Below are 56,441 nucleotides of genomic sequence, written 5' to 3' on the forward strand. Positions count from 1 at the left end.
CGTCTTGACGCCCAGCCGCATCTCCTCGGGCGGGAGGTAGAACGGCAGCCGGAAGCGGTCCGCTCCCGCGCCCGGCACCACCGAGAACGCCGCGCCGGCGACCACCGGCACGCCCGCGCGGTCGGCACGCTCGGCGAAGCGCTCCGCCGACTGACCCGGCATCCGCACCCACAGCGACGGCCCGCCCGCGGGCTCGACCGCCTCCCAGCCCAGCCCCGCCTCCTCGATCGCCTCCCGCGTCGCGGCGAGGGACTCCCGCAGCGCGGCCAGGCGCCACGCCACCGTCTCCTCGAAGCGCTCCCGCAGCAGGCGCGCGCCCAACCGCTGGAACAGCGCCGGGCTGCCGAGGTCCATCGCGGCCCGGCGGTGTCGCAGCTGCGCGGCGAGCGTCGCGTTCGTGTGCAGCCAGCCGATGCGCAGCCCGCCCCAGAACACCTTCGACATCCCGCCCACGGTCACCACCGACGCGCCCGTCCCGAGCGCGGCCAGCGGCCGCGGCGACGCGCCGGACAGCGCGAGGTCGGCGAGGGTGCGGTCGTCGATCACCGTGGTGCCGGCGGACGATGCGGCGGCGAGCAGGCGCACGGCGTCCGCCTCCGCGAGCGCGGTGCCGGTGGGGTTGTTGAACGTGGTGACGTAGGCGAGGTCCGGCTCGGCGGCACGCAGCATCTTGACGACGCCCGCGACGTCGAGGCCCGCGTCGGTCATCGGCAGCGCGAGCGGGCGCGAGCCCGCCGCCGCGATCGCGTCGAACACCCCGGGGTAGGTGATGGCCTCGAGGGCGACCGGGGTCGACGGCGAGGCGAGCGCGGTCACCGCGAGCCAGAGCGCCTGCTGCGCGCCGGAGGTCACGACGATCTCGTCGGCTCGCGCCGGCACGCCCCGCGCGCGGAGGTGGTCGGTGATCGCGAGCGTGAGGTCGCGGTCGCCGAGCGCGGCGTAGCCGTTGCCGAGCGCGGCCCGCCCGTCGAGGAACGTCTCCGGCCGTGCGAGCGCCTCCGACACCGCCGGCGCGGGCGGCGGCGACGCGGTGTTGAGCGCGACCAGCGGCGGCTCCTGCCCCACGAGGATCCGCGAGAAGCGGTCCTGCGCGGTGAGCGCGGACACGCCCCGCGACCGCATCCCCAGGCGCGGGGCGGAGCCGGGCGAGGCCTCGAGCCATCCCTGGTCACGCAGCCGCTGATAGGCGGCGGTGACCGTGTTGCGCGAGAGGTGGAGCTGCGTCGCGAGCGCGCGCTCGGACGGCATGCGCGCGCCGTGCTCGAGCGAGCCGGCCTCGGCGAGCGACACGATCGCGTCCGCGAGCTGCTGGTACAGGGGTCCGGTGCCCGACTTCCAATGGTCGAGCACACCGCTGAGCTGGTCGGCCGTGGTGCGCATGACCCCATCCCACCCGGAACTGGCACCTGGAAGCAAGTGCCACACGCCGCATCGTCCCACCTCCCAGGCGGGACGCAGGCCCGGGGATACGCTTAGCCCCATGAGCACCGCAGTCGACCGCGTCTACATCGCGCGCCTCGCGGGCACCCCGGTCTTCGACCCCATCGGCGACGCGGTGGGCCGCGTCCGCGACGTCGTCGTCGTCATCCGCCGCACCGGCGGCAACCCGCCCACGGCGGTGGGCCTCGTGGTCGAGGTGCCCGGACGCCGGCGCGTCTTCATGCCCCTCACCCGCGTCACCTCGATCTCCCCCGGGCAGGTGATCTGCACCGGCGTGGTCAACCTGCGCCGGTTCAAGGCGCGGCCCGGGGAGAGCCTCGCGATCGCGGAGCTGTTCGAGCGGTCGGTGCGCCTCAAGGAGGACAAGTCCACCGCGTACATCGAGGACATCGCGATCGAGCAGGACCGCACCAAGACGTGGCGCCTCACCAAGCTCTACGTGCGCAAGGGCGAGCGCCGCAAGGGCGTGCTCGGCTTCTCGCGGCGCGGCGAGGCCGTCGTGGTCGACGTCGACCAGGTGACCGGGCTGTCGATCCGCGACAAGAACCAGGGCGCGTCGCTCGTCATCGAGGCCTTCGAGGACCACAAGCCCGCGGACCTCGCCGCCGCCCTCATGGAGATGAGCCCGTCGCGCTCGGCGGAGATCGCGGCCGCGCTGGACGACGAGCGCCTCGCCGACGTGCTCGAGGAGATGCCCGAGGAGGACCAGATCGTCCTCCTGTCGACGCTGCGCTCCGAGCGCGCGGCCGATGTCCTCGAGGCGATGGAGCCGGACGATGCGGCGGACCTCCTGGGCGACCTGCCCGCGCCGCAGGCGGCCGCGCTCCTCGAGCTGATGGAGCCCGAGGAGGCGCGCAACGTCGAGCAGCTGCTGGGCTACGAGGACGACTCCGCGGGCGGCCTCATGACCACCGAGCCGGTGATCGTGGGCCCCGAGACCACCGTCGCGACCTGCCTCGCGCTCGTGCGGAAGCAGGAGCTGCCGCCGGCGCTCGCGTCGATGGTGTTCGTGGTGCGCCCGCCGCTCGAGACCCCGACCGGCCGGTACATCGGCCTGGTCCACATCCAGAAGCTCCTGCGCGAGCCCCCGCACGACTCGATCGGCAACTTCGTCGACCCGGCGATCGCCCCGCTGCACCCCGGCGAGCACCTGTCCGTGGTCGCGCGCCGCATGGCGGCCTACGACATCCTCGCCCTGCCGGTCGTCAACGACGACCATCGCCTCGTGGGCGCGATCTCGATCGACGACGTCCTCGACCACCTGCTCCCCAGCGACTGGCGCGAGCACATGGACGAGGAGGACGAGGCGCCGACGCCGGCCAAGGGAGGCGCCCGTGGCTGACCGTCTCGACCGTCCCAAGGGAGCCGAGCGCGGCCTGTTCCGCCGCCGCGCCTCGAACCCCGACCGTGCCGGCGTCGTCGTCGAGGGCATCGCGCGCTTCCTCGGCACGCCGCGCTTCCTCGTCTACCTCACCGTGTTCTGCCTCGCGTGGCTCGCGTGGAACATCTGGGCGCCCGAGGACCTGCGCTTCGACTCCGCGGCCAACGGCTTCACCGCGCTCACGCTCATGCTGTCGCTGCAGGCCTCGTACGCCGCGCCCCTCATCCTGCTCGCGCAGAACCGTCAGGACGACCGCGACCGTGTCGCCGCCGAGCAGGACCGCCAGCAGGCCGCCCGCTCGCTCGCCGACACCGAGTACCTCGCCCGCGAGATGGCGTCGCTGCGTCAGGCGCTCGGCGAGACCGCGACGCGCGACTTCGTCCGGTCGGAGCTGCGCGCGCTGCTCGAGGAGCTCCGCGCGGAGGAGGCCGCGGACGACGACAACGGCGACGAGCTCCGCCGCCCGGCCCGCCGCACCCGCTGACGGCGGCCGCGTACCCCCACCCGCATCGTCCCCTCCTGGCCGCACGGGCGGCCGCACGGACGGCCCCCGGCGACCGCCTACGATGGACGCCATGCCTACCGTCGAGCTCATCCGCGACGCCCTTGCGAAGGTCATCGATCCCGAGATCCGCCGCCCCATCACCGAGATCGGCATGGTCCGCTCGGTGGATCTCGAGGGCGACCTCGCGGTGGTCGGCATCGACCTCACCACGCAGGGCTGTCCGATGCGCGAGCGCATCACCACGGACGTGGACGCCGCGGCCCGCTCGGTCGACGGCGTCGCCGACGTGCGCATCGATCTCGGCGTGATGTCCGAGGAGCAGCGCCTCGAGCTGCGCTCCAAGCTCCGCGGCGGCAAGCCCGAGCCGGTCATCCAGTTCACGCAGCCCGGCAACATGACGCGCATCTACGCGATCGCGTCGGGCAAGGGCGGCGTGGGCAAGTCGACCGTGACGGCGAACCTCGCGGCCGCGATGGCGCAGGACGGCCTCAAGGTGGGCGTGCTCGACGCGGACATCTTCGGCTTCTCGATCCCCGGCATGCTCGGCGTCCAGGGCCAGCCCACGCGCCTCGACGACATGCTGCTCCCGCCCATCGCGCACGAGGTCAAGGCCGTCTCGATCGGCATGTTCGTGCCCGAGGGCCAGCCCGTCGTGTGGCGCGGGCCGATGCTCCACCGCGCGATCGAGCAGTTCCTCGCGGACGTGTTCTGGGGCGACCTCGACGTCCTCCTCCTCGACCTTCCCCCTGGTACGGGCGACATCGCGATCTCGGTCGCGCAGCTGCTGCCCCACGCCGAGATCCTCGTGGTGACCACCCCGCAGGCCGCGGCGGCGGGCGTCGCCGAGCGCGCGGGCGCCATCGCGACCCAGACCTCGCAGTCCGTGGTCGGCGTGGTGGAGAACATGGCGTGGCTCGAGCAGGCCGACGGGTCGCGGCTCGAGGTGTTCGGGTCCGGCGGCGGCGCGACCGTCGCGGGGCGCCTGTCGCAGGTGCTCGGCACCGACGTCCCGCTGCTCGGCCAGATCCCGCTGGACATCACCGCACGCGAGGCCGGCGACGCGGGCACGCCCGTGGTGGTCTCCGACCCGGAGTCGCCGGCCGCCTCCGCCCTCCGGGACGTGGCGCGCAGGCTCACGGCGCGTCAGCGCGGGCTGGCCGGCCGCTCGCTCGGCGTCACGCCCGTCCGCAAGTAGCGTGCGCCCGCTCAGCCGCGGCCGCGGGGGCCCCAGCCGGCGATGATCGCCGCCACCAGACCCGCGAGGATCCCGCCCGTCGTGACGGCGGGCGTCGCGAGCGCGGTGAGCAGCGCATCGTCGAAGCCGGGCCCGCTCGCGCCGATGAGCTCGAGCAACTGGCCCGCGCCCCCCGACACGACGCCGTCGATCGACCCCGTCACGGCCATGACGTGCACGCCGAGGACGGTGGCCACGAACGCGGTCGCCTGCGTGATCAGCCCATGCTCGCGCGACAGGTAGCGCGTGGTGAAGCCCACCGCGGCGGTGAGCAGCAGGCCCAGCAGCACCGACGCGTAGAGGTTCGGCTCGCTCGGCACCAGGATCGCGAGCAGCAGCGCCACCACGAGCGCGACCAGGAGCGCCGCAGCGAGCGGCCCCGTGCGGTTCGAGCGGACGCGCTCGAGGACCGACGGCGGGACGGACGATGCGGCGGGCGCCGCCGCGGGAGCGCCCGGCGCCGGCTCGGCGGCCGCGGGCATCTCCGCGGTGGCCGCCGGCTCGGCGGCCGGCTGCTCGGCCGGGACGCCCGGCTCCTCGGGCTCGGGTGCGGGCGTGCGGGCCATCGGTACCTCCTCGGCTGACCCTCGCATTGTGGCACGCCCGCCCCGACGCGGGACCGCTCCCGCTGGCACAATGGCGGCGTGACGGCGTCCGTTCCCGACGACGCGCCTCGCTGGCTCGAGCCCTGGAGCCTCGACGAGGGGGCCGACCGCGCCCGCGCCCTGTTCGCGGAGTCGTTCGGGGGCGAGCCGGACGCGATCGTCTCGGCCCCGGGCCGCCTCACCATCGTGGGCGACCACACCGACTACAGCGAGGGGCTCACCCTCGCGACGGTCACCACCCATCGCACGTTCGTCGCCGCGCGTCGCCGCGAGGATCAGGCGCTGCGGGTCGTCACCGCGCAGGGCGAGAACGTGCGCGGACCCGGCATCCGCTGGGAGGGCGCGCTCGGGTCGCTCGACCCTGCGGACGAGGGCTGGCCGTCGCGCGTCGCGGGCGTGGTGTGGGCCCTCGGGGAGCGCGGCTACCAAGCGACCGGCCTCGACCTCGCGATCGACTCGTGCCTGCCCACCAGCGCGGGCCTGGGCTCGTCCGCCGCGCTCAGCGCCGCGGTCGCGCGCGCCCTCGACTCGGTATGGGGGCTCGCGCTCGACACGGAGGCGGGCGCGATCGAGCTCGCCGAGGCCTGCTGGGAGTCGGAGAACATCTTCGTGGGCTTCCCGTGCGGCCGGCTCGACACCCACACGGTGCTGCGCTGCGCCGACGGCGAGGCGGTCCTGCTCGACTTCTCCGAGATCCCTCCGGGGCTCACCCGCTACCCCCTGTACTTCCCGGACTACGGGATGCGGCTGCTGCTCATCGACACCGGCAAGCGGGATCCGGGCTGGCGGGAGTCGTACGGCCGCCGCAGCCGCGACGCCGCCCTCGCCGCCTCGACGCTGGGGGTGCGGTCGCTGCGCGCCCTCGCCGACTCCCCCGACGCGATCGCGAAGGTGCGGGCCATCTCCGACCCGACCGTGCATCGGCGCGCGCGGCACATCGTCACGGAGGACCTCCGGGTGCGCGAGACCGTCGCGGAGCTGGCGGGGCTCGGGCCGGCGCACGACCGGTTCACCGAGATCGGCGCGCTCATGTTCACGTCGCACCGGTCGCTGCGCTCCGACTACGGCGCGAGCACGCCCGAGCTCGACATCGCGGTCGAGGGCGCGGTCGAGGCGGGGGCGCTCGGCGCACGCCTCGCGGGCGCCGGCTTCGGCGGCTGCGCCGTGGCGCTCGTGCGCGCGACGCAGCTCGACGTGGTGGCACGGCGCGTGGACGCGCTCTTCGACATGTACGCGATCCCCCGGCCGCGCTACCTGCTCGTGTGAAGCCGCGCATCGTCCCTGGTCACGGGACGATGCGCGGGGCGGCTACAGCGCGTAGTCGACGACCAGCGGGGCGTGGTCCGTCCAGCGGGCGTCCCACGACGCCTGACGGTCGACGCGCACCGCGGTCGCCTTGGCCGCGAGCTGCGGGCTCGCGTACTGGTAGTCGATGCGCCAGCCGGCGTCGTTGTCGAAGGCCTGCCCGCGCATCGACCACCACGTGTAGGGGCCGGGCCGGGCACCCTCGAGGGAGCGGTGGACGTCGACCCAGCCGGCGTCGACCCAGCGGTCCTGGTAGGCGCGCTCCTCGGGCAGGAAGCCGGCGGACTTGAGGTTGCCCTTCCAGTTCTTGATGTCGTTCTCGGTGTGGGCGATGTTGATGTCGCCCATCACCACGACGCGGTCGAAGTCCTCGCGCAGCACCGCGAGGCGGGCGGTCATCGCGTCGAGCATCGCGTACTTGTCGTCCATCTTGGGGGTGCCGGCGGTGCCGGAGTGCATGTAGACGGAGACGATGCGCACGGGGCCGGACGGCGAGTCCACCGTCGCCTCGATCCAGCGGCCCGTGTGGACGGGCTCGTCCATGGTGCCGCCGAGCGCGTCGACGCCCGCGAGCACGTCCGTGAGCGGGGTACGGGAGGCGATCGCGACGCCGGCGCGGCCCTTGATCTCGCACGCCTGCTCGACCACGTGCCAGTCCTCGCCGATGAGCCCCGCGGTGATCTCGAGCGGGGCGCGGACCTCCTGGAGGCAGATGACATCGCACGCGGAGGCGGCGATCCAGTCGTGCATGCCCTTCTTGGCGGCGGCGCGCACGCCGTTGACGTTGACGGAAGCGATTCTCATGCGGACGACGGTACCCGACTGCCAATGACACACGTGAAGGAAGTGACGCGTGGGACGGGCGCGGAAGGCGCGCCGCCGCGCCGGCCCACACGTGTCACACCAGTCACGCGTGTCATTGGGAATCGTTCAGGAGCGCTCGGCGCTCTCGACCACGTTGCTCAGCAGCATCGCGCGGGTCATCGGGCCCACGCCGCCGGGGTTCGGCGAGTACCAGGACGCCTTCTCGCGCGCCTCGAGGGCGATGTCCCCGGCCACGCGCGACTTGCCGGTCTCCGGGTCGGTTACCCGCGAGACGCCCACGTCGATCAGCACCGCCCCGTCCTTGACCATGTCGGCGGAGACGATGCCGGGCACGCCGGCCGCGGCGATGACCACGTCGGCCGCGCGGGTGTGGGCCGCGAGGTCCTGCGTGCCGGTGTGGCACAGGGTCACGGTCGCGTTGACGGCCCTGCGGGTGAGCAGCAGCCCGATCGAGCGGCCCACGGTGGTGCCGCGGCCGACGACCACGACCTCCTTGCCGCGCAGGTCGATGCCGTGGCGCGTCATCAGCTCGATGGTGCCCTTGGGCGTGCACGGCAGGCTCGACTCGATGTCCTCGGAGATCCGCAGCACGAGGCGGCCCAGGTTCGTCGGGTGGAGCCCGTCGGCGTCCTTGTCCGGGTCGACGAGCTCGAGCACGCGGTTGGTGTCGATGCCCTTCGGCAGCGGCAGCTGCACGATGAAGCCGGTGCAGTCGGGGTTGGCGTTGAGCCGCGCGACCGCCGCCTCGATCTCGTCCTGCGTCGCGGTGGCGGGCAGGTCCTCACGGATGGAGGCGATGCCCACCTCGGCGCAGTCGGCGTGCTTGCCGTTGACGTACCAGGTCGAGCCCGGGTCGTCGCCGACGAGCAGCGTCCCGAGGCCGGGGACGACGCCGCGCTCGCGCAGCGCCGTCACCCGCTCGGCGAGCTCGGCCTTGATAGCGGCCGCGGTGGCCTTGCCGTCGAGGATCTGCGCCATTACTGCGCGAGGCCCTCGTACAGCGGGAAGTCGTCCGCGAGCTTCGCGACGCGGGCGCGCAGCGCCTGCACGTCGGCGCCGCCCTTGAGCGCGGTCGCGATGACGTCGGCGACTTCGGTGAACTCGTCGGCACCGAAGCCGCGCGAGGCGAGCGCCGCGGTCCCGATGCGCACGCCGGAGGTGACCATCGGCGGGCGCGGGTCGAACGGGACGGCGTTGCGGTTGACGGTGATGCCGACCTCGTGGAGGAGGTCCTCGGCCTGCTGGCCGTCGAGCGGCGAGTGACGCAGGTCCGCGAGGACCAGGTGGACGTCGGTGCCGCCGGTGACGACGTTGACGCCGGCCTCGATCGCGTCGGGCGACGTGAGGCGCTCGGCGATGATGCGGGCGCCCTCGAGGACGCGCTCCTGGCGCTCCTTGAACTCGGCGCCGGCCGCAGCCTTGAGCGCGACCGCCTTCGCGGCGATGACGTGCATGAGCGGGCCGCCCTGCTGGCCCGGGAAGACGGCCGAGTTGAGCTTCTTCGCGAGCACGGTGTCGCGCGACACGATCATGCCCGAGCGCGGGCCGCCGATGGTCTTGTGGATGGTGGTCGACACCACGTCCGAGTGCGGCACGGGGCTGGGGTGGAGACCCGCGGCGACGAGGCCCGCGAAGTGCGCCATGTCGGTCCACAGCTTGGCGCCCACCTCGTCCGCGATCGAGCGGAACGCCGCGAAGTCGAGGTGGCGGGGGTACGCCGACCAGCCCGCGATGATGACGTCGGGACGCTCGGCGAGGGCCTGCTCGCGCACCTGCTCCATCTCGATGCGGTGCGTCTGCTCGTCGAGGCCGTACGCGGCGACGTCGTAGAGCTTGCCCGAGAAGTTCAGCTTCATGCCGTGCGTGAGGTGGCCACCGTGCGCGAGCGACAGGCCCATGATCTTGTCGCCTGCGTTGATGAGGGCGTGCAGCACCGCGGCGTTGGCGGTGGCGCCCGAGTGCGGCTGGACGTTCGCGTACTCGGCACCGAAGAGCGCCTTGGCGCGCTCGATCGCGATGCTCTCCGCGACGTCGACCTCCTCGCAGCCGCCGTAGTAGCGGCGGCCGGGGTAGCCCTCGGCGTACTTGTTGGTGAGCACGGAGCCCTGGGCCTGCAGCACGGAGCGCGGCACGAAGTTCTCCGACGCGATCATCTCGAGGTACGTGCGCTGGCGGTCGAGCTCGCGGTCGAGGACCTGGGCGATCTCGGGGTCGAAGTCCTGCAGCGTGGCGTTCATCACCGCTGCGGTGGCGCTGGAGTCGGTCGTCATGACTGTCCTTGTCTGTCCGCCGGCAGGGTCGCCGGCATGCGTGATTCCGGTGACCAGTGGCCCAGGCGTGCGACCAGCAGTCGTCTTTGCTCCTTGCCGCTCCCTGTGGGTGACCCACTGCGCCAGTTGCGGCGCGGTCAGTCTAGCAACGGCCGAGCGGCCCGCGCGGCCTCAGCCGGACGCGCCCGGTCCCGCGGTACCGGGGCCCCGGTCGGCGGGGGTGACCGGCGCATCGTCCCGCGTCGCGTGGACGATGCCGTCGTGGACCCGGCGGTCGACGGCGGCTCCCAGCCGGGTGCCGTGGCGGCCGCCGATGCGGTCGCGCACACGGTCCCACCGCGCCTGGTACTGCTCGGAGTAGCGGCGGCGCGCCCGCGCCATCTTGGCCTCCCCGTAGCGCCGGCGCGCCCAGAAGGAGGTGGGCTTCGCGAGGCGGATCGCGGCGATGGACGCGACCGCCGGCACCACGACGCCGATGAGGGCGGTGATCCGCTTGCCCTTGAGAGCGCTGAGGATCACGAAGGCGAAGTGCAGCGCGAGCGTGATCGCGAAGGCCCACCACGACCCGGCGTCCTCGGGGTCGACCCCGACGGGGGACGTGCCGAGCAGGAGGGCCAACGCCAGGACCGATGCGATGAGGATCGCGTCGATCGACTTGCGCCCCTCGGCGGACCAGTAGACGTCCTCGAGGTGCAGCCACAGCGCGAACTCGTCGAGCGCGAGGGCCGCGCCCGCGCCGAACAGCGCCGCGAGCACCTCGACCCAGGGCGAGGACGGCGCGTAGCGGAACTGGAGCACGCCGGTGACGAGCACGAGGAGGATGCCCCACACCTGGTGGTGGACGTGGACGCCGCCGAGGTGGATGTTGGAGATCATCCCGCCCTCGGACGGCTCCGCCTCGCCGCTCGCGACGGCGTGCTCGCGCGCCCGGATCCGTCGCGTCACCCCGCGCGTGATCGCGAAGGTCAGCACGAAGCCGATGAGCAGCCACAGCGTGGGCGCCCGCCCGGGCTCGACGATGACGCTGTCGTACCAGCCCATCGCCCCTCCTCAGCCGTGCGTCGGGTCAGCCCTCCGAGGCGGTCGCGGCGTCCTCCGCGTCGTCCTCGTCGTCGATGATCGCGCCGGCCTCGAGCACCTTGCGCAGGTACGCGTAGGTGAGGTCGCCGGCGACCTGGTCGAACTGGTGCTCGTAGCCCGCCTTGTTGTACATCGCGATGTTGTGCTTGGAGTTCTGGCCGGTGAAGACCCAGACCTCCTTGGTGTCCTCCGGCAGGTGGCCCAGGACCGCGAACAGCAGCTGCGTGCCGATGCCCTGACCCTGCTGGTCGGGCGCGACGGCGAGGCGGCCGATGGTGGCCTTGCCGTTCTCGAGGCCCACGCGGATCGACCCGATGAGGCGGTGGCCCATCCATGCGCCGAGCGTGATGACGGAGTCGTCCAGCAGGTCGACGACGAGCTCCTCGAGGGTCTGCGTAAGCGCGGGGATGTTCGGATCGTTGAAGATCTGCGCCTCGGAGACGAACGCCGCGCGGCGTACCGTCAGGAGCTCGCCCGCGTCGGCGGTGCCCACCACGTCGATCCGGATCTCGTCGCCCTCGCTCATGGCTCCATCCTGGCACGTCCGGGGCTCGGCCGAGTGCGCGGACGCCCCGTGGGACGCACGCGTCGTTCCCGGTAATCTTGGGCGTCATGACCGACGCGTCCTCCTGGGTCCTCAGCCTGTCCTGCCCCGACCGCCCCGGCATCGTCCACGCGGTGTCCGGCGTGCTCGCCGACCACGACGGCAACATCAACGAGTCGCAGCAGTTCGGGGACCCCGACACCGGCCTGTTCTTCATGCGGGTGGAGTTCTCCTCCGCCGCGCCGCTGGCGGAGCTCGAGGCCGCCGTGGGGGGCATCGCCGAGCGCTTCGAGATGACGTGGAACCTCGACGTCGCGGGACGCCGGATGCGCACGATCGTCATGGTGTCGAAGACCGCGCACTGCGTGAACGACCTGCTCTTCCGCGAGCGCGCCAAGACCCTGCCGGTCGACATCGTGGGCGTCGTGGGCAACCACACCACGCTGAAGGACCTGGCCGAGTTCTACGGCAAGCCGTTCCACCACATCCCCGTCACGGCGGACACCAAGGCCGAGGCGGAGGCCGCGCTGCTCGCGCTGGTGTCCGAGCTGGATGCGGAGCTGGTGGTGCTCGCGCGCTACATGCAGATCCTCTCCCCCGAGCTGTCGGACGCGCTGCGCGGGCGGATCATCAACATCCACCACTCGTTCCTGCCGAGCTTCAAGGGCGCGCGCCCCTACTTCCAGGCGCACGACCGCGGCGTCAAGCTCATCGGCGCCACCGCCCACTACGTCACCAGCGACCTCGACGAGGGCCCGATCATCGAGCAGGACGTCGAGCGCGTGGACCACACGTACACGCCGGAGTCGCTGACCGCGATCGGCGCGGACGTCGAGCGCCGTGCCCTGGCCCGCGCGGTCCGCTGGCACGCCGAGCACCGGGTGCTGCTGGACGGCCACCGGACGATCGTCTTCAAGTAGCCCCCCGGTTCCCCCTCCACGCGGGTGAGGCGCTCCCCCACCTCCGCGTCGGTGTGTCGGCGGCGTGTCGCGGTTTCAGCGCCGGTTCGGGCGGCGTGCGGAGGGGCCTGCGTGGAGAGATCCCCGGTCAGGCGAGGCCCAGCACCCGCTCGGGGGTGGACGATGCGGCGGCCACCGCATCGTCGCGCGGCACGCCCGCGGCGACGCAGACCTCGACGGCGCGGTCCATCGTGAGCGTGGAGCCGGCCAGGGTGTCGGTGCCGGCGAGCACCGCGCGGCCGTCGGCCGTGACGTCGACGGCGAGCCCGCCCAGCACGTAGGCACCCGGGGCCGCCGCGGCCGCGCTCATCGCGTCGGTCACCAGCACCACCCGGCCCGGAGCGGCGCGGAACAGCGTGGCGAGGTTGGACGGATGCACGTGGATGCCGTCGGCGATCACCTCGATGAAGACGCGCGGGTCATCGAGCGCGGCGCCGAGCGGCCCGGGCTCGCGCCCCGTGATCGGCCGCATCGCGTTGAAGCCGTGCGTGATGAGGGTCGCGCCGCCGTCGAAGGCGGCCCGCGCCTCGTCCGCGGTGCACTCGGTGTGCCCCACCGCGACCACGACGCCATGCGCGACCAGGGTCTCGATGGCGTCGAGCGCGCCGGGGAGCTCGGGCGCCATGGTGATCTGACGCATCGTCCCGTCGCACGCCTCGAGCAGCGCCGCGACGTTCGCGGGCGTGGGCAGCGCGAGCGCGTGCGGGTCGTGCGCGCCCTTGCGGGCGGGCGCGAGGAACGGGCCCTCGAGGTGCACGCCGAGCAGCCCGGCGTCCTCGGCCATGACCTCGCGGATCACGCCGACGGCCCGCGCCACCTCGGCCACCGGCGCGGACACGAGCGAGGCGACGACGCGCCCCGTGCCGTGCGCGCGATGCGCCGCCAGCGCGGCCCGGGTGCCCTCGACCGTGCCGCCGTAGTCGTGCCCGCCGCCGCCATGGGAGTGGATGTCGGTGAAGCCCGCCACGGTCAGATCCCCTGCCACTCCGGCTTGTGGTCCTGCGCCCAAAGGTAGTAGCCGGCGAAGCGCAGCTGCGAGGCGGCCGCCTCGTCGACCACCACGGTGACCCGCTGGTGGAGCTGGATCGCGGAGCCCGGCATCGACGCGGACACGGGGCCCTCGACGGCCGCCGCGAGCGCCTCCGCCTTGCCCTCGCCGAACGCGAGCAGCACGAGGTGGCGGGCCCGCAGGATGGTGCCGAGGCCCTGGGTGACGCAGTGGATGGGCACCTCGTCGAGCGAGTCGAAGAAGCGCGCGTTGTCGAGGCGGGTGCGCTCCGTCAGCGTCTTGACGCGGGTGAGCGAGCCGAAGGACGAGCCGGGCTCGTTGAAGCCGAGGTGGCCGGTCCGTCCGATGCCGAGGAGCTGGAGGTCGACGCCGCCGTGGGCCTCGATCGCGGCCTCGTAGCGCTCGCCGGCGGTCTCGATGCCCTCGGCCGAGCCGTCGGGCACGCGCACCCGCGCGGGGTCGAGGCCCAGCGGCCCGGTGACCTCGCGGTCGACCACCGCACGGTAGCTCTCGGGGTGGCCCGCGGGCAGGCCCACGTACTCGTCGAGCGCGAACGCGGACATGCGCGTGAAGTCGGTGCCGGTGTCGCGCTCGGCACGCAGCCCCTCGTAGACCGGCAGCGGGGTCGAGCCGGTCGCCACGCCCAGCGTGAACGTGGGCTCCCGCCGCACCTGCGCCGCGATGTGCGCCGCGACGAACGCGCCCGCCTCCGCGGGCGTCTCCAGCACGATGACCTCAGCCACGTCCACCTCCCAGCATCGCGGCGCCGATCGCGGCCACCGGTACGTCCATCTCGAGCCGTCGCATGCGCTGCGACAGGTGCAGCGACGCGAGGAACGGGCTCGTGGCCGCCCACGCGTCGAGGATGCGGGTCGCGCCCGCCATGAGGTCCTCGCCCCACGCCGTCATGCCGCCGCCGACCACGACCTCGTCGACGTCGAGCGTGAGGACCAGGACGCGCACGCTCGAGGCGAGCCCGTAGTACGCGCGGTCGCAGATCTCCCGCGCCCGCGCGTCGCCCGCCTCGGCGGCCGCGACCACGTCGCGGCCCGTCGCGCCCTCGGCGCCCCACTGGAGCATGAGCCCCGAGCCGGAGGCGTACGTCTCGAGCCCGCCGGGCAGCCCGTCCGAGCCGATCGGCCCGGCGGGGTCCACCGAGATGTGCCCGATCTCGCCGGCAGCGCCGCGCGCGCCGCGCCACACCTTGCCGCCGAGCACGAGCCCCGCCGCCAGGCCGGTGCCGAGGTTGAGGTAGGCCATCGATCGGTGCGCGCCGTCGCCGGCGAGCACCCACGCTCCGAGCGCGGCCACGTTGACGTCGTTGTCGACCTCGGGGCGCGCGCCCCAGCCGGCGGAGAACTCCGCCGCGAGGTCCACCCGGTCGACGCCCAGGTTGAGGGCGTGCGAGACCACGCCGTCGACGACGGTGCCGGGCGTGCCGATGCCGACCGTGACGTCCTCCGGACGCACGCCCGCCTCCGCGCACACGATCCGCGAGGCCTCGAGCGCCGCGGCCACGACCGCGTCGCCGCCGTGGCCCGACGGGAGCCGATGGCGCGCGCGCACGGCGCCCGCGGCGTCGACGATCACGGCATCGGTCTTGGTGCCCCCGATGTCGATTCCCAGATGCATGTCAGTGTCCGATCAGCTCGAGGAGCGCGCCGCCTACCAGGCGCGACGCTCCAAAGGTGGCGACGTCGGCGGCCTCGTCACCGGGCCAGCCCATGTCTACCACCACGGCGTCCCCGCGCCCGCGCACCGCGTCGATCGCGGCCAGCGCCCACGGGTGACGGTGGTTGTCCTTGCCCACGACGACCGCGAGCGCCCCCGCAGGCACCGCGGCGGCGAACGATGCGGGGTCGCCGTCGGGGCCGAAGGTCGCCGCCGCCTCGACACCGCACGCGAAGGGGCCCCACGGCGCGTTGCCGACGGCCACGTTCGCGGCGGGCTCGAGGCGCAGCCACGCGCGCGGCCGGTCCACGGTCAGCGCGGCGGCGGCCGCGTCGGAGACCTCGAAGGTGGCGCGCACGGCGGCGGCGCCGGGGATCGCGGGCACGGGGGTCGCATGCGCGGGGGACGATGCGGCGGCCCTACGCGCGGCGTGGGCGCGCCCCAGCGCGGCGCACCGCTCCGAGGCCTCGATCACGCGCGCCTCGTCGAGCGACCCGTCCGCGACTGCGGCCTCGATCGCGGCGGCGATCTCGCCGATCTCCTCGTCCGGGTTGACCGAGCCCAGGCACAGCAGGTCCGCACCCGCCGCGAGGGCGAGCACCGCGGCGGCGGGGATGCCCCGGCCCTCGCACGCGCCCTTCATGTCGAGCGCGTCGGTGACGATCACGCCGTCGAAGCCGAGCCCCGCCCGCAGCAGCCCCTGGAGGATGGGCCGCGAGAAGGTCGCGGGCAGCTCGGGGTCGAGCGCCGGGACCATGATGTGCGACGTCATGACGGTCGCGACGCCCGCGTCGAGCGAGGCCACGAACGGCGGCAGGTCGCGCGCATGGAGGGTCTCGGCGTCCGCGTCGACGGTCGGCAGGTCGAGGTGCGAGTCCTTGGCCGTGTCGCCGTGCCCGGGGAAGTGCTTGGCGCACGCGGACACGCCCTGCGCCTGGACGCCGGCGACCCACGCCGCCGAGTGGCGGGCGACGAGCGCGGGGTCCGTGCCGAAGCTGCGCACGCCGATGACGGGGTTGCGGGGGTCCGCGTTGACGTCGACGTCCGGCGCGAGGGTGAGGTCCACGCCAGCGGCGGCGAGCTCCGCGCCCACCCGGGCCGCGACGGCCTCGGTGGCCGCCGCATCGTCCATCCGTCCGAGCACCGCGTTGCCGGGGAACGGCGAGCCGACGGCCTGGTACAGGCGCGAGACGTCGCCGCCCTCCTCGTCGATCGACACCACCGCGTGGGGGTTGGCCGCGTGGATCGCATCGGTGAGGGCGCGCAGCTGCGCGGGTGACTCGACGTTCGCGGCGAAGAGGCACACGCCGCCGAGCCCGTCGCGCAGGCGCTGCTCGAGCCAGCCCGGGAGGGTGTGCCCGACGAAGCCGGGCATGAGGGGCGCGAGGGGGTTCATGACGGGGCTCATCCCTTGACCGCGCCGCCCACGAGGCCCTGCGCCATGCGGCCCTGGACGATCATGAAGAACACGATCACCGGGATCGCGACGAGCACGGACCCGGCCATGACCTGACCCCACTCGGTGACGCCCAGGTTGGAGGTCTGCGCGAAGTCGCGCAGCCACAGCGGCAGCGTGGCCTTCTGGTTCTCGGTGAGGATGATCGACGCGAGCGCGAACTCGTTCCACACCTGGACGAAGGCGAACACGCCCGAGGCGACCAGGCCCGGCGCGAGCAGCGGGAACGTGACGCGGCGGAAGGCCCCCATGCGGGTGCAGCCGTCGATCATGGCCGCCTCCTCGAGGTCGACGGGGACGCCCGCGACGAAGCCGCGCAGCATCCACGTCGTGAAGGGCACGACCATCGCGAGGTAGATGACGGTGACGCCGATGACCGAGTTGAGGAGGTTCGCGGAGGCGAGCATCTTGTACTGCGCGATGAACATCGCCTCGGCGGGGAGCATCTGCACCACGATGATCGCGAGCACGAACGACTTGCGGCCGCGGAAGCGGAAGCGCGCGATCGCGAGGGCCGCGAGCACCGCGTAGAGGACGCACAGCACGAGCGCGATCGCGGTGACGGTGAGCGACATGCCGAGCGCGGCGGTGAAGCTGTTGTCGGCGAGCACCTCGCGGTAGTTCTTCAGCGTGCCGCCGAGCGGCAGGAAGGTCGGGGTGAGCTTGTTGATGGTCCCCGGCGTCTGGAACGACGTGTTGATCATCCAGTAGACCGGGAAGGCCCAGATCGCGGCGAGGACGACGGCGAGGGTCGCGCCGCCGGCGCGAAGGATGGTGCGGTTCATGACTCCTGGTCCTCCTTGATCATGTTGCGCACGTATCCCCAGCTGATCGCGAGGGTGAGCGCCATCACGACCATGGCCGCCGCGGCCGCCATGCCGAACTGGCTCTGGCCGATGCCGAGCCCGTAGATGTAGGTGCCGAGCAGGTCGTAGCGCTCGCCGGCGGCGCCGAAGTCCTGCAGCAGCTGGATCTGCGCGAACACGCGCAGGTCCCAGATGAGCTGGAGCAGGAGCAGGATGACGAGGACGGGGCGGATGATCGGCACGATCACCATGCGCAGCGTCTGCGAGCGGCTGGCACCGTCGAGCGAGGCGGCCTCGAGGACCTCCTCGGACACCTGCGTGAGGCCCGCGTAGACGGAGAACGCCACGAACGGCACCGAGGCCCACGTGATGATCGTCATCGCGACGCCGAAGAAGCTGAGGGGCTCGATGAGCCAGTTGTGGCCGATGTAGTCGACGCCGGGGATGAGCGACAGCACGTAGTTGACCACGCCGTTGCGGTCGTCGATGAGCCAGTTCGCGACGGTCATCTGCGCGACGATGGGCATCGCCCAGGCCAGCAGCATCGCGACCTGGAGGACGATGCGCGACCACGCGGGGATGGCCTTCATGAGGAGCGCGAGGGCGATGCCGATGCCCATGGTGAGCAGCGCGGTGCCCGCCATGAACGCGACGGAGCGGAGGGCGATCGTCCAGAAGACGGAGTCGGTGAAGAGGTCGAGGTAGTTCTGCAGGCCGATGAACTCGGCCGGCTGCCCGAACTGCTGGGCGAGCCCGTACTCCTTGAAGGAGTTGATGATCTGCCAGGTGACCGGGTAGCCGAGGCCGATGAGCAGCGTCGCGACCGCGGGGATCAGCAGCGCGTACGGCAGCTTCGGGCGCCGCCTGCGGTGGCGGGGCGCGGCAGGCTCCTGCGTCCCCGTCGCCTCCGGCGCCGTCACGGTGGTGGTCATGGTGTGCCTCTCGAGGGTGCTGAGGTGGGGCTGAGGTGGGTGGGGCGGAAGCGTCCGCCCATGGCACGGGCCCGGGTGCGGGGTACACCCGGGCCCATGCGGGGGCGGTCGAACCGCCCGGAAGGGGTCTTAGCCGTTGATGAGCTCGTCGATCTTGGCGTTGGCCTCGACGGCGAGCTGCGTGACGTCACCGCCCTCGGCGACGGCCTGGAAGAAGTCCTCCATGATGCCGGCCTCCTCGACGCTGGCCCATCCGGCCGCGGCCGGGGTCAGCTTCGCGTTCGACGCGGCCTCGAAGGCGATCTCGTTGACGCCCTCGAAGGTGGAGTTCTCGATGTAGGTGTCGGCGAAGTCGAGGTTCGCCGGGCCCATGCCGTTCTCGGCGAGCATCGTCTGGTACTCGTCGGAGAAGATGATCTCCATGAGGTCGAGCGCGCCGTCGACGTGCTGCGTCGCGGCCGAGACACCGATGTTCGAGCCGCCGGCGAACACCGGGGCCGCACCGCCGTCGACGCCCGGGAGGGCGTAGACGCCGAAGGTCTCGGCGTTCCACACGTACGCCTCGGTCTCCTCGTCGAAGTCGCCGAGGGTCCAGGTCGCCCAGCTCGGCGCGAGGGTCGACGACGCGGGCGTGCCCGAGAGGAAGTCGTCGTTGATGGCCGAGTAGGTGGTCTGGTCGTCGTCGGTGGGCTGCGCCACGTTGCCGGTCTCGAACAGCTCCTGCCACTGCTCGACGCCCGCGATCGCCTCGGGGGTGTCCAGCGTGGCGTGCCACTCGGAGCCGTCGTACTCCGCGATGTCGCCGCCGTTGGCGAAGATCCACGAGATGGCGGAGCGCCAGTCGCGGCCCGCGAGGTACGCGCCGCCGACGCCCTCGTCGAGCATCTTCTTGTTGACCTCGGTGTACTCCGCGAGGGTGGTGGGCACCTCGACGCCCGCGGCCTCGTAGATGTCCTGGCGGTAGAACACCGCGCGCGAGCCGAAGTAGTAGGGCAGGGCGTAGACCGAGTCGCCGATCGAGCCCGCCTCGACGAAGCCGGGGAGCAGCGAGTCGCCGCCGAGCTCCTCGTAGTGGTCCGTGAGGTCCATGAAGGCGCCGACGGTGGTGAACGTGGCCGCCTGGGTGTTGCCGACCTCGGCGACGTCAGGGGTGTTCTCCGAGTCGGGCAGCGCGGTGGTGAGCGACGAGATGAGGTCGCCCCAGCCGATCTGCTCGACGGTCAGCGAGCCGCCGTTGACCTCGGTGTACTCGGTCTTGAGGTACTCGATGAGCGCCTCGGGGGTGTCCGTGCCGGCGAGCCAGAGCGTGATGTCCTCGGCGGCCGCCATGGTGTCGCTGGCGGACGGGGAGGAGTCCGAGGCCGGGTCGGAGGCCGTCGAGCAGCCCGCGAGCGCGATGGCGCCGGCGGCCGCGAAGGCGGTCGCGCCGATCATCGTCTTCTTCATTCCAGTTCCTTCTCTTCAATGGGTTCCGTGGCGGGCTGCCACGGGTGGGGACACGAGGTCAGAAGACCCCCAGCTGGCCGGTGAGGACCATGACCGCTGCCCCGAGCACGACGATGTCGCGTCCGAGGGTGGTCATCCGTACCGCAGGACCGCCGTGCGAGTCGGCCATCGTGCGGGAACGGATCGTCTCGGCGGCGGAGTCGAGCAGCGTGCCGTCGAGAAGATCGAGGGGGCCGGACAGGACGACCTCCCCCAGGTTCAGGGCGCCCACGACGGGCGAGATCGAGATGCCGAGGCGCTCGCCCGCCGCGGCGAGCACCGCGTGGCGCTCGGCGGGGTCGGCGGCGCGCTCGAGGCGGGCCTGGAGGCGGGGGATCGCGAGCCACGTCTCGAGGCAGCCGGTCTTGCCGCACGCGCAGGTCTCGCCGCCGTCGGTGCCGACCACGACGTGGCCGATCTCGCCGGAGGCCGAGTGCGCGCCGCGCACGAGCCGCCCGCCCACGACCAGGCCGGAGCCGACACCGCGGCCCACCCGGATGAGCATCGTGTCGTCGTCCGCGCCGCCGAAGGTGCGCTCGGCGAGGGCGGCCGCGTTGGCATCGTTCGCGACGAGGACCGGGAGCTCGGTGCGGTCCGCGAGGGCCGCCTGGAGCGGGACGTCCGACCAGCCGAGGTTCGGCGCGGAGAGGACGACGCCCGCATCGTCCACGATGCCGGGGCTGCCGACGCCGATGCCGAGCACGGGGGCGTCGGCGCGGGCGACGAGCCGGGAGAGGAGCTCGCCGACCGCATCGACCGCCGCCGCGCCCGTGACGCCGGTGACGTCCATGTGCTCGCGGTGGAGGACGGTGCCGTCGAGGTCGGTGACCACGCCGCGGAACAGGTTGTCGTAGGAGAGGTCGAGCGCGACGATCGCGAAGCCCGCACGGTTGATGTCGAGCAGCGTGGCGGGCTTGCCGGGGCGGACGTCGGCGCGCAGGCCGAGCTCGATCACCAGGTCGTCCGCGATGAGGTCGGCGACCAGGTCCGAGATGGTGACGCGGGTGAGGCCGACGGCGCGGGCGAGGTCCGCGCGGGACAGGCCCTCGGAGCGGTACAGCTCCTGCAGGACGAGCGCGCGGTTGTGGCTCCGCGCCCGCTCGGGGGTGACGCGGGCGCCGGCGCGCACCACGGAGGCGAAGCGCTGCTGACGCGCCGCACCCCGCTGCGCTGCGGGAGTCGTGACCTCGGAAGCCATGTTTGTTAGTAAAGAGTACTAACAATCAATCCGCAACCCCCTGTTCACCGATCGTTACCGCTCCGTGATGTCAGCGTTCACACGGCTCGGGGCCGGGCCGGGCACGGGGCGGCGAGCGCCACCCCTCCACCGCAACCGGCGTACGGATCCGCGCCCGCTCCCGCGCACCAGGCACGATGCGCGCCTCCCTCGAGCGCAAACGGCGGTTGCGGCGCGGGGCGAGCGTGCTCCCGGAGACGCGCGGAGGCCCCGGGGATCAACCCCCGGGGCCTCCGACGCACAGCAGAACTACAGGACAGCAGGACAGCAGGACCTAGATCAGCCCGAGCTCCTTGACCGCGTCGCGCTCCTCGACGAGCTCGTCCACGGACACGGCGAGGCCCGCCTGCGCGGCCTCCGACATGTCGAGACCCTGCACGATCTCCCACGCGCCGTCCTTCGACACGCACGGGAAGCCGGAGATGACGCCCTCGGGCACGCCGTACGAGCCGTCGGACACGAGACCCACCGAGGTCCACGAGCCCTCGGGCGTGCCGTGCACCCAGTCGCGCACGTGGTCGATCGCCGCGTTCGCCGCGGACGCCGCGGAGGAGGCCCCGCGAGCGTCGATGATCGCCGCGCCGCGCTTCGCGACGGTCGGGATGAAGGTGTCGGCGACCCATGCATCGTCCCCGATGACGGACGGGGCCGGGCGGCCGCCGATGGTCGCGTGCGCGATGTCGGGGTACTGCTTCGCGGAGTGGTTGCCCCAGATGGTGACCTTGTCGACGTCCGCCACGCCCACGCCCGCCTTCTGCGCCAGCTGCGCGAGCGCGCGGTTGTGGTCGAGGCGCATCATGGCCGTGAAGCGCTCGGTCGGCACGTCGGGCGCGCTCGAGGCCGCGATGAGGGCGTTCGTGTTCGCCGGGTTGCCGACGACGAGCACGCGCACGTCGTCGGCCGCGCCCTTGTTGATCGCCGCGCCCTGCGGGCCGAAGATGCCGCCGTTGGCGGCGAGCAGGTCGCCGCGCTCCATGCCCGGGCCGCGGGGACGGGCGCCCACGAGCAGCGCCACGTTGACGCCGTCGAAGGCCGCCTCGGCGGAGTCGTGGATGTCGATCCCGTCGAGCAGCGGGAACGCGCAGTCGTCGAGCTCCATCGCGGTGCCCTCGGCCGCCTTGACGGCCTGGGGGATCTCGAGCAGGCGCAGGCGCACCGGCGTGTCCGCGCCGAGCATCGCGCCCGAGGCGATCCTGAAGAGGAGGGCGTAGCCGATCTGGCCGGCCGCGCCCGTGACGGTGACATTGACAGGGGTGGTGCTCACGTCGTCGTGACTCCTTGCGCTGTGGGGATGGGGATGGGGGACGGGTCACCCGGGCCGGCCGCGCCGCCCGGGCCGGGACGATGCGCCGGTGACCGGCGCATCGTCCACCGGGCTACGCGAGGCGCGCGGCGAGGTTCGTGTCGAGGGTCGCGAGGAACTCCTCGGTGGTCTGCCACTCCTGGTCGGGACCGACCAGCAGCGCGAGGTCCTTGGTCATCGCGCCGGACTCGACGGTCTTGATGATGACGTCCTCGAGCGTCTCGGCGAAGCCGGTGACCTCGGGCGTCGAGTCGAGCTTGCCGCGGTGCTTGAGGCCGCCGGTCCACGCGAAGATCGACGCGATCGGGTTGGTCGAGGTCGGCTTGCCCTGCTGGTGCTGGCGGTAGTGGCGCGTCACGGTGCCGTGCGCGGCCTCCGCCTCGACGGTCGCGCCGTCCGGGGTCATGAGCACGGACTTCATGAGGCCGAGCGAGCCGAAGCCCTGCGCGACGGTGTCCGACTGGACGTCGCCGTCGTAGTTCTTGCAGGCCCAGACGTAGCCGCCCTCCCACTTGAGGGCCGCGGCGACCATGTCGTCGATGAGGCGGTGCTCGTAGGTGATGCCGGCCGCGTCGAACTTGCCCTTGAACTCCGCCTCGAAGACGTCGGCGAAGATGTCCTTGAACGCGCCGTCGTACTGCTTGAGGATGGTGTTCTTGGTCGACAGGTACACCGGGTAGCCGCGCTGCAGGCCGTAGTTGAACGAGGCGCGCGCGAAGTCCTTGATGGACTCGTTGAAGTTGTACATGCCCATGACGACGCCGCCCTCGTCGGGCATCTTCACGATCTCCATCTCGACCGGCTCAGAGCCGTCCTCGGGGGTGTACGTGAGGGTCACGGTGCCGCCGGCGGGGACCTTGTAGTCCGTGGCGCGGTACTGGTCGCCGTGCGCGTGACGGCCGATGACGATCGGCTGCGTCCAGCCCGGCACGAGGCGCGGGATGTTGTCGATGATGATCGGCTCGCGGAACACGACGCCGCCGAGGATGTTGCGGATGGTGCCGTTGGGCGAGCGCCACATCTTCTTGAGGCCGAACTCCTCGACGCGCGCCTCGTCCGGCGTGATGGTGGCGCACTTGACGCCCACGCCATGACGCTTGATCGCGTTGGCCGCGTCGATGGTGATCTGGTCGTCCGTCGCGTCGCGCTCCTGGATCGACAGGTCGTAGTACTCGAGGTCCACGTCGAGATACGGGTGGATGAGGCGGTCCTTGATGAACTGCCAGATGATCCGCGTCATCTCGTCGCCGTCGAGCTCGACGACCTTGCCCTCGACCTTGATCTTCGCCATGCGTTCGTCCTCACGCCTTCGGGGATGGTGGCACCAGGCTAGTCCACGCGCCCGGGCCGTTCGTCACGGGTGGATAAGGGCGCATCGTCCCGCCGCGCGCCCCCTCGCCTGGGGACGATGCGCGTGCGACGATGCGACGGAGCGCGCCCGCCGCGGCGTGCCTGTCAGGAGGAACGATGAGCCAGCCGTCATTCGACCCCGCGTCCGAGTCCGACGAGCCCGACGTCGTCGAGTTCACCGAGGAGATGAGCGAGGAGGTGTGGGCCGAGGACACGTCCGGCCCGGGCCTCGTGCCCCGCATGCTGGCGGAGCTCGCCGGCACCTTCATCCTGGTCTTCATGGGCGTGGGCGCCGCCCTCTTCTCGGGTGTGCTGGGCTGGGACGGCATCAACGTCGCCTTCGGCTTCGCGCTCGGCGTGATCATCGCCGCGCTGATCTTCGGCGGGATCTCGGGCGCGCACCTCAACCCGGCCGTCACCGTGGGCGTGTGGCTCGCGGGCCGCTTCCCCGGCCGCGACGTCGCCCCGTACGTGCTCGCGCAGCTCGTCGGCGCGACCACGGCCGGCGGCGTCTTCTACCTGCTGCGGTCCACGAACGAGCTGTACGACCAGCTCGGCACCGCGAGCGAGTTCATGGCCACCGCCGCCAACGGCTACGCCGACTACTCCCCCACGCAGTTCGACTGGCTCGCGGGCGGCATCGTCGAGGTGATCATCGCGGCGCTGCTCGTCGCGGTGGTGCTGTCGATGACGTCGGCGCGGGCGGTGCCGGGCTTCGCGCCGTTCGGCATCGGCCTCACGGTCGGCTTCCTCGTGCTCATCGCGATCCCGTTCACCAACGGCGCGCTCAACCCGGCGCGCGCGACCGGCATCGCGCTGTTCTCGGGCACCGAGCACATCCAGCAGCTGTGGCTGTTCTGGCTCGCACCGCTGATCGGCGCCGCGATCACGGGCCTGCTGTTCCGCGCCTTCGGGCCGGAGGAGGACCTGGTGACCGTCGAGGTGATCGAGACCATCGATTCCCAATGACATGAGTGACGGGTGTGACTCGCCGCGATGGCCGCGGTTCGTCACACCCGTCACCTACGTCACGCGTGTCATTGGGAATCAGCCCAGCGGCGTCGTGAGGCCTAGGAAGAGCAGCACCCCCGCGAGGAACGCGAGGACGCCCACGTCGATCGCGCGCCGGCGCACCTCGAAGGCACGGCCCACCGGGGTGACGATGCGCGCGACCGCGCCGGCCGCGGCGAAGGCCGCGAGCGCGAGCACCGCGATGTCGACGCCCACGATCAGCCCCGACAGCGCGATCGCGACCACCCCGACCGTGACCGCGACGGCCAGGCCGAGCGGCGTGCGCGTCCTCTCGCCCATGCGTGCCCCCTAGTGGAAGAAGTGGCGGGTGCCGGTGTGGAACAGGGTGATGCCGGCCGCCTCCGCCGCCGCGATCACCTCGGCGTCGCGCACCGAGCCGCCGGGCGACACGACCGCGCGGACGCCGCCGTCGATCAGCACCTGCAGGCCGTCCGCGAACGGGAAGAACGCGTCCGACGCCGCGACCGAGCCCTGGGCCCGCTCGTCGCCCGCGCGGCTCACCGCGAGACGGCACGAGTCGACGCGGTTGACCTGGCCCATGCCGATGCCGACCGCGGCGCCGTCCTTGGCCAGCAGGATCGCGTTGGACTTCACGGCGCGGCACGCGCGCCACGCGAGCTCGAGATCCGCGAGGGTGGCCTCGTCGGCGGCCGGGCCGGCGACGTGCTGCCACGTCGCGGCGGCGTCGCCCGGGGCGTCGATCGCGTCGAGGTCCTGGACGAGCAGGCCGCCGGTGACGCGACGCCACTCGGTGGCCAGCGGCGCGGGGTCGATCTCGAGGATCCGCAGGTTCTTCTTCGCGGTGAGGATCTCGACGGCCTCGTCCTCGTAGCCCGGCGCCACGACGACCTCGGTGAAGATCTCCGCGATCTGGCGCGCCGCCTCGGCCGTCACCACTCCGTTGGCGGCGATGACGCCGCCGAACGCGCTGACGGGGTCCGTGGCGTGGGCCTTGGCGTGGGCCTCGGCGATGGTGTCCGCGACCGCGATGCCGCACGGGTTCGCGTGCTTGATCACGGCGACCGCGGGGCCGGCGTGGTCGTACGCCGCGCGGACCGCCGCATCGGCGTCCACGTAGTTGTTGAAGGACATCTCCTTGCCGTGCAGCTGGCGGGCGCCGCCGATGCCGGTGCCCGAGCCGTCGGTGTAGAGCGCGGCGGCCTGGTGCGGGTTCTCGCCGTAGCGCAGCTCGGCCTGGCGGGTGAACGATGCGCCCATCCAGCCGGCGAGGCCGGTGCCGTCGTCGTCGGGGGCCTGGGTCTCGCCCATCCAGGTCGCGACCTGGACGTCGTAGTCGGCGGTGTGGCGGAACGCCTTCGCCGCGAGGCGGGTGCGGTCGGCGAGCGTGAAGCCTCCGTGGCCCACCGCGTTCGCGGCGGCCTCGTAGTCCTCGGGGTCGACCACGACGGCGACGCTCGCGTGGTTCTTCGCGGCGGCGCGGACCATCGACGGGCCGCCGATGTCGATCTGCTCGACCACCTCGTCGTCGGAGGCGCCCGACGCGACGGTCGCGGCGAACGGGTAGAGGTTGACCACCACGAGGTCGAACGGCTCGATGCCGAGCTCGTCGAGCTGGCGGACGTGGTCCTCGAGGCGGCGGTCCGCGAGGATGCCGGCGTGGACGCGCGGGTGGAGGGTCTTGACGCGGCCGTCGAGGCACTCGGGGAAGCCGGTCAGCTCCTCGACCGGGGTGACGGGCACGCCCGCGGCGGCGATGCGCTGCGCGGTGGAGCCGGTGGAGACGATCTGCACACCCTCGTGGGTGAGCGCCGTCGCCAGCTCCTCGATGCCGGTCTTGTCGTACACGGAGATGAGGGCGCGGCGCACGGCCTGACGCTCGGTCATTCTTCCTCCTCGGAAGTGGGGGTCGCGGCTCCGATGCGGACGGAGCGCCCGGTGACGGTCCATCCCTCGCGCGCCAGGCGGCCGAGCGTGCGGACGACGAGCCCGCGCTCGACGCCCTTGATGCGCTCGTGGAGGGTGGCCTCGGTGTCGTCGTCGCGGACCTCGACCGCCGCCTGCGCGACGATGGGCCCGGTGTCCACGCCGTGGTCGACGACGATGACGGTGCAGCCCGTCACCTTCGCTCCCCCGGCGAGGGCGTCCCTCACCCCGTGCGCGCCGGGATAGGCGGGCAGCAGGGCGGGGTGCGTGTTGAGGATGCGGCCGCCGAAGCGCTCGAGCGAGGGCTCGCCGAGCATCCGCATGAAGCCCGCGAGCAGCACCAGCTCGGGGTCGAAGGTCGCGATCGTGCGCGCGATCGCCTGGTCCCACAGCGCGCGGGACTCGAAGTCCGCGAGCCGCACCACGGCCGTCGGGATGCCGAACTCGCGGGCGATGTCGAGTGCCCCGGCGCCCTCCTTGTCGGTGACCAGGCCGACGACGCGGGCGCCGTACGACTCGTCGCGCGCGGCCTCGAGCACGGCGCGCATCGTGGACCCTGTCCCGGAGGCGAGCACGACGACACGCCGGGGACGGGGTGCGTTTGTCACAGCGTCGAGCCTATCGGCATGCTGGGGGTCACACCGACCGAGGGAGCCGCATGACGCCCACCCCCGACGCCGTGCCCGAGGTGGGTGCCGGCGCTCGCCGAGCCGTGCGGTGGAGCCTCGCGCTCCTCGCGGCGATGCTGCTCGTGCCGATGCTCGGGCCCACGTGGGGGCTGTCGTCGCTCGTCCTCGCCCCGGCCGGTGCCGCGGCCATGATCACGGCCCTCGTGCTGCTGCGCGGGAAGCGCCTGCCGATGCTCAAGGTGATGCTCGGGATCGGGATCGGCGTGTCCGGCGTCGCGCTGCTCTACGGCTTCGGCCTCGTGATCCTGCGCGACCAGGTGCAGGCCCTCGTCGAGTGCCAGGACAACGCGATCACCAACACCGCGCGTCAGGTCTGCCTCGACGAGTACGAGCAGTCCTACCTCGACCTGCTCGAGGACTGGGGCCTCACCGTGCCCGGCCAGCTGGTTCCCTGACGGGCTCGGCTGCCGGCGCGGGCGCATCGTCCCTCCGGACGGCGCCGCGCACCCAGCGCCAGGCCGCCGCGAGCGCCCACACGGCGCCGTAGCCGGCGACCACGAGCGCGGTGCCGATGAGCGTGACCGGCACGATCTCGGCGCCCATCTGCGCGAGCCTGCCCGGACCCGCCGCGCCGCGCGAGACCGCGGTGAGCGTCGCGAGGCCTGCGGCGACCACGGCGATCGCGACGCCCGCGGCGCGCGCGGACGCCCAGTCGAGGCCGATGCGGCGGCTGAGGGCCGCGCGGGCCACCGCCGCGAGCACGACGACGACGAGCGGCGCCCACGTCCACCAGCCGCCCGAGCCCGACGGCAGGGCGCCGAGCAGCGGCAGCTGCGGGAGGGCGTCGGCGGTGAGGGTGTCGGGCGCGTAGAGCGAGCCGGTGCCGACCACGAAGCCGGGTCCCACCAGCCACGCGACCATCCAGCACACCAGGGTCGGGACGTAGAGCGTCTCCGCGATCGCGAGCGCGCCGGCGCCGAGCGGGTCCATCCGCAGGTCCGACGCGATGAGCGCGATGCGGTCCATGCCGAGCACCGCCCACGCGCCGCCGACCGCGGCTGCCGCGGCGACGACCAGCGCGAGCGTCCCCAGGCCGAGGCGCAGTCCCGCGCGCACCTCCGACGGGATCCGGTCGAGCAGGTGCAGGCGCGCGCCGTACGCCCGCCAGATGCCGGCCGCGACCGCCGGGGCGGCGATGAGCGCGCCCACGAGCGCGGCGCGCAGGGCGTTGGCCTCGCGCGAGCCGTCGGGGCTGCCGAGCCAGCCGACGAGCGCGGCACCGGCGGAGAACGATGCGACGCCGAGCGCCCAGCTGGTCCACGTCTTGACCGCGAAGCGCCGGGCGACGGCCGCGAGGATCACGGCGCTCACGAGGGGCATGCCGAGCGGGACGAGGCTGAGGGTGGCCCCCGCGAAGTCGATCGGGACGCCGTGGCCGAGCAGCCAGACGCTCGTGGCGACGGTGGCGGCGCCGGGCCAGTCGACCGCGGCCGAGCCGTCGAGGCTCGGCGCGCCCGCGACGGCCGCGAGCGCGGGCGCGAGCACCACGAGGTAGGACAGCAGCACCGCCTGGCCGCCCGTGAGCACGCCGCCGGCCCAGCCGGGCAGCGCCGCGCGGAGGCGGTCGAGGCGCGCGGGTCGGGGGGCGTCGGCGGGCATGGCATCCATGGTCGCCTGTCGGCGGGACGATGCGGTGGACCGGCGCGCGGCGGGCTCGCCCGGGTTCGGGGCTCGAGGCTCGGGGCCGCCGCACGCCTCGCGCCCACGGGCCCCATCACCGCACGCGAACGGGGCCCCGACCCGAAGGTCGAGGCCCCGCATCGTCGAACCGGCTCAGGCGCCGGTGAGGATCTCCCGCATGAGGCGCGCGGTCTCGGACGGCGTCTTGCCGACCTTGACGCCGGCGGCCTCGAGGGCCTCCTTCTTCGCCTGCGCGGTGCCCGCCGAGCCGGACACGATGGCGCCCGCGTGGCCCATCGTCTTGCCCTCGGGGGCCTCGAAGCCGGCCACGTAGCCCACGACGGGCTTGGTGACGTGCTCCTGGATGTAGGCCGCCGCGCGCTCCTCGGCGTCGCCGCCGATCTCGCCGATCATGACGATCGCGGCGGTGTCGGGGTCCGCCTCGAACGCCTCGAGGCAGTCGATGTGGGTGGTGCCGACGATCGGGTCGCCGCCGATGCCCACGCACGTGGAGAAGCCCAGGTCGCGGAGCTCGAACATCATCTGATAGGTCAGCGTGCCCGACTTCGACACGAGGCCGATCTTGCCCGGGCCCGTGATGTTCGCCGGGGTGATGCCCACGTTCGACTGGCCGGGGGTGATGAGGCCGGGGCAGTTGGGGCCGATCAGGCGGGTGCCCTTGGACTGCGCGTACGCGAAGAACTCCGCGGTGTCGGCGACGGGGACGCCCTCGGTGATGATGACGACGAGCGGCATGCCGGCGTCGACGGCCTCCATGACGGCCGCCTTGGTGAACGGCGGCGGCACGAAGAGGACCGAGACATCGGCGCCCGTGGCCTCCATCGCCTCGGCGACGGTGCCGAAGACCGGCGCGGTGTGGTCGCCGGGGAACTCGACGATGGCACCCGCCTTGCGCGGGTTGACGCCGCCGACGACGTTGGTGCCCGACGCGAGCATGCGCTGGGTGTGCTTCATGCCCTCCGAGCCGGTCATGCCCTGGACGATGACCTTGGAGTCCTGGGTGAGGAAGATTGCCACAAGTTCTCCTTAGGAAGCGGCGGCGAGCTCGGCGGCCTTGGCCGCGGCGCCGTCCATGGTGTCGACGATGGTCACGAGCGGGTGGGCGGCGTGCGCGAGGATCGCGCGACCGTCCTCGACGGCGTTGCCGTCGAGGCGCACGACGAGCGGCTTGGTCGCCTTGTCGCCCAGCGCCTCGAGCGCGCCGACGATGCCGTCGGCCACCGCGACGCACGACGTGATGCCGCCGAACACGTTGACGAAGACCGACTTCACCTGCGGGTCGTGGAGGATCACGTCGAGGCCGTTGGCCATCACCTCGGCCGAGGCGCCGCCGCCGATGTCGAGGAAGTTGGCGGGCTTCTGGCCGCCGAACTGCTCGCCCGCGTACGCGACCACGTCGAGCGTGGACATCACGAGGCCCGCGCCGTTGCCGATGATGCCGACGGAGCCGTCGAGCTTCACGTAGTTGAGGTTCATGTGCTTGGCCTTGGCCTCGAGCGGGTCCGTCGCGGCCTGGTCCTCGAGCGCGGCGTGGTCCTCGTGACGGAACTCGGCGTTCTCGTCGAGCGTGACCTTGCCGTCGAGCGCGATGATCGAGCCGTCCTCGGTGCGCACCAGCGGGTTGACCTCGACGAGCGTCGCGTCCTCGTTCTTGTAGACGGTCCAGAGCTTCTCGATCGCGTCGATGACGGCCTCGCGGAGCTCCGCGGGGAAGCCGGCGGTGTCGACGATCTCCTCCGCCTTCGCACGGTCGATGCCCACCAGCGGGTCGACGGCGACCTTCGCGAGGGCGTCGGGGCGCTCGACGGCGAGCTGCTCGATCTCCATGCCGCCCTCGACGGAGCACATCGCGAGGTAGCGGCGCTCGGCGCGGTCGAGCAGCACGGAGAAGTAGAACTCCTCGGCGATCGCGGCGCCGGCCGCGATCATCACCTTGTGGACGGTGTGCCCCTTGATATCCATGCCGAGGATCGCCTCGGCGTACGCCTCGGCCTCCTCGGGCGTCTTGGCGACCTTGACGCCGCCCGCCTTTCCACGTCCACCCACCTTGACCTGCGCCTTGACGACGACCACGCCGCCCAGCTGCTCGGCCGCGGCGCGTGCCTCGGCGGGGGTCTCGGCGACGATGCCGGGGAGCACGGGTACGCCGTGCTTCTCGAACATGTCGCGCGCCTGGTACTCGTACAGGTCCATGCACTGTCCTCACGCGAAGGGCGCGCCCTCGTCGGCGCGCTTGTCCGATGCTGCAGGGCTCAGCCTACCCACGTCGTACACGATTCCGGGACCATCGTCCCGGGAGAGCGCTCCCGCGACGGCTCAGCGCCGCTCGGAGGTCTCCCCCGGGAGCACGAAGCCGCTCTCGTAGGCGACGATGACCGCCTGCGTGCGGTCGCGCACGCCCAGCTTCATGAGGATCGATGCGACGTGCGACTTCACCGTCTCGACGGAGACGAACAGCTCCGCCGCGATCTCGCCGTTCGAGCGCCCGCGCGCGAGCGCCCGCAGCACGTCCTCCTCGCGCTCGGACAGCTCGGGCAGCCGCTCGGCGCCGCGCGTCGCGAAGCGCTCGATCACCGCGCGCGTCGACGCGGGGAACAGCAGGGACTCCCCCGAGGCGACCACGCGGACGGACTCGATCAGCTCGGCCGGGGGGACGCGCTTGAGCACGAAGCCCGACGCGCCGGCGCGCATCGCCTCGAAGACGTACTCGTCGACCTCGAACGTGGTGAGCACGAGCACGCGGGTCGCGGACCCGGACGCGACGATCTCGCGCGTCGCGGAGAGGCCGTCCACCCCCGGCATGCGGATGTCCATGAGCATGACGTCCGGCCGCTCCTGAGCGGCGAGCGCCACCGCGGCGGCACCGTCGCCGGCCTCGCCGACCACGTCCCAGCCGTCCTCGGAGCTCACGATCGCGCGCAGGCCCATGCGCACCAACGGGTCGTCGTCGACGATCGCCACCCTCATGCGCGCACCTCCTCACGCAGATCGTCCCACGCCGAGCCGGAGCCCGCGGGGCTCACGGCGGCGGAGAGCGGCAGCAGCGCACGCACCCGGTAGCCGCCGTCGGGGGCGGGGCCGATCGCGGTGCGCCCGCCGAGCAGCGTGACGCGGTCGCGCATGCCGGCGACGCCGCGGCTGGGACGGGAGGACGATGCGGAGGCGGCTCCCGCGCCGACGCCCCGGGAGCGGGCCGGGCCGTTCGCGACGTCGATGCCCAGCGCATCGTCCTCCCGCACGACCCGCACGGTGACGGGTGCGCCGGGCGCGTGGCGGGCGGCGTTGGTGAGCGCCTCGCGGACGATGCCGAACGCGGCCCGGCCGATCGCGGGCGGCACGGGCGAGGTGTCGACCTCGGCGTCGACGGCGATGCCCGCGTCGCGCGATGCGTCGACGAGCGCGGGGACGTCGGCGAGGCCGGGCAGCGGCGCGCGCTCGACCTCGTCGTCGCCGCGCAGCGTCGCGATGATGCGGTCGAGCTCGCCCATCGCGGCACGTCCGCGCTCCTCGATGTTGCGCAGCGCCTGCCGCGCGAACTCCGGGTCGCTGTCGAAGACGTGCGCGCCGGCGCCCGCCTGCACGATGTTCATCGTGATCATGTGGCCGATGCTGTCGTGGAGCTCCTGGTCGATCCTGACCCGCTCCTCGGCCAGCTCGGCGCGGGCGGTCGCGGCTTCGGCGATCTCGCGGTCGCAGGGCCCCAGCGCCCACCGCGCGAGGATCCGGTGGAGCTCCGCGGTGCCGCGGACGACCCACGCCGGCATCGGCACCACCAGCACGATGAGCGGCGTGCCGACGGCGACCCAGAACGCGACGGTGTCGACCACGTCGGCGGCGGCCGGGTCGGTGCCGTAGTCGGCCACGTCGACCACGCCGACGAGGTGGAGCACCGACCACGCGACGGCCGCGAGCAGCGACACGGGGACCACCGCGGCGACGATCGCGAGCGCGAACCCCACCGGGCCGAGGACGATGCGCACGACGATCCACGCGAACGTGCGCCACGACGACTGGTCGTGGAACGGCGCGAGCGCCCGCCGCAAGCGCCCGGCGCCCGGGGGCACGCGCAGCGGGGCGGGCGGACGGATGCCGGCGTCGAGCAGGCCGTTGGCGGTGCCGCGCTCGAAGGCCCCGAGGGGCCGCATCGAGGCCTGCACGGCGACGAGGATGATCACACCGATCCACACGACCGCGAGCCCGATGCCGAGCGCGTAGCCGGTGACGGCGTACACGAACAGGCCGATCGAGACGGGCAGGCCGAGCAGCAGGTAGAGCACCGCTTTCCAGGTGCGGGCCTCCCAGGTGGCGGCGAGGTAGGCGCGGATGACGTCCATGCGTCCATCGTGCCGTGCGCACCCCGCCGAGGGCCTCGCCCGCCCGGAGGGTTCCCCTCCCCCGCACGGGGGAAGGTGGCGCCGTCCTCCCCCATCGGGACCAGCGGAGGTTCCCCCGTGCGGCGTGTCCGAATCGTCCCTGCGCGGGCTGAGCGCAGGGGGGACGGCTGCCTAGCGTCGAATCAGCCGGGGAACCGGCCCGATCTGGGAGGAATCATGAACCTAGGCTTCACCGGGCGCATCGCCCGCACCGCGGCCGCCCGACCGTGGGTGACCATCTCCGTCTGGCTCGTCGCGGTCGTCGCGGCGGTCATCGCCGCCGGCGGTCTCGGCGACGCCCTCACCCAGGACGACCGCCTGCTCGTCACCACCGACTCGGAGCGGGCCGCCGCGATCGACGAGCGCCTGCGCGGGTCGGACGATGCGACGGTCACCGAGACCGTGGTCGTCACCGCGACGGACGCACGGTTCGGGGACCCGGCGTTCACGGCCGTGATCGACGACCTCGTCGCGGGCCTCGAGGCCGCACCCGGCGTCCTCGACGTGACCGCCCCGACCGCGGACCAGCCCGTGCCCGTGGCGGAGGACGGCCGCTCGGCGCTCGTCAGCGCGACGGTCGACCCGGGCAATGACCCGACCCCGGTGGCGCAGGCGATCCAGGACGCCACCGATGCCGCGACGGCGGACGGCTTCGCGCTCCACAACGTGGGCGACGCCACCACCGAGCTCGCGTTCGGCGAGCTCGCGGAGGACACCCTCGCGCGCGGCGAGCTCATCGGCATCGCGGTGGCGCTCGTCATCCTCGTCGTCGTGTTCGGCGCGCTGGTCGCGGCGGGCCTGCCCCTGCTCGTGGCCGTCGTGTCGATCGTCACGGCCGTGGGCGCGACCGCGATCATCGGTCAGGCGTTCGAGCTGTCGTTCTTCATCGTCAACATGATCACGATGATGGGGCTCGCGCTCGGCATCGACTACAGCCTCGTCGCGGTCCAGCGCTTCCGCGAGGAGCTGGCGCACGGCCGCACGGTCCGCGACGCGGTCGCGATCACCGGGTCGACCGCGAACCGCGCGGTGCTGTTCTCCGGCGTCACGGTGCTGATCTCCCTGCTCGGGCTGCTGCTCGTGCCGTCGACGATCATGCGCTCGCTCGGCACCGGCGCGATCCTCGTCGCGATCATGTCGATCGTGTCGGCGCTCACGCTGCTGCCCGCGGTGCTGCGCCTGCTCGGCCACCGCGTCAACCGCGGGCGCGTGCCCACGGCCCACCCCGGCCGAGAGCCCCGCGCGTGGACGGCGATCGCGCGGACCGTCACCGCCCGTCCCGCCGTCTCGGCGATCGCCGGCCTGGGCGTGCTGCTCGCGCTCGCCCTCCCGCTCGCCTCGATCCGGCTGGCCTTCCCCGGCCTCGAGTCGCTCCCGGCCGACAACGAGCTGCGTCAGGGCGTCGAGGTGCTCGTCGACGACTACGGCCTCGGCCAGTCCTCGACCTTCATCGCGATCGAGGGCGCGGGCGGCGCCCGCGGCGCGGTGGCGGAGCTTGCCGACGCCGTCGAGGCGGACCCCGCCTACGCGGAGACCACCGTCGACTGGCGCGGCGGCACCGCGTTCGTCGACACCCGCGACGTGTACGACGCGGCCGACCCCGCCGCCGCCGACGCTCTCCACCGGCTGCGCGACGACCTGGTGCCGGCCGCGCTCGACGGCACGGGCGCCGAGGCGTTCGTGGGCGGCGGTCAGGCGGACGCCGTGGACTTCACCTCGGTGATCGTCGACCACACGCCCCTGGTGATCGCGATGGTGCTGGGTGCGAGCTTCCTGCTCCTGCTCGTCGCGTTCCGGTCGCTCGCGATCCCCCTCACCGCGATCGCGCTCAACGTGATCTCCGCGGCCGCCGCGTTCGGCCTGCTGGTGGGGGTGTTCCAGCTGGGCTGGGGCGCGGACCTGCTGGGCTTCGCGCAGGTCGACGCGATCGCGCCGTGGATCCCGCTGTTCCTCTTCGCGGTGCTCTTCGGGCTGTCGATGGACTACCACGTGTTCCTCATCAGCCGCATCAAGGAGCGCCACGACGCGACCGGCGACACGCGTGACGCGGTGGTGTTCGGGCTGTCCCGCACGGGCTCGCTCATCACCGGGGCGGCGCTCATCATGGTCGCGGTGTTCCTGGGCTTCGCGCTGGGCGACCTCGCGGAGTTCCAGCAGATGGGCTTCGGCCTCGCGGCGGCGGTCATCATCGACGCGACCGTGGTGCGCACCATCCTCGTCCCGTCGCTCATGACGCTGCTCGGCCGGCACAACTGGACCCTGCCGTCGTGGCTCGGCTGGCTGCCGCGGCTGTCGGTCGAGGGCCCGGCCCCCGAGGCGCCCCGCGAGAAGGAGCTGGTGGGCGTCTGAGCCTCCCGCACCCGACGATGCCCCGGTCGCCTCAGGCGACCGGGGCATCGGGCTCAGGCAGCCGGCTCCTCGTCGACGGACGCCGCACGGCGACCGTCGGCGAGCCCTTCGCGCGCGTCGGCGAGCCGCGACCGCGACGCGAGCCCGGGCAGTCCTCGACCATCCTCGGTCGTGAGCGCGAAGACCAGCCAGCCCGCCGTGAACAGCCATGTCAGCAGGGACGATGCGGCGCCCGGCAGGGCGTTGAGCACCTGGTAGCCGCCGATGCCGCCCGCGAAGAGCAGCGCCCGCGCGAGCGCGGTCGGGTACGGGGAACCCACGTATCGCAACTGGACCGCAGCCTGGCCGAGCGTCCGCCCGGTCGCCGCGAGGAAGCCCCCCGACAGCGCGAAGGCGACGACGACGGGCACGACCGCGACCCACGGCCCGTCCGTGTCGAGCCTCGCGCCATCGTCCAGCTGGGCGGCCGCCAGCGACTCGACGACGACCACGGCGTACATCGTGAGCGTGACGCTCACCAGGTCCGCGACCCCGGCGAGGATGCGCCGCGCCCGCGTCACCGGACGCGGTTCCGACGCCGCCACGACCCGGTCGCCGCGGACGCGCAGGCGCGCCGGCACCATCAGCGCGAGGAGCGAGCCCAGCACGGCTCCCAGCGTGTTCGTCAGCAGGTCGTCGACATCGAACAGGCGGTAGGCGCACGGGTAGAGGCCCCACACCCCCGTGACCTGCGTGACCTCGACGAGGAGCGACAGCCCGAGCCCCGCCAGCCCCGCGACCGCGACGCCGCGCCGCAGGCCGACGCGCACGAGCACGCCGAGCGGCACGAACAGCAGCACGTTGAACGCGAGCTGGAGGAAGGCCGGGTCGGTCGGCAGGTGGCCGCGCGACGCCGCACCCTCGAGGTCGTCGACGAACGCCAAGGGGTCGAGCTGCGTCGGCGCGCACGTGATCGTCGTCGCCTCGGGCAGCGGCAGCAGCGTGTACACCCAGATCGCGACCAGGTACACGAGCGCGGCCGCGAGGAGCAGTCCATCGCGGGCCGAGACACCGCCACGCCGGCGGTACAGGAGCGCGACCACAGGCACGAAAAGCGCGGCGACGAGCACGAGCCCCAGGCCGACCGCGAGCAGTCCCAGGACCAGCTGCGACATCAGGCCTCCCTCCGAACGGTGGCTTCCACCCTACGAAGCCCTCTCACCGTCCGCTCGGCCGGCGCATCGTCCCCCGGGAGCCTCCCGCACACGCCGAAGCCCCGGTCGCCTCAGGCGACCAGGGCATCGTCGTGTGCGGGCTCAGCCCACGCCGAAGCGGTTCGCGGTCTCCTTGATGGACCGCGCGGAGGCCTCGAGGAGCGCCTTCTCCTCGGCGTCCATGGGGGTCGCGGCCTGGTGCTCGATGCCGTTGCGGCCGATCACCGCCGGCAGCGACATGCAGACCTCGCCGACGTTCGGGTAGTCGATGAGCGTCGAGACCGGCATGATGCGGCGCTGGTCGCCGAGCACGGCCTCGACGATGCGCGCGCCCGCGGCGCCGACCGCGTAGTTGGTCGCGCCCTTGCCCTCGATGATCGTGTACGCGGACCGCATGACGTCGTGGTGGATGCGCTCGCGCACCTCCTGCGTCATGACGACCTCGCCGTCGCGGCCGCGCCAGTCGAGCAGGGGCTGGCCGCCGATGGTCGCGGACGACCACAGCGCCACCTCGGAGTCGCCGTGCTCGCCCGCGATGTACGCGTGCACGTTGCCTACCGCGATGTCGCAGTACGCCGCGATCTGGTGGCGCAGGCGCGACGTGTCGAGCGCGGTGCCCGAGCCGAACATCCGCGACGGGTCCATGCCGGACTTCTTGATCGCCGCGTACGTCACGACGTCGACGGGGTTGGTGACGAGGATGTAGATGGCGTCCGGGGCGACCTCGAGCAGCGGCGGGAGCACCTTGTCCATGAGGGAGATGGTCGCGCCGGCGAGGTCCATGCGGCTCTGGCCCGGCTGCTGCTTCGCGCCGGCGGTGATGACCACCACGTCCGAGTCCTCGACCACGCCCACGTCGTTCGAGCCGAGCACGGTCGCCTCGGGCATGAACTGGATGCCCTGCGCGAGGTCGAGCGCCTCCGCCTCGACCTTCGCCTTGTTGATGTCGTACAGCGCGACCGTGCGCGCGAATCCACGCATCAGGCCTGCGTAGGCCAGGGTCGCGCCCACGGCTCCCGCGCCGACGATCGACACCTTCGAGGTCTTGTCCGACATGCCACCCTCCCTGAGATCGAGTCCAGGATGAGCCTAGTCCGCGGGGACGATGCGCGGGCGACGGGCGCGGCTCAGGCGGCGGGCTCGAGGCACACGCGCTGCGGGACCTCCCGGTCCGCGACCGGGGAGTCCGAGCCCTGGGAGTCGCCGTGCTGGACGCTCAGCAGGCCCCAGACCTGGACGTCGACGCATCCGCGCGCGTCGGCGTGGAGCTCGCCCGGCGCGAGGGAGTCGGTCAGCGACACACCGGCCGTCGCGTCGTCGGTCGCGAGGGTGAACCACACCGCGTCGCCGCCGCATCCGAACCGATGGTCCGCCTCGGGGAGCGTCGGGTCGTCGTCCCACGCGTCGACCCACTCCCCGCAGTCGACCGTGCCGATCATCACGTCGCCGGTGATGAGGCCCATCGTGCCGTTCTCGGGCTCGCAGCCGGACGGGACGCCGACCGCGATCTCGACCGGATCCGCGAGCGTCGTGTCGGCCCATCGCCGCCACGGCAGCGCGGAGACGAGCGGCCGCACCTCGCGCCCGACGAGGGTCGCGTCGACGGTCACCTCGATGCACGCGTCGAGCACCGGGGACTCGAAGGTCCACGTGCCCTCGATCGGCGCCTCGGCCTCGTCGGCCGCCGGCAGCACCGGCACGGCGAGCACCGCCACGACGAGCGCGGCGACGATGCCGCCCACGATCCACCAGCGCATCTTTCCCCCCGGTTCGCTACCTGGGGGAACGCTAGCGGCGCGGGCTACAGCTTGTCGAGGTTGTTGAACCTCAGCACCAGGCGCTTGACGTCGCCGCCGAAGTCGACCTTGACGACCGCGTTGCGGCCCACGCCCTCCGTGCCGACGACCTTGCCCATGCCGTGCTTATCGTGCAGGACCCGCTCGCCGACCTCGAAGCCGATGTCGCCCGAGGCCACGCCCGGCGGGCTCGGCGGCACGCGCCGCGTCTTGACCGCGCCGGCACGCGCGTACGAGTTGCCGTCCTCGCGGTCCTGGTTGCCGCCGTAGCCCATGCCGGACCAGGCGCCCGAGCGCGACGAACCGCGGTCGGACTGAGCCCTCAGGGAGGACATCGTCACCGCGGCGCGCGTCCACTCCATGAGCTCGGCCGGGATCTCCTCGACGAAGCGGCTCGCCGGGAAGTACTGCGGGGCGCCCCACGACGACCGCGCCTCGGCGCGCGTGAGGTACAGCCGCTCGCGCGCGCGGGTGAGGCCCACGTAGGCGAGACGGCGCTCCTCCTCCATGTCCTTGGTGTCGCCCGACTCGATCGACCGCATGTGCGGGAACGTGCCGTCCTCCATGCCGGTGAGGAACACCACCGGGAACTCGAGCCCCTTCGCGGTGTGCAGGGTCATCATCGTGACGACGCCGCCGGTGCCGTCGGCGTCCGGGACCTGGTCGGCGTCCGCGACGAGCGCGACCTTCTCGAGGAAGTCCGCGAGGGTGCCCTCGGGGTTGTCCTCGGAGAACTCACGTCCCACCGCGACGAGCTCCATGATGTTCTCGATGCGGCTCGCGTCCTGCGGGTCCTCGCTGCGGCGCAGGCTGGCGAGCAGGCCCGACCGGTCCGCGATCGCGTCGAGCACGCCCGCGGGGCCGTTGTCCTTCGCGAGCGCGCGCAGGTCGTCCATGAGGCGCACGAAGTCGCCGATGGCGCGCTCGGAGCGCGCCTGGAGGCCCGCATCGTCCAGCCGTCGCAGCGCCGTGCCGAAGCTGATGTCCTCGCCCGCGGCGACGAGCGTGCGGCGCACGCCCTCGACGGACTCGACGGCGGTGTCGCCGATGCCGCGCTTGGGCTCGTTGATGATGCGGCGGGTCGCGATGTCGTCGTCCTCGTTCACCACGGCGGCGAGGTACGCGAGCATGTCCTTGATCTCCTTGCGCTCGTAGAAGCGCGTGCCGCCGACCACCTTGTAGGGGATCTCGGCGCGGATGAACCGCTCCTCGACGGCGCGGGACTGCGCGTTGGCGCGGTACATGATCGCGATGTCGGTGGGCTCGACGCCGTCCTCCGCGATGAGGCGCTTGATCTCCTCGGCGATGTACTGCGCCTCTGCCTGCTCGGTGTCCGCGGCGTAGCCCTTGATCTTCTCGCCGGCGCCCGAGTCGGTCCACAGGTTCTTGGGCCTGCGGTCCGCGTTGTTCTGGATGACCGTGTTCGCGGCGGTGAGGATGTTCTGCGTCGAGCGGTAGTTCTGCTCGAGGCGCACGATGTGCGCGTTCGGGTAGTCCTTCTCGAACTCCATGATGTTGCGGATGGTCGCGCCGCGGAAGGCGTAGATCGACTGGTCCGCGTCACCCACGACGGTGAGCTCGCCCGGGGGCAGCGACGCATCGTCCGCCGGGCCCACGAGCTCGCGCACGAGCACGTACTGCGCGTGGTTGGTGTCCTGGTACTCGTCGACGAGGATGTGGCGGAACCGCTCGCGGTAGGCCCGCGCGACCTGCGGGTGCTCCTGCACCAGCTTGACGGTCTTGACGATGATGTCGTCGAAGTCGACCGCGTTGGCGGCCTCGAGGCGACGCTGGTACAGCGGGTACGCGGTGGCGGCGGCGTGCTCGATCGAGAACTTGCTGGCCATCGACGCGCCGGCGAGCGCGACCTCGGGGTCGATCAGCTCGTCCTTGAACTTGCCGATGCGGCCCAGCACGGCCTTGGGCGTGAACTTCTTGGGGTCGAGGTTCAGCTCCTTCATGACCAGCTTCATGAGGTTGACCGAGTCCGACGTGTCGTAGATCGAGAAGCTGCTGCTAAGGCCCGCGAGCTCGTGGTCGCGGCGCAGGATGCGCACGCACGCGCTGTGGAAGGTCGACACCCACATGCCGCGGGCCTCGGGGCCCACGATGGCCTCGACGCGCTCGCGCATCTCCGCGGCGGCCTTGTTGGTGAAGGTGATCGCGAGGATCTGGTGCGGGCGCGCGCGGCCCGCCTCGAGCAGGTGCGCGATGCGGTGGGTCAGCACGCGGGTCTTGCCGGAGCCGGCGCCCGCCATGATGAGCAGCGCCTCGCCCTCGTGCAGGACGGCCTCCGCCTGCGGCGGGTTCAGCCCCTCCACCAGGGACGATGCGCCGCGCGCGGGCCGGTTCGGGGCCGCGGCGGGACGGTGGTGGCCCGAGAGGATGGGGGCCGGCGGGATCCAGGCGTCCTCCGGCTCGGGCTCGTAGTCGGGCTCCGGGGCCGGCTCGTGCTCCGGCTCGGGCCAGGGCTCGGGCTCGGGAGCCGCCGCCTGCGGCTCGGCGGGCGGCGTGGGCTGGGGCTCGCTGGAGCCGTCGAGATCGAAGAGCGCATCCATGACCCGGAAAGTCTAGGCGCTGGGACCGACGCCCGGCCCCGCCTCGGTGAAGAGGTCAGGCCTTCGGCACGGTGCCGTGGGTCTCGAGCGCGACGAGCGCCTCGTCCGCGGCGGCCCGCACCTCGGGATCCGGGTCCTTGTCGCACAGCTCGAGCAGCGCGCGCCACACGCGGCGGTCGCTCACCGCGCGGCCCATGCGCGCGAGCAGCGACTGGCAGCGCGCGTAGGTGAGCCGGCCCTCGACGTCGCCGTCGGCGACCAGGCAGCCGAGGTGCGGCGCGAGGGACACGAGCATGTCGAGCGCCTCGTCGACCTCGTCCGCGGGAGCCGCCCCGGGTGCGGCCTCCGGCGCGCGGTCCTCCACCACGGGCTCCAGCGACGCGGGCCACGGCTCGGCGGCCGGCTCCGGCACCGCCGACAACGCGACGGGCTGGACCGCCGCCGCGGGCGCGGTCACCACGGGCACCTCGCCCGACTGGCGGGGAAGCGGGATCACGTCGATGTCGTCGGGCTCGGCCACCGCCGGCGCGACCCGCATGGGCAGGCCGGCCGCGGTGCGCTCGAACGGTGCCTCGGCCCGGGCAGCCACGGCGATCGGAGCCGGCTGCGGCGCGGGACGCGGCGCCGGGCGTCGGTCCTGCTGCCGCGCCGACCACGAGCGCGCGTTCCAGTACTCGTGCGCGCGGCTGCGTCGCGCGCGCCTGCCCACGAATCCGTCGTCCGAGGGCGCGCCGGAGCCGACCGCCGGAGCGGTCGCGCGCATCGGCCCCTCAGCCTCGTCGCCCCCCATGGGCACGAGCGTAGGTCGGCACCCCGCGGGCGCACAACCCCCCGAGTCTAGATACCAGGGATATCACCCTCAGCGGGAGCGGCGGCGGTGCGACGCGCCGGAACCTCCGCGGGCCGAGAACGCGGCCGCGCCGCCCGTGCCCGCGGACGCGGTCGTGCCGCGCTGGGCGGGGCGCTGGGAACGCTGGTGCTGCGCGGGGGCCGCGGCCTTCGGAGCGCCCGAGGCGGACGCCGAGCCGGAGCCGCCACGGCGGCGGCCGCCGCGTCGACGGCCGGCGCGCGGGCCGTCGGCGGGCGCCTGGCCCGACGCGGGGCGCTGGCCCTTCGAGCGCTGCGCGGGCGCCGGGACCGGCCCGGCCGCGGTCGGCTCGACGTGTGCCGCGACCTCGCCGACGAGGCGGACCACCTGCGGCGAGACCGCGCTCACGGACTCGGGACGGACGCCGATGCCGGCCTTGCGCAGCAGCTGCTGGGTCTCGCGACGCTGCTCGGGCAGCACCACGGTCACGACGTCGCCGGCGGAGCCGGCGCGGGCCGTGCGACCCGAGCGGTGGAGGTACGCCTTGTGCTCGGCCGGCGGGTCGACGTGGACCACGAGCTCGACGCCGTCGACGTGGACGCCGCGCGCGGCGACGTCGGTCGCGACCAGGACGCGCACCTCGTCACCGGCGAACGCGGCCAGGTTCCGGTCGCGCGCGTTCTGGGAGAGGTTGCCGTGCAGGTCGACGGCGGGGATGCCCGCGGCGGTGAGCTGCTTGGCGAGCTTCTTCGCCTGGTGCTTGGTGCGGGTGAAGAGGATGCGGCGCGAGGTGCCCGAGGCGAGCGTGTGGACGAGCTCGCGCTTCGCCTCGACGCCGTCGGTGTGGAAGACGTGGTGCGTCATCGCCTCGACCGGGCTGTCGGCCGGGTCGACCGCGTGGGTGATCGGGTCCGACAGGAAGCGCTTGACCAGCTTGTCCACGCCGTTGTCGAGCGTCGCGGAGAACAGCAGTCGCTGGCCGCGCTGCGGGGTGGCGTTCATGATCCGGGTGACGCCGGGCAGGAACCCCAGGTCGGCCATGTGGTCGGCCTCGTCGAGCACGGTGATCTCCACCGAGTCGAGCGAGACGTGGCCCTGGCCCATGAGGTCCTCGAGCCGGCCGGGGCACGCGACGACGATCTCGACGCCGCGGCGCAGCGCCTGCTCCTGGCGGCGCTGGCTCACGCCGCCGAAGATCGTCGCGGTGCGCATCCCGTAGGCCTCGGCGAGCGGTGCGATGACCGCATCGATCTGGGTCGCGAGCTCGCGGGTGGGGGCGAGGATGAGCGCGCGGGGCCGGCCGGGCTTGGCGCGGCCGCCGCGCGCGCCGAGGCGCGCCGCGGTGGGCAGGGAGAACGCGAGGGTCTTGCCGGAGCCGGTACGGCCGCGGCCGAGCACGTCGCGGCCGGCGAGCGTGTCGGGGAGCGTGCCGACCTGGATGGGGAACGCGTGGGTCTTGCCGTCGGACTCGAGGACGTCCGTCAGGGCGACGGGCACGCCGAGCTCGGCGAAGGTGGTGGAGGTCACGGGGGCCTTTCGGGGCAGGGGCAGATGCGCACGACACCCTGATGGGCGCGGGCACCGGCGATGGTGGCGAAGGCGGAGGTGTCCGCTCTCGTTCGCCGAAGAGAATCTCTACGAGCCGCGCCGCCACAAGGTCGGGCGCCGGCGAGAGGTGGAGGCAATCTGCGACGCAGGAGGGCCGTGATGGCCCTGCAAGTACCCCCAAGGGTAGCAGGGAGGAGCAGAATCGCCTCATGACGGCGATCCCGGAGGGAGGCCGCGGCGAGCATCGCTGGCCCGCCGTGGTGGCGCTGCTCGTCGCGCTGGGCCTCTACCTCGCGCTGCCGTCGACGTTCCTGCCGGCGTTCCGCTACGCGGTGGTCGGCATCGGTCTGCTGCTGCTGATCCCGCTGCTGGTGGCCAACCCCGTGCGCATGCACCGCCAGACGGCCTGGACCCGCACACTGTCGGTCTCCCAGGCGCTGCTGCTCGCCGCGGCGAACCAGGTGATGCTCGTCCAGCTGCTCGTCTCGCTCACCGAGCCCAGCATCGGCTCGGGATCGCGCGTGCTCATCGCCGCCGCCCAGGTGTGGATCACCAACGTCATCGCGTTCGCGCTGGTGCTGTGGGAGCTCGACCGCGGGGGTCCCGTGGTGCGGCGCGCGCTCGAGCGCGGCGAGGTGCCGGCGGCCGACATCAGGTTCGCGCAGGACGAGGACCACGACGCGATCGCCGAGGTGGCCGCCGCATCGTCCCTCCACGCCGGCTGGCGCCCGCGCTTCGGCGACTACCTGTACACGTCGCTGTCCAACTCGATGGCGTTCTCCGCGACGGACGCGATCCCTCTGTCGGGGCGCGCGAAGGCGCTCATGGGGTTGCAGGCGTTCTCCGGCTTCGTGCTGCTCGCGCTCGTCATCGCGCGCGCGGTGTCGCTGTTCCAGTAGCACGGCGACAGGCATGAGGCTCGGCCCCCGAGTCCCTCCCGCGGCCATCGGCGCGCGGATTGGTACCAATCGCCACGAGGTCGACTCGGCTTGTCATGCTTGGTACCAAACCGACGCCCCAGGGCGACCCCACCGATCCGACACCCGGGCTCGTCCTAGACGATCCGCCGCTGCGCCGCCCAATGCGCGAGCTCGTGCCGGTTCGACAGCTGCAGCTTGTGCAGCACCTTCCCCACGTGCGTCTCCACGGTCTTGATCGAGATGAACAGCTTCTCCGCCACCTCGCGGTACGTGTAGCCGCGCGCGATGAGGCGCATGACCTCCTGCTCCCGCTCGGTGAGCTTGTCGAGGTCCTCGTCGGCCGCGGCGACCTCGCCGCCCGCCGCCCCGAACGCGTCGAGCACGAAGCCCGCGAGCCGTGGCGAGAACACCGCGTCGCCGGTCGCGACGCGACGCACCGCGTCGGACAGGTCGGGGCCCGAGATCGACTTGGTGACGTAGCCGCGGGCGCCCGCGCGCACCGTCGCGACCACGTCCTCGGCCGCGTCGGACACGGACAGCGCGAGCACGCGCGGCGCGCCCGGGCGATGCAGCACCTCGGCGAGCACGTCGAGCGCGCCTCCCCCGGTGCCGCCGGGCAGGTGCACGTCGAGGATCACCACCTGGGGCGCCTTGGCGCGGATCTCCGCGACGGCGGACTCGACGTCGCGCGCCTCCCCGATCACGGAGATGTCGTCGTCGAGGCTCTCGCGCACCCCCACGCGGATGACGTCGTGGTCGTCCACGATCACCACGGACACGGTCATGGTCGATCCTCTCGGGCCTCGGGCTGGACGGCGACCGCGACCTCGGTGCGGCCGCCGGGAGACGTGGCGATGGTCGCGGTGCCGCCGAAGCGTTCGACGCGGCCGACGATGGACTCTCGGATCCCGAGGCGCCCCTCCGGGATGGCGGTCGGGTCGAATCCCGGCCCGCCGTCGCGCACGAAGGCCTCGAACGCGCCCGGCGTCACCTCGGCGTAGACGGCGTACGGCGCGGTCGCGTGGCGGGCGGCGTTGGTCGCCGCCTCCGCGACGGCGCGCACGGCCGCGTGCAGGGCGGGCGTCGTCTGCGCGTCGCCCACGGTCACCAGCTCGATCTCGACGCCGTGGCGGTCCTCGACCTCCGCGATCGCCTCGGCGAGCGCGGTCGCGACGGACTCCTGGGTGGTGCGACGCTCCTGGTACAGGTACGACCGCAGGTCGCGTTCCTGCGCGCGGGCGAGGCGCGCGACCGCCTCGGGGTCGTCGGCGCGGGACCGGATCAGGGTGAGGGTCTGGAGGACCGAGTCGTGCAGGTGCGCGGCGATCTCGGCCCGCTCGAACTCGCGGACCCGCTGCTCGCGCTCGACGCGGACCTGCCGGATGAGGCGCAGCCACCAGGGCGCGAGCAGCAGCGCGAGCCCCAGGAGCACGACGACCGGGATCATGACCGCGCGCACGAGGGGGTTCCAGTCGGGGTCCGCGGCGGCGAACCACCACAGCGCGCCGACCGCGAGCGCCACGCCGGCGAGCATCCGCAGCCACGCGTCGCGTGAGAACAGCGCGACCACGTCGGGACGGCGCGCGTCGAGCTGCACCGCGCTCTCGAGCGGGCTCCACACGAGCACCACCGCGACCACGAACACCAGCAGCGGAAGCAGCCACCACGACAGGCGCGCCCACTCGTAGCGGTGGACCAGCAGGGTGGCCGCGATCGCGAGCAGCGCGCCACCGAGCGACGCGCGCCACCATTGCGCGGCCGGGGAGCGACGCTCCAGCGGCCGCGCGACTCGGGGCGCGGGGGCGGTCATGGGACCACCTTCGCACAGCGTCGGCGCGCGCCGCCTCGGCCGGGGGGACGATGCGCGGACCGCCCCCGAGGGACCGAAGATCAGGGTCGAATCAGGGGGTTCCCTCATGGTGGAGCGCATGCCCGCGGGGCGAGACTCGAGGAAGAACGGAGGCCACCATGACCGACCAGCAGACGCCGCCGACCGAGGCGTCGTTCTTCACCACCATCCGCCGCTGGGGGCTGACCCGCGGCGACGCGCGCGTCCTCGGCGGCGTGGCGAGCGGGATCGCGGAGCGGCTCGGATGGTCGCTCGCCTGGACCCGCGTGGGCGTCGCCGCCGTCGCGCTGCTCACGCATGGCCTCGGGCTGCTCGCCTACGCCGCCGCCTGGGCGCTGCTGCCGGACCGCCAGGGCCGCATCATCGCCCAGGACTTCGGGCGGGGCGTGCCGAACGTGGGCGCGCTCATCGTCATCGGCATCCTCACCATCGTGGGGCTCATCGGCCTCGGCGACTCGGGCGGCCCGTGGATGTGGGGCGCCGGCGGCTGGCCGGGGGACCTCGACCTCGGCGGCCCGCTCCGCGCGGTCGCCACGGTGCTCGCCGTGCTCATCCCGCTCGCGATCGTCGGCGGGGTCATCGCGCTCATCGTGGTGCTGTCCCGTCGCGACCGCGCCCCCGCTTCGGGTCCTGGCGCGCCCGGCCCCGACGGCGCCCCTCCCGTCTACGCGGTGCCGCCGGCGTGGGCCGCCGATCGCCGCGCCCAGCGCGAGGCCGCCCGCGCCGCTCGCGAGGAGCAGCGCGCGTACTACGCCGGCCAGGCGTACGCGGCGGCGGACGAGGCGGTCGCGAGCGCGAACGCCGCGGCGGAGTCCGTGACCCAGGCCACCGCGCAGGCGGTCCCGACGTGGTCCCCCGAGCCCGCGCAGCCCGCACCGGCGGCGGCCCCGTACGCGGCCCCGCGCCCGCCCCGTCCTCCGCGGGTGCCCGGTCCCGGCGTCGCCTTCTGGCTGCTCACCCTCGCGTGGCTCGTGCTGTCCGGCGCCGGCACCGCGTGGGCGACGTGGCAGGACCGTCTCGCGGTGCACCCGCTCATCGCATGGTTCGCGCTCTTCGTCACCGGTCTCGGCGTGATCCTCATGCTGGTGGCGCTGACCGGCCGCCGGCTCGGCTTCCTCGCGTTCCTGTCCGCGGTGCTGCTCGTGCCCGTGACGGCGATGATCGTCGAGGCGGACGACATCCGCGACGGCTGGGCCGACCGCTACTTCCCGGAGATCCGCGTCGACCGCGACGGCGATCAGGTGACGCGGGTCGAGATCGGTGACGGCGGCATCGTCATCGGCGAGGACGGCGTCACCATCGGCGAGGACGGCATCGTGATCGGCTCGCCCGCGCCTGCGGAGTCCGACGCGACCGTGCCGTCGCCGGACGCGGAGGCGGCGGCGGAGGCGGACTTCGACACCATCGCCGCCTTCGAGGCCGACTACCGCGAGGTGACCGTCCCCGCCGCGTGCCGCACGGCGGACCACGTTCCGGACGGTGCGGGGAAGTCGCGCAGCCTTCGCACGCTGGACGCCCTCGAGCAGGACTCCGAGGTGGCGACCGCCGCCGAGTTCACCACCGTGCGGATCCCGGCGGGAACCTCGCTCGAGATCGTCGCCGAGCCCGGCGCATCGGGGGAGGTGCACTGGGCGGACCGCGACGTGGCCTGCGACATCCGCGACGGCGCGGCATTCGCCGTGACCAACCCGGGGGACCCCGTCCTCACGCTGCGCGTCGAGGGCGCCGCCGGCTACTCCACCATCGTCATCGAGGAGGTCGCGTCATGAGCACCGACATCAAGCCCCGCCGGGGCGCCACCGAGCGCATCACCGGCCTCATCTGGGGAGCCATCGTCACGGCCGCCGGCGCATGCCTGATCGCCGCGCTCTCCGGCTACGCGATCGATCTCGAGCTGGTCGCGATCGTCGCGCTCGTCGCGCTCGGCGGGTGGCTGCTGTTCTCCGCGATCGGCGTCGCGATGCGCGACCGCAGGCGCGAGACCTCGCAGCAGCAGCCGGTCGAGACGGCCGTGCCCGAGACGGACGATGCGGCGCCGGCGCCCGGGCAGGGGTGGGACGACACGCCGGAGGGCGCGGACCGCAAGGATTCCTGACCGCGCCCCGCACGCCAGGCGCCTGCGCCCGGGGAGGTGCTGGCTGCCCGGAATCGGCCGATTCGAGCACTGAGCACCTCCCAGCGCGCCTGGGCGCTGATGCGCCCCGGGCCCGCCGCTGTCAGCTCACTCCCACTCGATGGTGCCCGGCGGCTTGCTCGTGACGTCGAGCACCACGCGGTTGACCTCGGCCACCTCGTTGGTGATGCGGTTGGAGATGTGCGCGAGCACGTCGTAGGGCACGCGCGACCAGTCGGCGGTCATGGCGTCCTCGGAGGACACGGGGCGCAGCACGACCGGGTGGCCGTACGTGCGGCCGTCGCCCTGCACGCCCACCGAGCGCACATCCGCGAGCAGCACCACGGGGCACTGCCAGATGTCCTGGTCCAGACCCGCGCGGGTGAGCTCCTCGCGTGCGATCGCGTCGGCGCGGCGCAGGATCTCGAGCCGCTCCCAGGTCACCTCGCCGATGATGCGGATGCCCAGGCCGGGGCCCGGGAACGGCTGCCGGCCGACGATCTCCTCGGGGATGCCGAGCTCGCGACCCACCGCGCGCACCTCGTCCTTGAAGAGCGTGCGCAGCGGCTCGACGAGCGAGAACTGCAGGTCGTCGGGCAGGCCGCCCACGTTATGGTGGCTCTTGATGTTGGCCGCGCCCTCGCCGCCGCCGGACTCGACCACGTCGGGGTACAGCGTGCCCTGCACGAGGAACTCGACCTGCTCGCCGTGGGCGCCGGCCTCCTCGACCACCTGGCGGGCGGCGTCCTCGAACACGCGGATGAACTCGCGGCCGATGATCTTGCGCTTGGTCTCCGGGTCGGAGACGCCCGCGAGCGCGGTCAGGAAGCGCTCCTTCTCGTCGCGAATGATGAGGCGGACGCCGGTCGAGGCGACGAAGTCCTTCTCGATCTGCTCGACCTCGCCGGCACGCATGAGGCCGTGGTCCACGTGGATGCACGTGAGCTGGTCGCCCACGGCCTTCTGGACGATGGCCGCGGCGACCGCGGAGTCCACGCCGCCGGACAGCGCGCAGATGACGAGCTTGTCGCCCACCTGGGCGCGGATCCGCTCGACCTGCTCGTCGATCACGTTCTCGCTGGTCCAGTCGGGCTGGAGGCCCGCGACGTTGTAGAGGAAGTTCTCGATCGCGTGCTGGCCCAGCGGCGAGTGCTTGACCTCGGGGTGCCACTGCACGCCGCACATGCGCTTGTCGAGGTTCTCGAAGGCCGCGACGGGCGCGCCCTCGGTGGTGGCGAGCACGTCGAAGCCGGGAGGCGCCTCCTGCACGGAGTCGCCGTGGCTCATCCACACCTCCTGGACGGCGGGGCTGCCCGCGAGCGCGGCGCCCGCGGTCCCCACCGAGGCCTGGGTGCGGCCGTACTCGCGCAGGCCGGTCTGGGCGACGGTGCCGCCCATGGCCTGCGCCATCGCCTGGAAGCCGTAGCAGATGCCCATGACGGGCACGCCGGCCTCGAACAGCGCGGGGTCGATCGTGGGGGCGCCCGCCTCGTACACGGACGACGGCCCGCCGGACAGGATCACCGCGGCGGGATCCTTCGCGAGCATGTCGGCGGCGCTCATCGAGTGAGGGACGATCTCCGAGTAGACGTGCGCCTCGCGCACGCGTCGCGCGATGAGCTGCGCGTACTGGGCGCCGCAGTCGACGACGAGGACGGGACGGTGCTGCGTCTCGTTCACTTGGCCTCCTCCAGTTGGGCCGAGACCTCCGCGTGCACGCGGCGCTCGGCGAAGAACGACAGCAGCGGGACCACGCCGCCGGCCGCCATGTAGACGAGGCGGCCCAGGCCCCAGCGCATCAGCATCCACAGGTGGGTGACGGCCGCGAGGTACACGATGAACACCCAGCCGTGCAGGATCGCGATCGGCAGCAGGATCGGGTCGAGCGTCTCCTTGAGCCCGTCGAGGCCCGGGATGTAGCGGATCAGGCCCACGAACACGATCATGAGCAGCGTTCCGGTGACGAACGCCATGATGCGGTAGCGGGCGAGGGCGCCCGCGATCCTGCGGGCCTGGGTGGTGCTGGGAGCCTCGCTCACGCCTGGTCCTCTCGGGTGTCGGACGCATCGTCCGGGGTCTCCGGGTGCGCGCGTCCATTGTCCCGTATCCAGCGCACCGTGATGAACAGCGCGAACGCCCCGAACAGCCACCACTCGAGCGCGTACGCCGCGGATCGGAAGTTGAGCTCCGTGGTGGGCGGGAGCGGCTCGAGCGCGGTCCACGTGTCCGTGCCCTCGTACGACACCAGCAGCGCGCTGTAGAGCGGCGCGGGCCAGTGCTGCGCGAGCTCCGACGTCGCCATCGCGGAGGCCCAGAAGGTCCCGTCCGCGGGGGCCGTGTCGGGGGCGGACGATGCGGCGGACGCCTCGGGCGCCCGGAGGTAGCCCTCGATGCTCACCTCGGTGCCCGGCGCGTCGTCCGGTCCCGCGACGTCGCCCTCGGGACGCCAGCCGACGACAACGGCGAGGGTCGCCTCCTCGCCCGTGCCGGTCGCGGAGGCGGGCACGGTGAGCGCGCGCACGAGCATCTCGGCCGCGACCCCGTCGACCTCACGGCCGGTCACGACCGCGGCGTCCTCGTCGGCCCACGTGCCGGTCACGGTCACCTGGCGACCGTAGGCGGTGCCGGCCGATGCGGCGGGCGCCAGCGCCTCGGCGAGCGGCACGGCCGGGTCGGGCTGCACGGTGCGTCCAGTGGTCGACGCGCGCGACCACTGCCACCAGCCCAGCGCTCCGCACACGCCGACCGCGATCGCCGCGACGAGCACGGCGGCGATCACGCGACCCCACAGGAGGGAGCCGCGCGTGTCCTGCGCCGTCACCGGATGCGCCGGACGATCGGCGTGGCCGCCGTGGGGGCGTCGTCGTACGGGCGCGTGCGGACGCGGTCGCGCCCGGCGAGCTTGGCGTCGTACAGCGCATCGTCCGCGCGCTTGACGACGCGGTGGCTCGCACGGTCGGCGACCCCCTCGGAGATGCCGACCGACACCGTGACGCGATGGGTGTGGTCGCCGCACGCGACCGGGCTCTCCCCGACGATCCTTCTCATGCGCTCCATCATGACGGCTGCATCGGCCAACGAGGTATCCGCGAGCACGACGATGAACTCCTCGCCGCCCCACCGGCCCAGCTGATCGGTGACGCGGACCTGCCCGCGCAGCCGCTCCCCCAGCGCCGCGAGCACCCGGTCGCCGCACGCGTGGCCGTAGACGTCGTTGAGCTGCTTGAAGCGGTCGAGGTCCGCGATCGCGACGGCGTAGGTGCGGCCGTCCGCGGCCGCGAGCTCCTCGAGCCGTGCCATCACGGGGCGGCGGTTCGCGAGCCCGGTGAGCGGGTCGGTGTTGGCGAGGTACTCGGCACGCTCGGCCTGGCGGCGCGCCTCCTCGCGCGCGGCGCCGGCACGATGCTGCGCCACGACCGACAGCACGAACATGAGGGTCGCGGTGCCCACCGCGTTGAGGGCGAAGTCCGTCCCCACCCGTGCCGCGTCGCCGTACGCACCGAGCCCGGGTGCCCCCAGCTGGGCGACGAGGAACGCCGCGGCGGACAGCAGGACGAACAGCCACCGCCACCCGCGCTGCCGGTCCGTGAACATGAGGAACACCAGCTGCGACGCGGTGATGAGGTAGAGGTGGTGGCCCGAGCTCCAGCCGAACATCAGCGCCATGAGCACGGTGCCGAGGGTGGAGGCGGCAAGGTACACGACCGCGCCCGCGAGCTGGCGCCCGAGCGAGATCAGCACCAGCACCACCCCGAACGTCGCGACCAGGACCCCGTTGAGCCACGGCAGCGGGCCGCCCGCCAGGTCGGGGTCGCCCATGTAGCGCACGGTGAACCCGAGCGTCGACACGATCGAGAGCAGCGCGAAGGTGTGGACGGTGCCGGCGGAGGAGCCCTGGGCGCCCGAAAGGCCGCCGGCGCGGCGCTCGAAGAAGGTCGACAGCAGCGCGGGCAGGCGGGAGGCGCGCCCCTGGCGCTCGTCCCCCTCCATCGCGGCTCCCTCCGGTCGCGCAACGGCGCGCGGGCAGGAGGGGATCGGCCTCACCCCTCAGCACGGCCGTGGGGCCAGCCTACGCATCACGGTGCCGAAACACCGCACGACGTGACGATGATCGCACCGTCGCATACCCCCGGTGGGACCTTCGACCATGTAGGTCCTACGAGTTCGTGAAACCATAGGCGCGTGGCACGAAGCATCTACATCGCATCGGCCGAAGGCGACACAGGCAAGTCAACCATCGCGCTCGGCATCACCAACCTCCTCGCGAAGCAGGTAGGACGGGTCGGGATCTTCCGTCCCGTCGCCCGCGTCGCCGACGGATCCGACTACGTCCTCCAGCTCCTCCTCGGGCACGAGAGCATCGACCTGTCCTACGAGGAGGCCATCGGCGTCACCTACGAGGACGTCCATGCCGACCCCGAGAAGGCGCTGTCGACCATCGTGTCGCGCTACCACGAGGTCGAGCGCCGCTGCGACGCGGTCGTCATCGTCGGCACCGACTACACGGACGTCTCCGCCGCCGCCGAGCTCGAGTTCAACGGCCGCATCGCCGCGAACCTCGGCGCGCCGGTCGTGCTCGTCGTCCGCGGCCACGAGCGCACCCCCGCCGAGGTCCACCAGGTGGTCGAGCAGGCGCGCACCGAGCTCGTGGGCTCGCACGCCACCATCGCCGGCATCTTCATCAACCGCGCGGAGCCCGCGGACCTCGACGCGATCCGCTCGCTCCTTCCCGAGGACCTCCGCCTGGGCGTCCTCCCCGAGGACCCGCTGCTCATCGCCCCGTCGATGAACCAGCTCGTCGAGGCCGTCGAGGGCACCCTCGTGACCGGCGACCCGACGCTGCTGTCGCGCGAGACCCGCGGCATCACCGTGGGCGCGATGACCACGTCGAACCTCCTCGACCGCCTCGAGGACGGCTCCGTCATCATCGTCCCCGGCGACCGCTCCGACACCGTGCTGGCGCTGCTCGCCGCGCACGGCGCCGAGGGCTTCCCGTCGCTGTCCGGCGTCATCCTCACCGGCGGCCTCGAGCCGCGCTCGGCGGTCCGCCGCCTGCTCGAGGGCCTCAGCTCCCCGCTGCCGGTGGTGCGCACCGACCTCGACACGTTCGAGACGGCGCGCCGCTGCTCCACCACGCGCGGCCGCCTGTCGCGCGAGAGCCAGCTCAAGGTCGACACCGCGCTGGCGATGTTCGACCAGCACGTCGACGTCGACCGTCTCCAGTCGGTGCTCGACCTCGCGGGCACCGAGGTGATCACGCCGCTCATGTTCGAGTACGGGCTGCTCGATCGCGCCCGCTCGCGCAAGCAGCGCATCGTCCTGCCCGAGGGCAGCGACGACCGCATCCTGCGCGCCGCGTCGTCCCTGCTCACGCGCGACGTCGTGGAGCTCATCATCCTCGGCTCGGGCCAGTCGATCCGCGCCCGCGCCGCGGAGCTCGGGCTCGACCTCGACGGCGCGACGATCATCGACCCGACGGACCCCGAGTACGTCGAGCGCTTCGCGCACGACTACTACGAGATGCGCAAGCACAAGGGCGCGACCCTCGAGGCCGCCCGCGACCGCGTCCAGGACGTCAGCTACTTCGGCACGATGATGGTCCAGCTGGGGCTCGCGGACGGCATGGTGTCGGGCGCCGCCCACACCACGGCCCACACGATCCTGCCGTCGTTCCAGATCATCAAGACGGTGCCGGGCGTGTCCGTGGTGTCGTCCGTGTTCTTCATGTGCCTCGCCGACCGCGTGCTCGTGTACGGCGACTGCGCGGTCAACCCGGACCCCACCGCCGAGCAGCTCGCGGACATCGCGATCTCGTCCGCCGACACCGCCGCGCAGTTCGGCGTCGAGCCGAAGGTCGCGATGCTGTCCTACTCGACCGGCGAGTCCGGCACGGGCTCGGACGTCGACAAGGTCCGCGAGGCCACCGCGATCGTCAAGGAGCGCCGCCCCGACCTGCTGGTCGACGGCCCCATGCAGTACGACGCCGCGGTCGAGCCGTCGGTGGCGCGCTCGAAGGCCCCGGGCTCCCCGGTGGCCGGCCAGGCGACGGTGCTGGTCTTCCCCGACCTCAACACCGGCAACAACACCTACAAGGCCGTGCAGCGCTCCGCGGGAGCGGTCGCCGTCGGCCCCGTCCTGCAGGGCCTGCGCAAGCCGGTCAACGACCTGTCGCGCGGCGCGCTCGTGCAGGACATCGTCAACACGGTCGCGATCACCGCGATCCAGGCCCAGAACCTCGACTCCTCGGAAGGCAACGCGTGAGCGTCAACTACACGGGCATCGCCCTCGTCCTCAACTGCGGCTCCAGCTCGATCAAGTACCAGGTGGTCGACACCACCCTCGACGCGCCGCTCGCGTCGGGCCTGGTCGAGCGCGTGACCGACCACAACGAGGGCGTCCGCGCCGTCATCGAGTCCCTGTCCCAGCCCGACTCGGGCGTGGACCTGTCGCAGCTCACCGTCGTCGGCCACCGCGTGGTCCAGGGCGGCTCCGAGTTCTCCGCGCCGACCATCATCGACGACGAGGTGCAGGACGGCATCGCGAAGCTCTCGGTCCTCGCGCCGCTGCACAACCCCGGCCACGTCGCCGGCATCGCGGCCGCCCGTGCGGCGTTCCCGAGCATCCCCCACGTCGCCGTCTTCGACACCGCGTTCCACCAGACGCTGTCCGAGGCCGCGTACTCCTACGCGATCGACCAGCGTCTCGCGCACGAGCACGGCATCCGCCGCTACGGCTTCCACGGCACCTCGCACGGCTACGTGTCGCGCGAGTGCGCGGAGCTCATGGGCCGCGACATCAAGGACCTGCGCATCATCACGCTGCACCTGGGCAACGGCGCGTCCGCGGACGCCATCAAGGGCGGCCACGCGATCGACACGTCGATGGGCCTCACCCCGCTCGACGGCCTCGTGATGGGCTCGCGCACCGGCGCGATCGACCCGGCCGTCGTGTTCCACCTCCACCGCGCGGCGGGCATGGACATCGACGAGATCGACGACCTGTTCAACAAGCGCTCGGGCATGCTCGGCCTCACCGGCTACTCGGACATGCGCGACGTCCACACCGCGATCGAGCAGGGCAGCCACGAGGCCAAGGTCGCGCTCGACATCTACACGCGGCGCATCAAGGGCTACGTGGGCCAGTACATGGCGCAGCTCGGCGGCCTCGACGCGATCGTCTTCACCGCCGGCGTCGGCGAGAACGACGACATCGTGCGCCTCGACTCGCTGCGCGGCCTCGAGGAGCTCGGCATCGAGATCTCGGAGGAGCGCAACGCGGGCCGCAAGAAGCAGCCGACGCTCGTCTCCACCGACGAGTCGAAGGTCCAGATCTGGGTCATCCCGACCAACGAGGAGCGCGAGATCGCGCTCCAGTCGATCGCCGCGGTGTCCTAGCCGCCGCATCGTCCGCTCGCGAGGGCCGGTCTCCGTCGGAGGCCGGCCCTCGCCGCGTCCGCCCCGCGGCCCCCTCCACGCAGCCGAGGCGCTCCCCCACCACGGTCCGGGCGTGTCGTCGGCGGGTCGCCGCCGGCGCCCTCGAGATCCGTATCCCGCGCGCACCGGCGTGTGGAGAGATCCACGGCAATCGGGACCTTCGCCGCGCCATGTGAACGTTCACCATGGAATGCTGGCCAGGTACCCGAGATGGAGGCAATGATGGCACCGACGCCCTGGTCCCCCCGCACTGCGGATTCCGTCACCGATGCCGAGGTCGAGGCCATCGACCTCTGGTGGCGGACTGCCAACTACATGTCCGTTGGCCAGATCTACCTGCTCGACAACCCGCTCCTGCGCGAGCCGCTCCACCGCGACCACGTGAAGAAGCGCCTCGTGGGCCACTGGGGCACGACGCCGGGCCTCAACTTCATCTACACGCACCTCAACCGCATGATCACGTCGCGCCGACAGCCGACGATGTACATCATCGGTCCCGGCCACGGCGGCCCCGGCCTGGTCGCGGCGAGCTACCTCGAGGGCACCTACAACGAGACCTACCCCGAGATCTCCCAGGACGAGCGCGGCCTCCAGCGCCTCTTCAAGCAGTTCTCGTTCCCCGGCGGCATCCCGTCGCACGTCGCGCCGGAGACGCCGGGCTCGATCCACGAGGGCGGCGAGCTCGGGTACGCGCTGAGCCACGCGTACGGCGCGGCCTTCGACAACCCGGACCTGCTGGTCGCGGCGGTCGTCGGCGACGGCGAGGCCGAGACGGGCCCGCTCGCCACCAGCTGGCACTCGAACAAGTTCATCAACCCCGCCACCGACGGCGTGGTCCTCCCGATCCTGCACCTCAAC

Annotated in this window: 51 protein-coding genes and 1 riboswitch (2 of these 52 cut by a window edge); of the genes, 14 read left to right on the forward strand and 37 right to left on the reverse strand. The window is 72.9% G+C overall.

Annotation, left to right across the window (positions count from 1 at the left end):
- On the reverse strand, nt 1-1,380 hold the 5' portion of the coding sequence (locus tag QQX09_RS03680) for an aminotransferase-like domain-containing protein (RefSeq protein WP_301131391.1). It extends 21 nt beyond the left edge of the window; only the first 1,380 of its 1,401 coding nucleotides appear in the window; it begins with the start codon at nt 1,378-1,380; the stop codon falls past the left edge of the window.
- 100 nt (nt 1,381-1,480) lie between these two features.
- On the opposite strand from QQX09_RS03680, the gene QQX09_RS03685 reads away from it, so the two are divergent.
- The 3 genes from QQX09_RS03685 (at nt 1,481) to QQX09_RS03695 (ending at nt 4,521) form a co-directional block, all read left to right on the forward strand.
- A complete protein-coding gene (locus QQX09_RS03685; RefSeq protein WP_301131393.1) occupies nt 1,481-2,782 on the forward strand; it encodes a magnesium transporter MgtE N-terminal domain-containing protein in 1,302 nt (433 codons plus the stop codon).
- On the forward strand, nt 2,775-3,305 hold the full coding sequence (locus tag QQX09_RS03690; protein WP_301131395.1) for a DUF1003 domain-containing protein: 531 nt from the start codon (nt 2,775-2,777) through the stop codon (nt 3,303-3,305). The genes QQX09_RS03685 and QQX09_RS03690 overlap by 8 nt, the downstream gene beginning before the upstream one ends.
- A gap of 91 nt (nt 3,306-3,396) precedes the next feature.
- Nucleotides 3,397-4,521, forward strand: coding sequence for an Mrp/NBP35 family ATP-binding protein (locus tag QQX09_RS03695; protein WP_301131396.1), 1,125 nt, complete (start codon nt 3,397-3,399; stop codon nt 4,519-4,521).
- Between the two features lie 11 nt (nt 4,522-4,532).
- Here QQX09_RS03695 and QQX09_RS03700 read toward each other — a convergent pair whose 3' ends face one another.
- Complete coding sequence (locus QQX09_RS03700) at nt 4,533-5,126, reverse strand: hypothetical protein (RefSeq protein WP_301131397.1); 594 nt, start codon at nt 5,124-5,126, stop codon at nt 4,533-4,535.
- A gap of 78 nt (nt 5,127-5,204) precedes the next feature.
- On the opposite strand from QQX09_RS03700, the gene QQX09_RS03705 reads away from it, so the two are divergent.
- Nucleotides 5,205-6,431, forward strand: coding sequence for a galactokinase (locus tag QQX09_RS03705; RefSeq protein ID WP_301131398.1), 1,227 nt, complete (start codon nt 5,205-5,207; stop codon nt 6,429-6,431).
- A 42-nt stretch (nt 6,432-6,473) separates the two neighbouring features.
- Here the strand turns inward: QQX09_RS03705 and QQX09_RS03710 are convergent, their stop codons facing one another.
- The 5 genes from QQX09_RS03710 to QQX09_RS03730 form a co-directional block, all read right to left on the reverse strand.
- Nucleotides 6,474-7,274 (reverse strand): exodeoxyribonuclease III, encoded by an 801-nt coding sequence (locus QQX09_RS03710; RefSeq protein ID WP_301131399.1) that lies wholly within the window; start codon nt 7,272-7,274, stop codon nt 6,474-6,476.
- A 126-nt stretch (nt 7,275-7,400) separates the two neighbouring features.
- Entirely contained in the window at nt 7,401-8,273 is an 873-nt protein-coding gene (locus QQX09_RS03715) for a bifunctional methylenetetrahydrofolate dehydrogenase/methenyltetrahydrofolate cyclohydrolase (RefSeq protein WP_301131401.1), read from the reverse strand.
- Nucleotides 8,273-9,565 carry a serine hydroxymethyltransferase gene (gene glyA / locus QQX09_RS03720; protein WP_301131402.1) on the reverse strand — a complete coding sequence of 431 codons (1,293 nt, stop codon included), beginning with the start codon at nt 9,563-9,565 and terminating at the stop codon, nt 8,273-8,275. Before glyA ends, QQX09_RS03715 begins: the two co-directional genes overlap by 1 nt.
- A gap of 52 nt (nt 9,566-9,617) precedes the next feature.
- A riboswitch (ZMP/ZTP riboswitch) is annotated at nt 9,618-9,705 on the reverse strand.
- A 31-nt stretch (nt 9,706-9,736) separates the two neighbouring features.
- Complete coding sequence (locus QQX09_RS03725) at nt 9,737-10,606, reverse strand: hypothetical protein (RefSeq protein WP_301131404.1); 870 nt, start codon at nt 10,604-10,606, stop codon at nt 9,737-9,739.
- A 25-nt stretch (nt 10,607-10,631) separates the two neighbouring features.
- The gene (locus QQX09_RS03730) at nt 10,632-11,171 is read right to left on the reverse strand and encodes a GNAT family N-acetyltransferase (protein ID WP_301131405.1); all 540 of its coding nucleotides are present in this window, start codon (nt 11,169-11,171) and stop codon (nt 10,632-10,634) included.
- 86 nt (nt 11,172-11,257) lie between these two features.
- Here QQX09_RS03730 and purU point away from each other — a divergent pair, with 86 nt between their 5' ends.
- On the forward strand, nt 11,258-12,109 hold the full coding sequence (purU, locus tag QQX09_RS03735; protein ID WP_301131406.1) for a formyltetrahydrofolate deformylase: 852 nt from the start codon (nt 11,258-11,260) through the stop codon (nt 12,107-12,109).
- Between the two features lie 127 nt (nt 12,110-12,236).
- On the opposite strand, the gene QQX09_RS03740 is transcribed toward purU, so the two are convergent.
- The 10 genes from QQX09_RS03740 to QQX09_RS03785 all read right to left on the reverse strand — a co-directional run bounded on the left by QQX09_RS03740 (nt 12,237) and on the right by QQX09_RS03785 (nt 23,338).
- A complete protein-coding gene (locus tag QQX09_RS03740; RefSeq protein WP_301131407.1) occupies nt 12,237-13,115 on the reverse strand; it encodes an N-acetylglucosamine-6-phosphate deacetylase in 879 nt (292 codons plus the stop codon).
- Nucleotides 13,116-13,117: 2 nt separating this feature from the next.
- The gene (locus tag QQX09_RS03745; protein ID WP_301131408.1) at nt 13,118-13,900 is read right to left on the reverse strand and encodes a glucosamine-6-phosphate deaminase; all 783 of its coding nucleotides are present in this window, start codon (nt 13,898-13,900) and stop codon (nt 13,118-13,120) included.
- Nucleotides 13,893-14,789: an ROK family protein gene (locus tag QQX09_RS03750; RefSeq protein ID WP_301131409.1), complete on the reverse strand. Its 897-nt coding sequence runs from the start codon at nt 14,787-14,789 to the stop codon at nt 13,893-13,895. The genes QQX09_RS03745 and QQX09_RS03750 overlap by 8 nt, the downstream gene beginning before the upstream one ends.
- 1 nt (nt 14,790) lies before the next feature.
- Nucleotides 14,791-16,224, reverse strand: coding sequence for a glycoside hydrolase family 3 N-terminal domain-containing protein (locus QQX09_RS03755; protein ID WP_301131410.1), 1,434 nt, complete (start codon nt 16,222-16,224; stop codon nt 14,791-14,793).
- Nucleotides 16,225-16,232: 8 nt separating this feature from the next.
- Entirely contained in the window at nt 16,233-17,069 is an 837-nt protein-coding gene (locus QQX09_RS03760) for a carbohydrate ABC transporter permease (RefSeq protein WP_301131411.1), read from the reverse strand.
- The gene (locus QQX09_RS03765) at nt 17,066-18,022 is read right to left on the reverse strand and encodes a carbohydrate ABC transporter permease (protein WP_301131412.1); all 957 of its coding nucleotides are present in this window, start codon (nt 18,020-18,022) and stop codon (nt 17,066-17,068) included. The genes QQX09_RS03760 and QQX09_RS03765 overlap by 4 nt, the downstream gene beginning before the upstream one ends.
- Before the next feature lie 129 nt (nt 18,023-18,151).
- Nucleotides 18,152-19,468 carry an extracellular solute-binding protein gene (locus QQX09_RS03770; protein WP_301131413.1) on the reverse strand — a complete coding sequence of 439 codons (1,317 nt, stop codon included), beginning with the start codon at nt 19,466-19,468 and terminating at the stop codon, nt 18,152-18,154.
- A 58-nt stretch (nt 19,469-19,526) separates the two neighbouring features.
- The gene (locus QQX09_RS03775; protein ID WP_301131414.1) at nt 19,527-20,705 is read right to left on the reverse strand and encodes an ROK family transcriptional regulator; all 1,179 of its coding nucleotides are present in this window, start codon (nt 20,703-20,705) and stop codon (nt 19,527-19,529) included.
- A gap of 313 nt (nt 20,706-21,018) precedes the next feature.
- The gene (locus QQX09_RS03780) at nt 21,019-22,008 is read right to left on the reverse strand and encodes a malate dehydrogenase (protein ID WP_301131415.1); all 990 of its coding nucleotides are present in this window, start codon (nt 22,006-22,008) and stop codon (nt 21,019-21,021) included.
- Nucleotides 22,009-22,120: 112 nt separating this feature from the next.
- Nucleotides 22,121-23,338, reverse strand: coding sequence for an NADP-dependent isocitrate dehydrogenase (locus tag QQX09_RS03785; RefSeq protein WP_301131416.1), 1,218 nt, complete (start codon nt 23,336-23,338; stop codon nt 22,121-22,123).
- Nucleotides 23,339-23,514: 176 nt separating this feature from the next.
- On the opposite strand from QQX09_RS03785, the gene QQX09_RS03790 reads away from it, so the two are divergent.
- Entirely contained in the window at nt 23,515-24,366 is an 852-nt protein-coding gene (locus tag QQX09_RS03790; RefSeq protein ID WP_301131417.1) for an aquaporin, read from the forward strand.
- A 78-nt stretch (nt 24,367-24,444) separates the two neighbouring features.
- Here QQX09_RS03790 and QQX09_RS03795 read toward each other — a convergent pair whose 3' ends face one another.
- The 3 genes from QQX09_RS03795 to purN are packed head-to-tail and all read right to left on the reverse strand — an operon-like array spanning nt 24,445 to nt 26,921.
- A complete protein-coding gene (locus QQX09_RS03795) occupies nt 24,445-24,708 on the reverse strand; it encodes a hypothetical protein (RefSeq protein ID WP_301131418.1) in 264 nt (87 codons plus the stop codon).
- Between the two features lie 9 nt (nt 24,709-24,717).
- Nucleotides 24,718-26,274, reverse strand: coding sequence for a bifunctional phosphoribosylaminoimidazolecarboxamide formyltransferase/IMP cyclohydrolase (gene purH / locus QQX09_RS03800; RefSeq protein WP_301131419.1), 1,557 nt, complete (start codon nt 26,272-26,274; stop codon nt 24,718-24,720).
- Nucleotides 26,271-26,921 (reverse strand): phosphoribosylglycinamide formyltransferase, encoded by a 651-nt coding sequence (gene purN / locus QQX09_RS03805; RefSeq protein ID WP_301131420.1) that lies wholly within the window; start codon nt 26,919-26,921, stop codon nt 26,271-26,273. The genes purH and purN overlap by 4 nt, the downstream gene beginning before the upstream one ends.
- 50 nt (nt 26,922-26,971) lie before the next feature.
- Between purN and QQX09_RS03810 the strand changes: the two genes are divergently transcribed.
- Nucleotides 26,972-27,397 carry a hypothetical protein gene (locus tag QQX09_RS03810; RefSeq protein ID WP_301131421.1) on the forward strand — a complete coding sequence of 142 codons (426 nt, stop codon included), beginning with the start codon at nt 26,972-26,974 and terminating at the stop codon, nt 27,395-27,397.
- Here the strand turns inward: QQX09_RS03810 and QQX09_RS03815 are convergent.
- From QQX09_RS03815 to QQX09_RS03835, 5 genes are all read right to left on the reverse strand, one after another.
- On the reverse strand, nt 27,369-28,601 hold the full coding sequence (locus QQX09_RS03815) for a cell division protein PerM (protein ID WP_301131423.1): 1,233 nt from the start codon (nt 28,599-28,601) through the stop codon (nt 27,369-27,371). The two genes, QQX09_RS03810 and QQX09_RS03815, sit on opposite strands and share 29 nt — an antisense overlap.
- Nucleotides 28,602-28,775: 174 nt before the next feature.
- Nucleotides 28,776-29,660, reverse strand: coding sequence for a succinate--CoA ligase subunit alpha (gene sucD / locus QQX09_RS03820; RefSeq protein WP_301131424.1), 885 nt, complete (start codon nt 29,658-29,660; stop codon nt 28,776-28,778).
- Nucleotides 29,661-29,669: 9 nt separating this feature from the next.
- Complete coding sequence (sucC, locus tag QQX09_RS03825) at nt 29,670-30,836, reverse strand: ADP-forming succinate--CoA ligase subunit beta (protein WP_301131425.1); 1,167 nt, start codon at nt 30,834-30,836, stop codon at nt 29,670-29,672.
- Nucleotides 30,837-30,959: 123 nt separating this feature from the next.
- A complete protein-coding gene (locus QQX09_RS03830; RefSeq protein WP_301131426.1) occupies nt 30,960-31,610 on the reverse strand; it encodes a response regulator transcription factor in 651 nt (216 codons plus the stop codon).
- On the reverse strand, nt 31,607-32,977 hold the full coding sequence (locus tag QQX09_RS03835) for a sensor histidine kinase (RefSeq protein WP_301131427.1): 1,371 nt from the start codon (nt 32,975-32,977) through the stop codon (nt 31,607-31,609). Before QQX09_RS03835 ends, QQX09_RS03830 begins: the two co-directional genes overlap by 4 nt.
- Nucleotides 32,978-33,193: 216 nt before the next feature.
- Between QQX09_RS03835 and QQX09_RS03840 the strand changes: the two genes are divergently transcribed.
- Nucleotides 33,194-35,365, forward strand: a complete 2,172-nt coding sequence (locus tag QQX09_RS03840) for an MMPL family transporter (protein WP_301131428.1) — start codon at nt 33,194-33,196, stop codon at nt 35,363-35,365.
- A 53-nt stretch (nt 35,366-35,418) separates the two neighbouring features.
- Here QQX09_RS03840 and QQX09_RS03845 read toward each other — a convergent pair whose 3' ends face one another.
- From QQX09_RS03845 to QQX09_RS03870, 6 genes are all read right to left on the reverse strand, one after another.
- Nucleotides 35,419-36,519 carry a VanZ family protein gene (locus QQX09_RS03845; protein WP_301131430.1) on the reverse strand — a complete coding sequence of 367 codons (1,101 nt, stop codon included), beginning with the start codon at nt 36,517-36,519 and terminating at the stop codon, nt 35,419-35,421.
- A gap of 141 nt (nt 36,520-36,660) precedes the next feature.
- On the reverse strand, nt 36,661-37,614 hold the full coding sequence (locus QQX09_RS03850; protein WP_301131431.1) for an L-lactate dehydrogenase: 954 nt from the start codon (nt 37,612-37,614) through the stop codon (nt 36,661-36,663).
- A 71-nt stretch (nt 37,615-37,685) separates the two neighbouring features.
- On the reverse strand, nt 37,686-38,315 hold the full coding sequence (locus QQX09_RS03855; RefSeq protein WP_301131432.1) for a hypothetical protein: 630 nt from the start codon (nt 38,313-38,315) through the stop codon (nt 37,686-37,688).
- Nucleotides 38,316-38,359: 44 nt separating this feature from the next.
- Nucleotides 38,360-40,912: a DNA helicase PcrA gene (gene pcrA / locus QQX09_RS03860; RefSeq protein WP_301131433.1), complete on the reverse strand. Its 2,553-nt coding sequence runs from the start codon at nt 40,910-40,912 to the stop codon at nt 38,360-38,362.
- Nucleotides 40,913-40,967: 55 nt separating this feature from the next.
- Nucleotides 40,968-41,702, reverse strand: coding sequence for a hypothetical protein (locus QQX09_RS03865; RefSeq protein WP_301131434.1), 735 nt, complete (start codon nt 41,700-41,702; stop codon nt 40,968-40,970).
- A 69-nt stretch (nt 41,703-41,771) separates the two neighbouring features.
- Complete coding sequence (locus QQX09_RS03870; protein WP_301131435.1) at nt 41,772-43,247, reverse strand: DEAD/DEAH box helicase; 1,476 nt, start codon at nt 43,245-43,247, stop codon at nt 41,772-41,774.
- 230 nt (nt 43,248-43,477) lie between these two features.
- Between QQX09_RS03870 and QQX09_RS03875 the strand changes: the two genes are divergently transcribed.
- Nucleotides 43,478-44,167, forward strand: coding sequence for a hypothetical protein (locus tag QQX09_RS03875; RefSeq protein ID WP_301131437.1), 690 nt, complete (start codon nt 43,478-43,480; stop codon nt 44,165-44,167).
- Between the two features lie 155 nt (nt 44,168-44,322).
- On the opposite strand, the gene QQX09_RS03880 is transcribed toward QQX09_RS03875, so the two are convergent.
- Nucleotides 44,323-44,973 (reverse strand): response regulator, encoded by a 651-nt coding sequence (locus QQX09_RS03880; protein WP_301131439.1) that lies wholly within the window; start codon nt 44,971-44,973, stop codon nt 44,323-44,325.
- Nucleotides 44,970-45,998 carry a sensor histidine kinase gene (locus QQX09_RS03885; RefSeq protein WP_301131440.1) on the reverse strand — a complete coding sequence of 343 codons (1,029 nt, stop codon included), beginning with the start codon at nt 45,996-45,998 and terminating at the stop codon, nt 44,970-44,972. The genes QQX09_RS03880 and QQX09_RS03885 overlap by 4 nt, the downstream gene beginning before the upstream one ends.
- A gap of 158 nt (nt 45,999-46,156) precedes the next feature.
- Between QQX09_RS03885 and QQX09_RS03890 the strand changes: the two genes are divergently transcribed.
- Together QQX09_RS03890 and QQX09_RS03895 are read left to right on the forward strand one after the other, a co-directional pair.
- Nucleotides 46,157-47,806: a PspC domain-containing protein gene (locus QQX09_RS03890; RefSeq protein WP_301131442.1), complete on the forward strand. Its 1,650-nt coding sequence runs from the start codon at nt 46,157-46,159 to the stop codon at nt 47,804-47,806.
- Nucleotides 47,803-48,132, forward strand: a complete 330-nt coding sequence (locus tag QQX09_RS03895) for a hypothetical protein (protein ID WP_301131443.1) — start codon at nt 47,803-47,805, stop codon at nt 48,130-48,132. Before QQX09_RS03890 ends, QQX09_RS03895 begins: the two co-directional genes overlap by 4 nt.
- A 126-nt stretch (nt 48,133-48,258) precedes the next feature.
- On the opposite strand, the gene guaA is transcribed toward QQX09_RS03895, so the two are convergent.
- From guaA to QQX09_RS03915, 4 genes are read right to left on the reverse strand one after another with little or no spacing between them, the layout of a single operon-like run.
- Nucleotides 48,259-49,830, reverse strand: coding sequence for a glutamine-hydrolyzing GMP synthase (guaA, locus tag QQX09_RS03900; RefSeq protein ID WP_301131445.1), 1,572 nt, complete (start codon nt 49,828-49,830; stop codon nt 48,259-48,261).
- Complete coding sequence (locus QQX09_RS03905; protein WP_301131446.1) at nt 49,827-50,189, reverse strand: DUF3817 domain-containing protein; 363 nt, start codon at nt 50,187-50,189, stop codon at nt 49,827-49,829. The genes guaA and QQX09_RS03905 overlap by 4 nt, the downstream gene beginning before the upstream one ends.
- Nucleotides 50,186-50,971 (reverse strand): SURF1 family cytochrome oxidase biogenesis protein, encoded by a 786-nt coding sequence (locus tag QQX09_RS03910; protein WP_301131447.1) that lies wholly within the window; start codon nt 50,969-50,971, stop codon nt 50,186-50,188. Before QQX09_RS03910 ends, QQX09_RS03905 begins: the two co-directional genes overlap by 4 nt.
- Nucleotides 50,968-52,140 (reverse strand): GGDEF domain-containing protein, encoded by a 1,173-nt coding sequence (locus QQX09_RS03915; protein WP_301131448.1) that lies wholly within the window; start codon nt 52,138-52,140, stop codon nt 50,968-50,970. Before QQX09_RS03915 ends, QQX09_RS03910 begins: the two co-directional genes overlap by 4 nt.
- 192 nt (nt 52,141-52,332) lie before the next feature.
- Between QQX09_RS03915 and pta the strand changes: the two genes are divergently transcribed.
- The 3 genes from pta to QQX09_RS03930 form a co-directional block, all read left to right on the forward strand.
- Nucleotides 52,333-54,411 carry a phosphate acetyltransferase gene (pta, locus tag QQX09_RS03920; RefSeq protein WP_301131449.1) on the forward strand — a complete coding sequence of 693 codons (2,079 nt, stop codon included), beginning with the start codon at nt 52,333-52,335 and terminating at the stop codon, nt 54,409-54,411.
- Complete coding sequence (locus QQX09_RS03925; RefSeq protein ID WP_301131450.1) at nt 54,408-55,544, forward strand: acetate/propionate family kinase; 1,137 nt, start codon at nt 54,408-54,410, stop codon at nt 55,542-55,544. Before pta ends, QQX09_RS03925 begins: the two co-directional genes overlap by 4 nt.
- 258 nt (nt 55,545-55,802) lie before the next feature.
- Nucleotides 55,803-56,441 carry the beginning of a phosphoketolase family protein gene (locus tag QQX09_RS03930; RefSeq protein WP_436969038.1) on the forward strand. Its footprint extends 1,821 nt past the window's final position, so only the first 639 of its 2,460 coding nucleotides appear in the window; the start codon lies at nt 55,803-55,805; its stop codon lies beyond the right edge, outside the window.

This window comes from Demequina litoralis (assembly GCF_030418455.1).
GTDB lineage: Bacteria > Actinomycetota > Actinomycetes > Actinomycetales > Demequinaceae > Demequina > Demequina litoralis.

Excerpts from the sequence above, each read along its gene's own strand:
- QQX09_RS03685 (WP_301131393.1), top strand. The coding sequence starts at position 1,481 with ATGAGCACCGCAGTCGACCGCGTCTACATCGCGCGCCTCGCGGGCACC.
- QQX09_RS03695 (WP_301131396.1), top strand. The coding sequence starts at position 3,397 with ATGCCTACCGTCGAGCTCATCCGCGACGCCCTTGCGAAGGTCATCGAT.
- QQX09_RS03700 (WP_301131397.1), bottom strand. The coding sequence starts at position 5,126 with ATGGCCCGCACGCCCGCACCCGAGCCCGAGGAGCCGGGCGTCCCGGCC.
- QQX09_RS03710 (WP_301131399.1), bottom strand. The coding sequence starts at position 7,274 with ATGAGAATCGCTTCCGTCAACGTCAACGGCGTGCGCGCCGCCGCCAAG.
- QQX09_RS03715 (WP_301131401.1), bottom strand. The coding sequence starts at position 8,273 with ATGGCGCAGATCCTCGACGGCAAGGCCACCGCGGCCGCTATCAAGGCC.
- glyA (WP_301131402.1), bottom strand. The coding sequence starts at position 9,565 with ATGACGACCGACTCCAGCGCCACCGCAGCGGTGATGAACGCCACGCTG.
- QQX09_RS03725 (WP_301131404.1), bottom strand. The coding sequence starts at position 10,606 with ATGGGCTGGTACGACAGCGTCATCGTCGAGCCCGGGCGGGCGCCCACG.
- QQX09_RS03730 (WP_301131405.1), bottom strand. The coding sequence starts at position 11,171 with ATGAGCGAGGGCGACGAGATCCGGATCGACGTGGTGGGCACCGCCGAC.
- purU (WP_301131406.1), top strand. The coding sequence starts at position 11,258 with ATGACCGACGCGTCCTCCTGGGTCCTCAGCCTGTCCTGCCCCGACCGC.
- QQX09_RS03750 (WP_301131409.1), bottom strand. The coding sequence starts at position 14,789 with ATGCATCTGGGAATCGACATCGGGGGCACCAAGACCGATGCCGTGATC.
- QQX09_RS03755 (WP_301131410.1), bottom strand. The coding sequence starts at position 16,224 with ATGAACCCCCTCGCGCCCCTCATGCCCGGCTTCGTCGGGCACACCCTC.
- QQX09_RS03760 (WP_301131411.1), bottom strand. The coding sequence starts at position 17,069 with ATGAACCGCACCATCCTTCGCGCCGGCGGCGCGACCCTCGCCGTCGTC.
- QQX09_RS03765 (WP_301131412.1), bottom strand. The coding sequence starts at position 18,022 with ATGACCACCACCGTGACGGCGCCGGAGGCGACGGGGACGCAGGAGCCT.
- QQX09_RS03770 (WP_301131413.1), bottom strand. The coding sequence starts at position 19,468 with ATGAAGAAGACGATGATCGGCGCGACCGCCTTCGCGGCCGCCGGCGCC.
- QQX09_RS03775 (WP_301131414.1), bottom strand. The coding sequence starts at position 20,705 with ATGGCTTCCGAGGTCACGACTCCCGCAGCGCAGCGGGGTGCGGCGCGT.
- QQX09_RS03785 (WP_301131416.1), bottom strand. The coding sequence starts at position 23,338 with ATGGCGAAGATCAAGGTCGAGGGCAAGGTCGTCGAGCTCGACGGCGAC.
- QQX09_RS03790 (WP_301131417.1), top strand. The coding sequence starts at position 23,515 with ATGAGCCAGCCGTCATTCGACCCCGCGTCCGAGTCCGACGAGCCCGAC.
- QQX09_RS03795 (WP_301131418.1), bottom strand. The coding sequence starts at position 24,708 with ATGGGCGAGAGGACGCGCACGCCGCTCGGCCTGGCCGTCGCGGTCACG.
- purH (WP_301131419.1), bottom strand. The coding sequence starts at position 26,274 with ATGACCGAGCGTCAGGCCGTGCGCCGCGCCCTCATCTCCGTGTACGAC.
- QQX09_RS03810 (WP_301131421.1), top strand. The coding sequence starts at position 26,972 with ATGACGCCCACCCCCGACGCCGTGCCCGAGGTGGGTGCCGGCGCTCGC.
- QQX09_RS03815 (WP_301131423.1), bottom strand. The coding sequence starts at position 28,601 with ATGCCCGCCGACGCCCCCCGACCCGCGCGCCTCGACCGCCTCCGCGCG.
- sucC (WP_301131425.1), bottom strand. The coding sequence starts at position 30,836 with ATGGACCTGTACGAGTACCAGGCGCGCGACATGTTCGAGAAGCACGGC.
- QQX09_RS03830 (WP_301131426.1), bottom strand. The coding sequence starts at position 31,610 with ATGAGGGTGGCGATCGTCGACGACGACCCGTTGGTGCGCATGGGCCTG.
- QQX09_RS03835 (WP_301131427.1), bottom strand. The coding sequence starts at position 32,977 with ATGGACGTCATCCGCGCCTACCTCGCCGCCACCTGGGAGGCCCGCACC.
- QQX09_RS03840 (WP_301131428.1), top strand. The coding sequence starts at position 33,194 with ATGAACCTAGGCTTCACCGGGCGCATCGCCCGCACCGCGGCCGCCCGA.
- QQX09_RS03845 (WP_301131430.1), bottom strand. The coding sequence starts at position 36,519 with ATGTCGCAGCTGGTCCTGGGACTGCTCGCGGTCGGCCTGGGGCTCGTG.
- QQX09_RS03850 (WP_301131431.1), bottom strand. The coding sequence starts at position 37,614 with ATGTCGGACAAGACCTCGAAGGTGTCGATCGTCGGCGCGGGAGCCGTG.
- QQX09_RS03855 (WP_301131432.1), bottom strand. The coding sequence starts at position 38,315 with ATGCGCTGGTGGATCGTGGGCGGCATCGTCGCCGCGCTCGTCGTGGCG.
- pcrA (WP_301131433.1), bottom strand. The coding sequence starts at position 40,912 with ATGGATGCGCTCTTCGATCTCGACGGCTCCAGCGAGCCCCAGCCCACG.
- QQX09_RS03865 (WP_301131434.1), bottom strand. The coding sequence starts at position 41,702 with ATGGGGGGCGACGAGGCTGAGGGGCCGATGCGCGCGACCGCTCCGGCG.
- QQX09_RS03875 (WP_301131437.1), top strand. The coding sequence starts at position 43,478 with ATGACGGCGATCCCGGAGGGAGGCCGCGGCGAGCATCGCTGGCCCGCC.
- QQX09_RS03880 (WP_301131439.1), bottom strand. The coding sequence starts at position 44,973 with ATGACCGTGTCCGTGGTGATCGTGGACGACCACGACGTCATCCGCGTG.
- QQX09_RS03885 (WP_301131440.1), bottom strand. The coding sequence starts at position 45,998 with ATGACCGCCCCCGCGCCCCGAGTCGCGCGGCCGCTGGAGCGTCGCTCC.
- QQX09_RS03890 (WP_301131442.1), top strand. The coding sequence starts at position 46,157 with ATGACCGACCAGCAGACGCCGCCGACCGAGGCGTCGTTCTTCACCACC.
- QQX09_RS03895 (WP_301131443.1), top strand. The coding sequence starts at position 47,803 with ATGAGCACCGACATCAAGCCCCGCCGGGGCGCCACCGAGCGCATCACC.
- QQX09_RS03915 (WP_301131448.1), bottom strand. The coding sequence starts at position 52,140 with ATGGAGGGGGACGAGCGCCAGGGGCGCGCCTCCCGCCTGCCCGCGCTG.